The sequence below is a fragment of the Nocardioides conyzicola genome (genome assembly GCF_039543825.1).
GTDB lineage: Bacteria > Actinomycetota > Actinomycetes > Propionibacteriales > Nocardioidaceae > Nocardioides > Nocardioides conyzicola.
In genome coordinates, this window is record NZ_BAABKM010000003.1 from 337,671 (window position 1) to 392,244 (window position 54,574).

Consider the following 54,574-nt stretch of genomic DNA (forward strand, 5'->3'; position numbering starts at 1 on the left):
TGGTGAGGGGGGACGATCATGTCGACGACGCGCACCGAGCTCTACCGACGGGTGCGGACGGCGCTCGCGATCACCCTCGCGCTGCTCGTCGCCGGGAGCCTGGCGATCACCGCCTCCGGCCCCGCCGCTGCCGACTCCACCGGCCACATCACGGGCACGGTGACCGGCACCGGCGGAGTGGCGCTGGAGGGCATCTCCGTGACGGCGATGGCGTACGACAGCGCCACCGACTCCTTGCAGCCCGCGGGCGATGCCTCGACCGACGGCTCCGGCTTCTACGACGTGTCGGACCTGCCCGCTGGCACCTACCGCCTCTCGTTCTTCGACCCCACCGGCACCTACCTCACCGACTACTACGAGAACGCGACCAACTGGTTGACCGCTACCGACATCGTCGTCGCGGCCGGCGCCACCGTCGGCGACAAGAACGCCCAGCTCGACCAGGCCGTCCACATCACCGGCACCGTCACGGGTGTCGGCGGCGCGCCCCTGCAGGGGATCGACGTGACGGCGTACCGCAACGACGGCGACGGGTGGCAGCGGGCCGACGAAGGCGATGCCTACACCGACGGCTCCGGCCACTACGACCTCTCCGAGCTGCCCGCCGGCACCTACCGCCTCCGGTTCGCCGATGACCACGACCGCTACCTCATCGAGTTCTACGACAACGCCACCAGCCTCCAGATCGCGACCGACATCGTCGTCGCCGCCGGCACCACCGCCAGCGGCAAGGACGCCCAGCTCTCGCCGACGCCGAAGATCGCCGCGACGAAGAAGCCGAAGCTGACCGGCCGTGCCACCTACGGGTCCACCCTCAAGGTCACCACCGGCACATGGACGCCCGCCGGCGCCAAGGCGAAGATCCAGTGGTACGCCGGCGGCAAGGCCATCGCCAAGGCGACCACGGCCAAGCTCAAGCTGAGCGGGGCGACGGCGAAGAAGGTGGCCGGCAAGACGATCACGGCGCGGATCACCGTGACCTTCCCCGGGGCCCAGCCCGTGAAGGTGACGCTGAAAGCACCTGGCAAGGTCAAGCTGCCGAAGCGCCGCTGAGTTGGATGCCTCGGGCATACTGGACGGCTCCTGAACCTCGACCCATGGAGCCCGCGGACCCACTGTGGACACGCTGACCCTGATCAACCTGCTTCTCGTCGTCGCGTTCATCCTCGTCGGCGGCGTGTTCGCCGGCACGGAGATCGCCCTGGTCTCGCTGCGCGAGGGCCAGATCAGCACCCTGGCCGAGCGCGGGCCGCGCGGCGCCCGGGTCGCCCGGGTGGCGCGGGACCCCAACCGGTTCCTGGCGGCGGTGCAGATCGGCGTCACCGTGGCCGGCTTCTTCTCCGCCGCGTACGGCGCCTCCACGCTCGCGCCCGACTTCGCGCCGGTGCTGAGGGACGCCGGACTCGGCGACGCCGCTGCCGACACGCTGGCGCTGATCCTACTGACGCTCTTCATCGCCTACCTCTCGCTGGTGCTCGGCGAGCTGGTGCCCAAGCGGTTGGCGCTGCAGCGCTCCCAGGGCGTCGCCTACGTCGTCGGCGGACCCCTCGACCGGTTCGCGATCCTGATGCGCCCGGTCGTCTGGCTGCTGTCGACGTCGACCAACGGCGTGGTCCGGCTCTTCGGCGGTGACCCGCACGCGACCTCGGAGGAGCTCAGCGACCAGGAGCTGCGCTACCTCGTCGACCAGCACGAGGGCCTGGCCGACGACGAGCGCAAGATCCTGACCGACGTCTTCGACGCCGGCGACCGCTCGCTCAGCGAGGTGATGAAGCCCCGCCGTGACGTCACCTACCTGGCCGCCGACTGCACCGTCGCCGAGGCGGTGGAGGCCGCCCTGTCGCACCCGTACTCACGGTTCCCGGTGATCGGCACCGGCCCTGACGACGTCCGCGGCTTCCTGCACGTGCGCGATCTCCTGGGCGCCGACCCGACCCGTCGGATCCGCGGACTGACCCGCGACATCCTGCACCTTCCGGCCACCAACCGGCTGCTGCCCTCCCTGGCCCGGATGCGCGACGAGGGCCGCCACATCGCCGTCGTCGTCGACGAGTACGGCGGCACCGACGGCATCGTCACCCTCGAGGACCTCGTGGAGGAGCTGGTCGGCGACATCCGCGACGAGTACGACGAGGCCGAGCCGGAGACGGCCCCCGACGTCGTCGACGCCGGCCTCACCATCGAGGACTTCGCCCGGGTGACCGGCGTACCCCTCGCCGACGGTCCGTACGAGACGGTCGCCGGCTTCGTGATGCACCAGCTCGGCCGGCTCGCCGAGGTCGGCGACACCGTGGTGGTCGACGACCACCACCTCGTCGTCACCGAGGTCGACCGCCACCGGATCACGCGGGTCAGCGTGCGGCCCACCAGTTCTGCCGAATCGCCTCCGACGGCGGTCGAGCACCCCTAGCCTGTCCCGGACCAGCGACGAGGCATCGGGCCTCGCCACTGCCCCCGGGGGAGAACAACTGCATGCGACGTGACCGCGCCGCCACCCGTCCGATCGCGACGCTGCTCAGCATCGCTCTCACCCTCGCTGGAGTGCTCTGCGTCGACGCCCCCGTGAGCGCCGAGACCGCGGCGCGCGACGATGCGCGCCCCACGCCGACCTACCGCGTCGCGCCCCCGGACGTCGGCCCGCGCGCAGCGGCGGAGCGGAGCGCCTCGGCGAGCTCGCGACGCAGCGCCCGTGTGTCCGGCACCGGACACATCACGGGCACGGTCACAGGCCCTGCGGGCCAACCCCTCGAGGAGGTCTGGGTCGACCTTTACCGCTGGGACGACGACGAGCAGTGGTGGGACGAGCTGGGGGGCTGGTACACGGGAGCGGACGGCGCCTACGACCTCAACGGCCTCGCCGCCGGCAGCTACCGGATCGCGTTCGACCCGGGCTCCGTGCCGGGCGGCTACGAGGGCGAGTACTGGGACGATGCCGCGAGCTTCGACGAGGCCACGCAGATCGATCTCGCCGATGGGCAGGCGGCTACCGGCACCGATGCAGAGCTCGCGGTGCGAGGCCGCATCACCGGCGTGGTGACGGGACCAGCCGGGCAGCCGCTCTCGGACATCAAAGTCACCGCCTATCGGAGGGAGATCGAGGACGGCGATGGCGGTGACGAGGACGTCTACTGGGACGAGTACACCGACGCGTGGACCGGCTCAGACGGCAGCTACGACCTCGGCGCGATGCACTCCGGCACCTACCGGATCGAGTTCTACGACTACATGACCGGCTACGTCGGGGAGTACTGGCGCGACACCACGCTGTGGGCGGACGCCAGCGGCGTCCAGGTCACCGCAGGAACGGTCACCAGCGGGATCAACGCCCAGCTCGCCCTCGGCGGGGTGGTCGACGGCGTCGTCACGGCCCCTGACGGACACGCGCTCCCGGACATCGAGGTGCGGGCATACCGCTGGGACCAGGCCGGCGGCACGTGGGAGTGGGCCTACTACACCTACACCGATGACAACGGGTTCTACGACATGTCCGGGCTGCCCGACGGCAGCTACCGACTCGGCTTCTCCAACGAGGACGGCTACTACGCCACGGAGTACTGGGACAACGCGACCACGCTCGACGACGCGACCACGATCGCGGTCACCGCAGGCAACCCTCGGCACGGCCGCAACGCCCAGCTGTCGGAGTTCGGCACCATCGACGGGACCGTCACCGACAGCTCGGGCCAACCGCTGTGGGACGTCGAGGTCTACGCCTTCCGGTGGAGCGATGACGAGGACGTCTGGGAGCCGTACTACAACACCTACACCGACGAGGACGGCAGCTATGAGATGGGTGGTCTCGAGCCGGGGAGCTATCGCCTGAGGTTCTGGGGCGACGCCGACACCGTCAAGGAGTACTGGGACGACGCGGACACCCTCGGGTCCGCCACCACTCTCGACGTCGCACTGGACCGGACGCTGAGCCACGTGGACGCCGAGCTCGCGCCCGCATCGGCGCCGAGCGTGGCCGTCGTCGGGCTGCCGACGATCACCGGGCTCCCGCAGATCGGCTCGACGTTGACCGCGACGAGCGGCACGTGGACACCGGCGACCGGACTCGCCTTCAGCTACCGGTGGTTCGTGGGCGGCGAGCCCGTTGCCGGAGCGACGTCGCCGACGTACGTGCCCACGTCGGTCGACCTCGGCAAGACCGTCCAGGTGCAGGTCCGCGCCACCGGGTCCGGCTACACCTCCCGTACGGCGAGCTCGTCGGCCACCGGTGCGGTCGCACCGGCGCCCGCTCCCGTCAACACGGTCCAGCCCGGCTTCACCAAGACTCCTCGGGTCGGCGTCCTCGTGACGGCGAAACCCGGCGTCTGGAGCAAGTCGGCCACGACCTTCACCTACCAGTGGCTGGTGAAAGGGCTCCCGGTCGCCGGCGCGACCCACGCGGCGTACACACCGGTCGCCGCGGACGCAGGGAAGGAGCTGACGGTCCGCGTCACAGCGACCGGCGCCGGAGGCGCTGCCGGCGTGGCGACATCGGCGGCGAGCGTCGTCGCCAAGGGTGTGCTCAAGGCGACGAAGAAGCCCAAGGTCACCGGCACGGCCAAGAAGAACGCCACCGTGACGGTCTCCCCCGGCAGCTGGTCGCCCAAGGCCAAGGTCGCCTACCAGTGGTACGCCGGGAGCAAGGCGGTCGCCAAGGCCACCGGCGCCAGGCTCAAGATCACCGGCAAGGTCCTGAAGGCCGTCAAGGGCAAGGCGATCAGCGTCCTGCTCACGATCACCGCACCCGGGTACACGACCGTGACCACCCGGCTCAAGGTGCCGGGCAAGGTCTAGGCCGTCCAGCCGAGCCAGGCACCGCCGGCGGTGACCGCCGCGAACCAGAAGACGACGGCGAAGACGGCCACCCACGGCAGCCGCTTCGGGTGCGGCGTCCACCAGACACAGGCGACAGCGAGCAGCACGACCCACACGCCCAGCAGCAGCACGACGCCCCACCACGGCGCGACCAGCCCGCTGGCGGCGTACAGGAAGAACGCACACGCCATCCCGGCCATGCCGACGAACGGCCAGGGCGACGCCTTGTGCTGGACCTGGTAGGTCAAGCCGCTAGTCGTTCCACTTGGGATCCTTGTCCCACTCCTCGTTGCGCTGCTCGGCCTTGCCGAGCGCGCCCTCGGCCTCCTCGCGGGAGCCGAACGGCCCGAGCCGGTCGATCGGGGCGCACATGTCCTCGCCCTGCTCGACCCGGTGGTGCTTGACGCAGAACCAGAAGTCACTCATGCCCGGAACGTACCCCGCCTCTAGAGTTGCCAGTCGTGACCGCCCCGCCCATCCTCCCCGCTGCCATCTCGCCCCGCCGACCGGTCCCCACCGCGATCCCGCGACCGGAGTACGTCGACCGCGAGGCACCGGCCCGCTTCGAGGGCAGCGAGGTCAAGGACGCGGACACGATCGAGCGGATGCGTGCGGCCTGCCGGCTGGCCGCCGAGGCCCGCGAGCTCGTCGGCAGCCACGTGGCGCCCGGCGTGACGACCGACGAGCTGGACCGGATCGGGCACGAGTTCCTGTGCGACCACGGTGCGTACCCGTCGACGCTCGGCTACCGCGGCTTCCCCAAGTCGCTGTGCTCCAGCGTCAACGAGGTCGTCTGCCACGGCATCCCCGACAGCCGCCCGATCCTGGACGGCGACATCGTCAACATCGACATCACGGCGTACCTCGACGGTGTCCACGGCGACACCAACGCGACCTTCCTCGCGGGCGAGGTCGACCTGGAGACCCGGATGCTGGTCGAGCGCACCCGCGAGGCGCTCGAGCGCGGGATCAAGGCCGTCAAGCCCGGCCGGCGGATCAACGTCATCGGGCGGGTGATCGAGTCCTACGCCGCCAGGTTCGGGTACGGCGTGGTGCGGGAGTTCACCGGCCACGGCATCGGCACGGCGTTCCACTCGGGCCTGGTCGTCCCGCACTACGACACGCCCGAGTACGACGACCTGATCGAGGTCGGGATGACCTTCACGATCGAGCCGATGCTCAACCTCGGCACGCACGCGTGGGACATGTGGGACGACGGCTGGACGGTCGTGACGGCCGATCGGCGCCCCAGCGCGCAGTTCGAGCACACCCTCCTGGTGACCCCCACCGGGGCCGAGGTCCTGACCGTGGTCTGAGCCGGATCCCGACGCAACGTTCCCGTAACAGCCGAGTGGGTAGGGTCCGCGACATGGATACGCCCATGAGCACGCTGTTCGAGGGCTACTCGGGGACTCGGCATGCCTACGACGAGATGTTCGACGCCGAGACGTTGCGCGCGCCGTACGAACGCCTTCGCACCTCGCTCAACGACCTGACGATCCCCGACCTGGCCGCGCGGGTGGAGGCGCTCCAGGCGAGCTACCTCGACCAGGGCGTGACCTTCGACATCGGTGGTGAGGAGCGGGCCTTCCCGCTCGACATCCTCCCGCGGGTGATCGAGATGGACACCTGGTCCGGGATCGAGCGCGGCGTGCAGCAGCGCGTGGCCGCCCTCGAGGCGTTCCTCGCCGACGTGTACGACGCCGGGCAGGTCTTCGCCGACGGCGTCATCCCCCGCCGGGTGATCGTCACGTCGTCGCACTACCACCGCCAGGCGGCGGGCGTCCGTCCACCCAACGGGGTCCGGGTGCACGTCTCGGGCATCGACCTGGTCCGCGACGACGAGGGCGAGTTCCGGGTCCTCGAGGACAACGTGCGGGTGCCGTCCGGCGTGTCCTACGTGATGACCAACCGGCGGGCGATCTCGTCCGCCCTGCCCGAGCCGTTCGCAGACCACCGGATCCGCCCGGTCGCCGGCTACCCGCAACGGCTGCTGGCCGCACTGCGCGCGTCCGCCCCCGCCGGCGTGCAGGACCCGACGGTCGTCGTCCTCACGCCGGGCGTCTACAACGGCGCCTACTTCGAGCACGCGCTGCTCGCCCGCACGATGGGCATCGAGCTGGTGGAGGGGCGCGACCTCGAGTGCCGTCGCGGCCGCGTCATGATGCGGACCACCAAGGGCCTCGCCCAGGTGCACGTCATCTACCGCAGGGTCGACGACGAGTTCATCGACCCGGTCCACTTCCGCGCCGACTCCATGCTCGGGTGCCCGGGCCTGATCGACGCGGCCCGCGCCGGCAACGTCACCATCGCCAACGCGATCGGCAACGGCGTCGCGGACGACAAGCTCGTCTACACCTACATGCCCGACCTGATCCGCTACTACCTCGGTGAGGAGCCGGTCCTCAAGAACGTCGACACCTGGCGGGTCGGCGACGCGGACGCCCGCGAGGAGGTGCTCGACCGCCTGGACGAGCTCGTGCTCAAGCCGGTGGACGGCAGCGGCGGCAAGGGCATCGTGATCGGGCCACGGGCGACCCCGGCCGAGCTCGTCGAGCTGCGCACGAAGATCCTCGCCGACCCGCGCTCCTGGATCGCCCAGCCGGTCGTCCAGCTGTCGACGGTCCCGACGTACGTCGACGGCAAGTTCGGGCCGCGGCACGTCGACCTGCGGCCGTTCGCGGTCAACGACGGCCAGCGGGTGTGGGTGCTCCCCGGCGGTCTGACCCGGGTCGCCCTCGCCGAGGGCGAGCTGATCGTGAACTCGTCGCGCGGCGGCGGCTCCAAGGACACCTGGGTGCTGGCCGGGACGGGACGGGTGGCGCCGCACGTCGAGCCCGAGCCCGCCGAACCCGTCGCACCGACGCCTACCGCCCCCCAGACCACCGGACCGGCCCTCACGGACACCGGGTCGGGCCAGGAGCAACAGCAGCAGCAACAGCAGGGAGCCGCCCGATGCTGAGCCGGATCGCGGAGTCGATGTTCTGGATCGGCCGGTACGTCGAGCGCGCCGAGGACACCGCGCGCATCCTCGACGTACAGACCCAGCTCATCCTCGAGGAGAGCGGGATCGACGAGCGCGAGACCTGTCGGATGCTGATGTCCATCATGGGCGCCGACCTCGAGCCCGAGGACGAGGTCGACGTCACCACCGTGCTGCGGCAGCTCGCCTACAACCCCGACTCCCCCACATCGATCGCGACCGCCCTCGGTGCGGCCCGGGAGAGCGCGCGCCGGGCGCGCGAGACGCTCTCGGTCCCGATGTGGGAGGCGATCAACACGACGTACCGGGCGATCCCGTCGGGGCAGTTCCGGGCGACGCGGCCGCCGATGGTCTTCCAGTGGGTGCGCGAGCGGGCGGCGCTGATCAACGGCACGGCCGACGCGACCATGACCCGCGACGAGGGCTGGCAGTTCCTGATGCTGGGCCGGTGCATCGAGCGAGCCGACATGACGTCACGGCTGGTCGCGACCGCCGCGGTGTCGACAGGCTCCCCGTGGACGAGCACGCTGCGCGCGTGCGGCGCCTACGAGGCCTTCCTGCGGACCTACCGGGGGCTGGAGACGGACCGGGCGGCGGCGGAGTTCCTGCTCCTCGACCGGCTCTTCCCGCGGTCCGTGGTGTTCTCGCTCAACCGCGCCGAGCAGTGCGTCGACAACCTCGAGTCGCAGGGTCAGCGCGCCGGCTTCCAGAACGAGGCGCAGCGGCTGCTCGGACGCACCCGGGCGGAGCTCGAGTACCGCTCACTCTCCGACGTGCTGGCCGATCTCCCCCACGAGATGGAGCGCCTGCAGCGCACCTGTGCGCTGGCCACCGACGCGATCACCCGCCGCTACTTCGCCGGCGCGGAGTCGCTGACCTGGCAGGGGGTGCTCGCATGAGCATGCAGCTGCGGATCGTGCACCGCACGACGTTCGAGTACGACGGGCGCGCGGTCGCGTCGTACAACCAGGCCCGGATGACGCCGCTGACGACGCCCGGCCAGATCGTGTCGTACAGCCGGGTGGAGGTCTCCCCCGCGCCCTGGAGCTTCGACTACCGCGACTACTTCGGGACGGCGGTCACGGCCTTCGAGGTGCTGGACCCGCACGAGTCGATGACGGTGACGGCCACGTCGACGGTCTACACCGACCGGGCACCCGCCGGGATGCCGACGATCGGGTGGGACCAGCTCGCCGACCCCGACGTCGCCGACGAGTACACGGAGTACCTCGCGCTGACCCACGCGGTCGCGCTGCACCCCGAGCTGAGCGCACGGGTCGACCGGATCCGCGCGGACGCCGCGATGCCGGGCGACGCCGCCCGGGACATCTGCGCGCTGATCCACCGCGAGGTCGAGTACCGGCCCGGCGCGACCGACGTGCACACCCGGGCCGCCGACGCCTGGGAGCAGCGTGCCGGCGTCTGCCAGGACATGGCCCACCTGACGATCGGAGCGCTGCGCACGCTCGGCATCCCGGCCCGCTACGTGTCGGGCTACTTCCACCCGCAGGCGCGGCCCCAGGTCGGCGAGACCGTGCCGGGCGAGTCGCACGCGTGGGTCGAGTGGTGGGACCACGGCTGGCACGCCTTCGACCCCACCAACGACTCCGAGCCGGGAGACCGGTACGTCGTCGTGGCGACCGGGCGCGACTACGGCGACGTCAAGCCGCTCAGCGGGATCTTCTCGGGCGCGAAGACGCAGGCGATGAACGTCGACGTCGTCCTCACCCGCCTGGGCTGACGGCGGGTACGGTGTCGCCGTACCGTCACTTCTCGGGGGAGAACCATGTTTCGTCGTGTCGTCCTCGCCGCCTGCGGCGCCGTCCTGCTCGTGGGCTCGGCGCTCTCTGCCGTCCCGGCGGAGGCCGGCGTCTCGCGCGATCGCCCGCCGCCGCTGATCACGGTCGAGAAGTTCCGCCACGACTTCTCGCCCGACAGGGACGGCTACCACGACCAGCTCAAGATCCCGGTGACGCTCACCAGGAACTCGCTGCTGGTCGTCCGGGTCGTCGACCTGGACACCAAGCAGGTCGTCGCCCACGCCGGCCGCGCGATCTGCCTGGGCGGCCCCTGCCGGCTGAAGCGGGGCACGCACGTCGTCCGGTGGCCCGACATCGCCCACGTCTTCGACGACGACGTGATCAACCGCAGCCAGCGAGGTCGTTACCGCCTGACCTTCGGCGCCGAGACCCGCACCGGTCGGTACGAGACCGCGCGGAGCGTCGTCGTGACCCTGCGCGGCGGTGCGGTCGACCTGGACTCCGACGCCGACCGGCTGATCTCCCCCAACGGCGACGGCCGGCGGGACCGTCTCCGGATCGGGTACGACCTCGAGCAGTCCGCGCGGGTCCGCGCCGTCGTACGCTCCGGCCAGGGTGCCGTCGTGGACCAGGTCCGCCTGGGACGTCTGGCTGCGGGCCACCACACCTGGACGTGGGCGCCGTCGACCAAGCCCTCCTCGCGTCCGGCCGACGGCTCCTACTCGGTGAGCCTGGTCGCGGTCCCGCCGGCGCACGGTCCGGGTGCCGGCCGCGCCGGGATCACGGTCCGCACCGACACGGTCGGGCCCGACGCGACCCCGGACCACAGCCGCACCACCGTCTACCCGGCCACGACCCTCTTCGCCGACGAGGTCCGCTTCCAGTTCGACGACGACGTCGCCATCGGCTCGCTCGACGTGTCCGTACGTCGTCCCGACGGCGCCCTCGTCCGCACGCTGGAGCCCGAGACCGTGCCGTGCGTGCCCGGCGACAGCTACCACATGCTCGCCGGCGACTGTGCCCTCCTGCGGTGGGACGGGCGCACTGCGGCCGGGTCCTACGTGCTCCGAGCCCGCGCGTACGACGCCGCCGGCAACCAGACCGTCGCCGAGACTCCGCTCACGGTCTCGTCGAAGCCGCTGGTCGAGCAGACGAAGAGCACGACGGTGCCCGCGTCGCAGTGGGGCGGTGGAAAGACCCCGTGCGCCGACCCCTACTCGTCCCAGGGCTGTGGTTTCACGTTCCACGAGCCGGTGCCGTCGGAGCGCTTCACTGGCGGGTTGTCATTCCGGGCCGGCACCGGCACGGCCGAGCTCATCTTCCCGGTCGGGGGCGAGACCGGCCACGAGCGGTTCCGGGTCACCGCCACCGGCGGGCCGACCACCCCCGGCGACCAGGACGTCGCCTCGCTCAGCGGCACCCAGATGCAAGGTGACGGCAGCTTCACGACCGGATGGCACCCGGTCACGCTGGCTGCCGGGGCCCTCCAGGCCGAAGGCTTCTGGGTGACGTCGACCAGCAACGGCAACGACTACGACGTCGCGTCGTTCACCGTCGAGCAGACCTACTTCGCGCCTGCTTCCTGACGGTCAGTCGCCGCGCTTGACGTACTCCTCGACCCGCAGCACCGCCAGGCCGTAGTCCCAGTCGCCGCTCATCGCGGCGGCGAGGCGCAGGTGCGGCAGCGCCTCGGCGTACCGGCTCTGGCGCTCCAGGCACCGTCCGAGGGCGTGCTGCGCCCAGTCGTCGGTGGGGTTGTCGGCGACCAGCCGCTCGAGGTCGGCCTGGGCGTGCTTGAGCTGCACGCGGATGAAGTAGGCCCAGGCCCGCAGGCTGAGCAGTCCGGTGTTGTCGGGGTCCTGCTCCAGCGCAGGCTCGAGGACCTCGAGGGCCTCCTTGGGCGCGCGACGCTCCAGGAGGTCGTACGCCGTCCGGTAGGCCGACTCGGGTGCCGCCGTCTGTCCAGGGAACACGACCGGCGGCGTGGGCAGCATGTCGTCGCTCATGCCCGGTCAACGCCCGATCGAGGTACGGGATTCCCGGGTGGGTCGTCGTGCAGGATGCGCTGGAAGAGCACCTGGTCGCGCCACTCCCCGCGGATGAAGAGGAACCGCTCGGCCCGCCCGTACTCCTCGAATCCGCTGCGTCTCAGCACCGCCTGCGAGGCCGTGTTGGTGGGCGCCGTGCCTGCCTCCAGACGGTGCAGGCCGAGCCTCGTCGCCTGCACGACGGCATGCCCGACCGCGGACGTCGCGAGCCCCCGGCGCAGGTGCTCGTGGTCGACCCAGTAGCCGACCGTCCCCGACTGCAGCACGTAGCGCACGATGTTGCTGAGCATCAGCCGCCCGACCACCTGCTCGCCGTACCAGATCAGGTTGACGTACGTCCGGCCCTCCTCGCTCAGGGCCAGGTTGCGCTCGACCTCGATCTCCTGCCCGGCATCGGTGTAGAAGCTCTCCGGCCGGTCCGGGTCCCACGGCGCCAGGTGCTCCCGGTTGCGCCGGTACGCCGCCGCCAGCGCCGCCCCGTCCCCGCTCCGCAGCTCCCTGATCGCGTAGTCCTCACCCAGCACCGCGCCAGCCTATGCCGTGCCTTCCGGTGGTGACCGGTGGTTGAGGAGGGCCGCCAGGTCCGTCTCGAAACCCCGGAAAGCCGACCGACCTCCCTCCATCGAGATCGTGACCGTTTCGTGACCTACAACCCTGTGGATAAGGCCTTCTGAGGCCTTGGCCTGTCGGTGGTCGGTGCTTGGCTAGTCCCATGACAGCGATGACCACACCCCACCACCAGGTGGCGACGGCGACCGCGCGGATGCGCGCGGTTGCCGACGCCGTGGTGGATGCGTCGGTGTGGTCGATGAGCGCTCCCGAGGCGGCGTCGACGCTGGTGGAGCTGACCCGGCTGGAGGCGCAGGTCGTCGAGCTCCGCGCCCGCGTGGCCCGGCACGCCGACGAGCTCCAGGTCGGCACCGACGTCGGATCCACGTCCACCTCGACGTGGCTCGCTCATCAGACCCGGCTGACCCGGTCCGCTGCGGCTGGGTGGTGCACCTCGGCTACGACCTCGACACCCACGACCTGGTCCGCGACGCCCTGGCCGCCGGTGACCTCCGCCCCGAGCAAGCGGTCGCGATCGTCCGGGCGGTCAAGGAGCTCCCGCAGGATCTGGACACCGACCTGGTGATCCGCGCGGAGCGGCACCTGGTCGACGCAGCGGCCGAGCACGACGCGAAGACGTTGCGGATCCTCGGCCGCCGTCTGTTGGAGGTGGTGGCGCCGGAACTGGCGGACCAGCACGAGGCCGACCTCCTCGAGAAGGAGGAGGCCAAGGCCGCCCAGGCGATGCGGTTGACGATGACCGACGACGGTCACGGCAAGACCCACGCCCGATTCACCCTCCCGACCGTGCAGGCAGCGATGCTCAAGAAGATGCTCCTCGCCATCGCCGCACCGAAGCACCAGGCCGCCACCCACGGCGCCGGCGTCGAACGCCGCCCGGGACCGGAGCGGATGGGCAGGGCGTTCGCCGAGCTCATCGAACGCATCTCCGCGAAGGATCTACCGAAGGTCGGCGGTAGGGACGCCACCATCGTCATCCACATCGACCTCGACGTGTTGACCGGGAGACTCGAGAAGGCCGGGGTCCTCGACACCGGCGAGCGGATCAGCCCCTCACAGGTCCGCCGCTTGGCGTGCACCGCGCGGATCCTCCCCGTCGTCCTCAACGGCAAGTCCGAGGTCCTCGACGTCGGCCGAGCCAAGCGCTTCTTCACCAAAGCCCAGCTCACCGCCCTGGGCATCCGAGACGGCGGCTGTCGGACCGAAGGCTGCGACTGGCCACCCTGGCTCTGCCACGGACACCACTGGCAGCGCTGGGCAGACGACGGCGACACCGACCTCGCCAACGGCGGCCTGCTGTGCCCCAGACACCACGCACGCGCTCACGACCCCACCGACGAGACGACCCGAGAAGCGAACGGCAAGGTCAGCTTCCACCGTCGCGAGTGAGGAAGCGGTCGGTCAGCTCGCCTCGCAGGCGATGCCGTCCTTGTCCCGGTCGAGGCCGCTGTTCGCCCGCATGGCGGTCCGGTAGAGCGCGTTGGAGCGCTTGAAGTTGGTGACCCGGGTGCCGCTGGTGTGGTCGCGTGCGCCCACCTTGCCGACTCCGTGCGGGTAGGTCCGGTGCACGGCGTCGCAGTTGCGCCACGACACCGCCTCCGCTGGCCCCGCCCCGATCAGTGCAGCCGCCGTCACCGTCACGGCCACGATCGCCGCCCCGATCCCTGTCCGTCGCATCGTCATGCCGAGCTCCCCTGTCGCGGTCCGTTGCGCGACCCTACGTCGCGTAGGTGGGGTAGGGGCGGGTTTCCCCTATCCTTGTCCCGCGGACGGGCTGGCCGGGCGACCGCGTCATCGTGCGACCGAGAGGAAGCGCGGTGCCGAGGAAGGTCCGGGCTCCACAGGGCAAGGTGGTGGGTAACACCCACCCGGGGCAACCTGCGGGACAGTGCCACAGAAAACAGACCGCCTCCCCTCGCTTCGGCGAAGGGCGGTAAGGATGAAACGGCGGTGTAAGAGACCACCAGCGGTCGGGGTGACCCGACCGGCTAGGCAAACCCCACCTGGAGCAAGGTCAAGAAGTTCGGAGCCTCCGGGCTCCGGATGCGCGTGCGTCTGAGGGCGGCCCGCCCGAGCACGCGGGTAGATCGCTGGAGGCGGCCGGCAACGGTCGTCGTAGATGGATGGTCGCCACGCTTCGGCGCACAGAACCCGGCCTACAGGCCAGCCCGTCCGCACACAGGGTCTGACCTGCGAGAGCGCGACCACGCCGCTCCAGTCCGCAGGTGCGAGCGCCGCTCCCTCGCGTCGGTCGGCGAGATCGCGTGAAAGGTGGGGAGTTCCTCCGATGTCGAGGACCACCGTCCAGCGCGAGCCTTGTCGCGTCCCCAACCGAACGACGAGGTGATGCCATGTACAGCCCCTACAGCGTGGACCTGGCCCGCGCTCGGCAGCAGGAGCTGCTGGCCGAGGCCGGGCGACGGCGCATCGTGAAGGCCGTCCGCAAGCCGCGTGGGCAACGCCGCGCGCTGACCGGCCGACCGATCGACGCCGACGTCGTCATGAAGGGACGTCAGCCCACGGCACGTCCTGCCCTGCCGCTGCGAGCGTGATGACATGTATGCCGCCCTGCCCGTCCTGGCCGGGATCGCCTCGACGGTGATCTTCGCGTCCAGCACCATGCCGATGCTCGGCAAGGCGCTGCGCACGCGCGAGCTCAGCTCCTACAGCCTGGGCAACCTGCTGCTGGCGAACCTCGGGAACGCCATCTACTCGGTGTACATCTTCAGCCTGGCGCCGGGTCCACTGTGGGCGCTCCACTCGTTCCACCTGGGGAGCACCGCCTTCATGCTGGTCTGGTACCTGCGCTTCGAGCTCCTGCCCCGGCGACAGCGCGGATCACGTCAGCCCGAGCTGCGCGGAGTTGACCACGACGGCACGCCGGTTGGGTACGGCGAGCTTGGTCAGGATGGCCGAGACGTGATGGTCGGCGGTCTTGGGTGAGATGAAGAGCTGGGTCGCGATCTCACTGTTGGAGAGCCCTCGGGCCACCAGTCGTGCGACCTCGAGCTGACGGTTGGTGAGGCCCGCCGGGTTCGCGCGGGTGCTCTCCCGCGGACGCTGAGGCACCACGACGCCGCCCTCCTGGCGCAGCACGACCCGGTGCCGGTCGGCCGTGCCGACCGCCCCGATCGAGTCCAGCAACCTGATGCCGGTGACCCGGTCCTCAGGGATCACCGAGTCGGTCCAGGCCATCGCCTCGGCGAAGGGATCGCCCAGCAGCTGCCACGCCTGTGCTGCATCGGCGACCCGGCCTTCGTCGGCCAGGCGGTAGGGCTCGGCCACCAGGGACAGCGGAGGCACCGGAAGGCCCAGGCGGCGCAGCCACGCGCCCACCTGACCCGCACCCCACTCGGCGCCGGGACAGGCGCCGAGCACGGCGAGCTGCGTCACGGCGTACTCGGACACCCGATGGTCGGTGCGTCCCGTCATCCACGCCGCCTCCGCGAGCGCAGCGAGCACTGAGAGCCGTCGGAGGGGCTCGTCGATCTGTTCCGCCAGCGACCACGCGTCATCGAGGAGGCCGAGCTCGGCCTCCTCGCCACGACGCAGTGGCACGAGGACACTGACCAGCCGCGGCCACAAGGTCGCCAGGGGCATCCCGTTGTCGTCGATGACCGTGGCGGCATCCTCCAGCGCCGCCTCCCACCGCCCGCGCTGGAACTGGACTCGTGCACGTACGCCGGTCTGCCAGTGGCGACAGATGGGGATGTCGCGCTGGATGGCGAAGGGGATCGAGACCTGGAGCAGCCGCTCGGCGTCGCGGAACCGACCGTGCTCGACGTCGAGGCTGGCGACCTGCGAGTAGACCGTAGACGCCAGCTCGTCCCAGCCTCGGTCACGGGCGGTCTCCACCTGGGTCAGCAACGTGGCCCGCGCGGCCTCGTCTCCGCTCACCAGGTCGCTCACGGTGCTGACGACCTCACTGCGCAGGCCGACCACGCCCAGGTCGCTGCGTTCGGCCACCTCCCGCGCTTCTGCCGCCAGCTCCCGGGCGCGCACGAGGTCGTTGCGGAGATAGGCCAGGAACCCCTGGGTCGCTCGAGCCGCGCCGAAGGTGGACGGCGTGGCGGCGTCGAGCGCGATGCGCGCCGCGGCATCCGAGTGATGCTCGGCCCTCTCGCGGTGCGCGTTGTAGTACTCGAACAGCGCGACGGCGGCATGCGCATCGGCGAGCCCGTCGTGCCTCTTCGCCTCCTCCCAGAGACGGAAGGTCGCCCGTACATTCGAGATCGCCTCGGGCAGTCGGCTGGTCATGTACTGCTGGTAGGCGAGCTCGAGGAGGAGTCGCGCCCGCTCCTCCGGATCACGAGACTCCAGATGCTCCAGCGCGATCTCGAAGAACGCAGCCGCCTCGCTGTGTGATCCGGCCGCGCTGGCGTCCTCGGCGGCCCGGCAGGCGTACGACGTCGCTCGTGCGCTGTCGCGCGCGGCAACGGCATGGTGGGTGAGGACGGCCGGATCGGCGGGATCGATCGTCTCCAGGGCGTCGAGGAGCCGGGCGTGCAGCCGTGGTCCGCCACCGGGCGGGATCGTGCTCTCGATCGCCTGCCGGGCGAGCTCATGACGGAAGACCAGACCATCGTCAGTACGGGTCAGGAGTGCGGTGTCCTGGAGACGTCGCAGGGTCGGCAGGTCGACGCCGAGGTGCGGCAGCACGCGGTTGTCGAGGCGGTCAGGGGCGGCCGCGATCAGCTGAAGCACGTCGAAGTCGTGGTCGGTGACGTCAGCTGTGTGCGCGAGCACTGCATCACGCACGGTGGCCGGCAGTGGGCGGTCGGGCTCCTTGGCGACCTCCGCGACGAAGAACGGGTTGCCTCCGGTGAGAGCGTGCACGCGCGACGCATCCAGGTGGGTGCCGCTGACCACCTCGCGGACCGCATCCACCGAGAGCGGCGCGAGCGCGAGCTGCGTGAAGCCATCGAGCGAGGCGAGGTCGCCCAGCAGCGGTCGCGCTGAGTGTCGGGGGCTGATCTCCCTGTCCCGGTAGGTGAGGACGAGGAGGAGCGGCATCGATTCGACCCGCCGCGCGAGGAAGCGGAGCACGTCGACCGTCGCGGCGTCGACCCAGTGCAGGTCCTCGACGATCAGCAGCGTCGGCTCGGTCCGTACGGCGTCGTACACCCGTTCGCACATCTCGGCCCGCGACTCGTCCTCGCGCCGCGGGTCGTCTGCGGCGCCGAGAAGCTCGAGGTCGCGGAAGGGGCCGAGCGGTCGCGGGGTGTCGAGCGGGTCGCAGTGGGCGTGCAGCACGCGCACCTCGAGCCCGGCCGCGGACGTCTCGGCGACGGCGGCGTCGACCAGCGACGACTTGCCGACACCGCTGTCTCCGGTGATGGCCACTCCGCTGCCGTCACCGCCACGGGCGTGACCGAGGGCCGCCCGGAGGACACCCACCTCGGTGCTGCGCTCCAAGAGCCGCACAGGCCGAGTGTAGGTGTCCTCCGCCGTGACGCCGAGCAAATTGTCGGTCGTCATGTGGTCGTCGGCTCAGACGTTCGCCGTGTGCGGCCCGAACTCCGCCACGACGGGCGTGACCCTGTCTGCAGGGAAGCCGCCGCGACGGGCGTGCTCGAGGATCGACTCCTCGTCGACGGCGTCGTGGATGCAGTAGATCCGGTCGCCGGCCACATAGCTGACGATCCAGACGTACGGCACGCCGAGCGACTCGACGGCCGCGTTGGACGTGCGGGCGATCTCGGCCAGCTGGTCCTGAGTCAGGTCCTTGGCGTTGGGGATCTCCCGCTCGATGATGAAACGCTGCATTGCTACTCCTTGTGTCGGTCCCGGGGCCTCGTGCCGCCGGGAGACCAACACTCGCGCTGCCCGGGTCCCGGGCACATGGGGAGCAGCCACCCATTTGTCGACAGCCGGTGCCGACGCCTCCGACCTAGGGCTTCCTGGTCGGCGCCTTCCCCTTGACCATGGTGAAGGTGGTGGCGAGGAGCTTCGAGCCCTTCCGGGTCACCTTGACCGAGAGCGTGGCCTTGGGCTTGAGCACCAGTCCCTTCACCCCGGCGACGGACAGGCTCGCCTTCTTGGCGGTGAGCGTGCTGCTCGCCTTCTTCGTGCAGCCGAGGGCCTTGCTCTTGCACGTCACCGTGACCTTGTCGCCCTTCTTCAGGCCGGTGATGGTGAGCGACTGGATCTTGGTCCGTCCGCCGGATGCCTTGGCCGACTTCAGCTTGGCCGACGCCTTGGGGACCGCGGCCGCCGTGACCTGCAGCGGGCGGGTGCTCTCGGTCTGGTTGCCGGCTGCGTCGGTCGAGTCGGTCCGCACCTGGTAGACGCCGGTCGCGGCGTAGGTGTGGCTGACGGACGAGCCGACCGCCGTCGTGCCGTCACCGAAGTCCCAGGTCACCGTGGCGGGCCCGATGCGGTCCGTGCTGGTGGCCCTGAAGGCCGTCGCCTTGCCGCGCACCGCGCTGGTCGGGATGGTGATCCCGCTGAGGGTCGGGGCGACGACGTCGTACGCCGCGACCATCGGTGCGTACGTCGTCGGCGTCCCGGACGCGGTCCGGCGGTAGACGACGAACCCGTTGCCCTGGTCGTCGAGATCCACGGCCGCGTTGTCGTTCTGCACGAGCGGAGCGGCGGCGGAGCCGCGTGCGACCTCGCGGGCGTCCTCGAAGTCGGAGGTCCCGGGACGGCGGCGGCTGGCGTAGATCGTGTAGTCGTTGATCGAGCCTCCGGGCCACACGATCAGGGCCTCGCCGCTGGGACTCAGTGCGAGCCTCGTGCTGAAGCCGCCGACGGTCGAGAGGTCGCGCTGGCTGGAGAACCCGCCCCCGGGCGGCCGGATCGTGGCCGTGACCGCGGCGCTGTGCGACCAGGCGACGATCACCGTCCCGTCGCGGCCGACGACGGCACGCGGGTACTCCGCGTCGACGCCGGCCGTGTAGTTGAGGTTGGTGCCGCCGGCCCAGAAGGCGGTCTGGAAGTTCGAGCCCGGCGAGCGCTCGGCGTACTGCACCCGGAAGGTGGTCCCGGCGTCTCCGGAGGCGTACTCCCAGACCGCGAAGGCCTTGCCCTGGGGCGACATCGCGACGTTGTAGACGCTGCCAGTCACGCCGCCGACCGTCGTGGAGGAGCGGGCGGTCGGGCTGGTGAAGGTCGCGCTGGTGGCAGCCTTCTCGGCGGTCTCCGCGACGTAACGGTAGGTGCCAGGAGAGCCGACGTCGGTGTAGCGCACCCACATCGCGATCAGGTCGCCGGCGTCATCCATCGCCACGCTCGGTGCGCCCGGGTAGAACCCGCCGCCCTCGGCCAGGGCCGAGACGTTCACCGGGGAGCCGAAAGCCGCTGCATCCGCGAGCCGCTGGGCGACCTGGATGACCTCTGCCGATCCGGTTCCGGAGTGCCAGACGAGTGCGGCGGCGCCGTTGGTGCCGACGGCCAGTGCCGGCGACGCGGCGTTGGGGCCGGACACCGTCTGCGGCGCGGACCAGTCGCCACCAGGCGAGCGCTTGGCGGCCTGCAGCACACCGCCGCGCACCCAGGCGAGGGTTGCCACGCCCTGGCGGTCCACGTCGAGGACCACGTTGCTCGCGGCGGTCCCGTCCTCGGACAGCGCGGTCGCCGTGCCGAAGGCGCCCCCGGGTGGGCGGACCGCCACGTAGACCCGGGCCACCGTGTCCGTCCGGACGAAGGCGGCGTACGCCGTGCCGTCCGGCGCGACACCCACGGCGCTCTGACCGTTGACGAAGCCCGTCGACGCCGGTGCGAGCTCGGTCCCGGGCAGGAACGGCGGCGCGGCCTGGCCGACCGTCTGCGCGCCCAGGGCAATCGTCCCGGCGACGAGGGTGACGACGATCGCGCGAGCGAGGGCCCGCCTGACGGTGCTGCTCATCCTGCTGCCTCCCGGCGGGCCTGTGTCTACAGGCGGAAAGTTAGGTCAGCTTCCTTGCCCGTGCAACGACCCGTGAGGGTGATTGACGCTCGGCTCATCGCGTGCCCCACTCCGCGGCCAGCAGCTCGTAGGAACGCAGCCGGTCGGCGTGGTCGTGGGTGATCGTCGTGATCACCAGCTCGTCGGCGCCGGTAGCCTCCTGGAGCTGCTCGAGCCGGTCGGCGACGGCGGCGGCGGTCCCGACGAACTGGGTCTCGAGCCGGTCGGCGACCAGGGCGCGACTCTCGTCGTCCCACGCGTGCTCGCGCGCCTCGTCCGGCGTCGGGAAGGGGATCGCACCGGAGCCGTCGCGGATGCTGCGCACCCACGGTGCGTAGCCGGCGGCGAGCTCGCGCGCCTCGTCGTCGGTCCGGCCGACCACGACGTCGGCCGACACCGCGAGGTACGGAGCCGCGCGGGTCGGCGACGGCCGGAACGCCGCCCGGTAGCCGTCGACCGCCTCGAGCACCGAGCCCGGGCTGACGTGGTAGTTGGCGGCGAACGGCAGGCTCCGCTCCCCCGCGACCTCCGCGCTCTCACCGCCGCTGCTGCCGAGGATCCAGACCTCGAGGTCGGCGCCCTCCCCGGGGACGACGTGCGCCTCGGTGCCGTCCTCGTCGCGGTAGGTGCCCTCGATCAGCGCGAGCACGTCGGCGATCTGGTCGGCGTACGCCGGCGCCTGGGCGCCCGGCTGCTGCAGCAGCCGCTTTTGGACCACGAAGCGCGGGCTGCCCAACAGAGCTGCGGGCGAGAACTTCGGTGGGATCCGCAGCCCGTTAGGCGTCGCCCCGTCGACCACCTGCGCGGCGAGCGGGCCCGGCTCGGGTGCCGCTCCCCCGGCGCGCGGCGCGCCCGACCGGCCGAGGCCGAGGTCGAAGCGGCCCGGGTGGACGGCGTCGAGCAGGCCGAACTCCTCGACGGTCGCCAGCGGTGTGCGGTGCCCGAGGAGCACCGCCCCGGAGCCGAGCCGGATCGTGGAGGTCGCGTCGGCGACCAGCGCCAGCACCACGGCCGGCGAGGTGCCGGCGACGCCGGGGTTGAGGTGGTGCTCGGCGAACCAGTAGCGGGAGTACCCCCACCGCTCCGCGTGTACGGCGAGGTCGCGGCTGTTGCGGATCGCCTGGCCGGCGTCGGACCCGGAGACGACCGGCACCAGGTCGAGCACGCCGAGAGGGACCCTCATGACGCCGCCTCGGCGGTCCGGCCCCGGCCGAGCGGCGGCAGTCCGAGGTGGTCGCGCAGCGTGCTGCCGGCGTACTCGGTGCGGAAGGAGCCCCGCTCCTGCAGCAGCGGGACGACCCGGTCGGCGAACTCGTCGAGGCCGCCGGGCACCAGGTGTGGCACCAGGATGAACCCGTCCGCGGCGTCCTCCTGCACCAGCGAGTCGATGGTGTCGGCCACCTGCTGCGGCGTCCCGACGAAGGACTGACGGTTGCCGACCTCGACCATCAGGTCGCGGATCGAGAGCCCGTCGGCGGCCGCGCGCTCGCGCCACTCCTGGGCCGTGGCCAGCGGGTCACGGTGCATCCGGACGCTCGCCCGGCCCTTCGCGACGGTGTGCTCGCCCAGCAGCGGGTCGACGTCCGGCAGCGGGCCGTCGGGGTCGTACGCCGAGAGGTCCCTGTTCCACACCTGCTCCATCAGCCGGAGCGCGGTGGCACCGCTGACCTGCTGGTAGCGCACCTCCCGAGCACGCTCCTCCGCCTCGCCCGGGGTGTCGCCCAGCACGAAGGTGGCGGCCGGCAGGATCAGCAGGTCGTCACGTGAGCGACCGTGGGCGGCGAGCCGCCCCTTCACGTCGCTGTAGAAGCTCTGCCCCGCGTCCCGGGTCGCGTGCCGACTGAAGATCGCGTCCGCGCTCGACGCCGCGAACTCCCGCCCGAGCTCGGAGTCCCCGGCCTGGAAGATCACCGGTCGGCCCTGCGGGCTGCGCGGGACCGAGAACCGCCCCTCGATGTCGAAGTGCCGGTCGTGGTGGGCGAACGCGCCCGCGGCCGGGCCGTCGAGGAAGCGGCCGGCCTCCTTGTCGGCGACGATCTCGTCGCCCCTCCACGAGTCGAACAGCTCGGTCGCCGTCTCGAGGAACGCCCGGGCGCGCTCGTAGCGGTCGCCCTCGTCGAGGAAGCCGCCGCGGCGGAAGTTCTCGCCGGTGAACGCGTCCCAGGAGGTGACGACGTTCCACGCCGCGCGCCCCTCCGAGAGGTGGTCCAGGGTCGCGAACTGGCGTGCCACCTCGACCGGCTCGTTGAAGGTTGAGCTGATCGTCCCGGCGAGCCCGAGGTGCTCGGTGACCCCCGCGAGCGCGGCGAGCACCGCGAACGTGTCCGGCCGCCCGACGACGTCGAGGTCGTAGATCTCGCCGTTCTGCTCGCGGAGCCGGAGGCCCTCGGCGAGGAAGAGGAAGTCGAACTTGGCCCGCTCGGCGGTCTGCGCGAGGTGGACGAACGACGCGAAGTCGATCTGGCTGCCCGAGCTCGGGTCGCTCCACACCGTGGTGTTGTTGACGCCGGGAAAGTGCGCCGCGAGGTGCACCTGCTTGCGTGGCCGGCTCATGCGGTGACCTCGTAGCGGTTGACCGGGCGCTCGAGCCCGAGCCGCGAGCGCAGGCTCCCGGCGTCATACGCCGTCCGGAAGCTGCCTCGCCGCTGCAGCTTGGGCACCAGGCCGCGCGTGATCGCGGTGAGGTCGGCGGGGACGGCTGCGGGTCGCAGCCGCAGCCCGTCGAGCCCGCGCGCGTGCCAGTCCTCGACCAGGTCGGCCAGCCTCTCCGGTGTGCCGCAGAAGACCCGGGCATCGCTCTGCAGCGGCTCGCCCGCGCGGGCGTCGAGCCGCTCCAGTCGCTCGCGAGCGAGCGCCTCCGTGGCGCCCAGCACCACCAGCAGGTCGCCCCAGACGAGCAGCGGCGGACCGGCCCGGTCGACCGAGGCCTCGGCGTACCGCACCCCGGCGAGCAGCTCGCCGACCTCGTCGTCGGTCTGCGGGGTCACGATCACGACGTCGGAGCTGCGGGCGGCGTACGCGACCACGGCCGGCGTGTGGGCGAGGGCCAGCACCGGAGGTTGGCCCTGGGGCGGTCGCGGCGTGATCGAGGGACCCCGGACGGAGAAGTGGGCGCCCTCGAAGTCGATGTAGTGCAGCCGGTCGCGGTCGATGAACCGGCCGCTCTCGACGTCGCGGATCTCCGCGCCGTCCTCCCAGCTGTCCCAGAGCCGGCGCTGCACCTCGACGTGGTCGGCGGCCTCGTCGAGCAGCTCGCCGAGGCGTTCGCGGGTCGGCAGCTCCCGTCGGCCGACCAGCCGCGCCTCGTCGGCTCGTGCCGACACCCGGACCCGTACGCCGGCCCGCCCGTGGCTGACGAAGTCGAGGGTCGCAATCGCCTTCGAGACGTGGAAGGGCTCGGTGTGGGTGGCGACGACGCTCGGCACCAGCCCGATGTGGCGGGTGACCGGGGCGAGCCGCGACGCCAGCAGGACGGCGTCCAGGCGGCCGCGCACCCGGTCGACCCGGTCGTCGGGCCCGTCCCACCTCGACGACTGGAGCGCGAGGGAGTCCTCGAAGGTCACCAGGTCGAGCAGCCCGGCCTCCGCCTCCTGCACCACCTGGGTCCACGAGGCCGCCCGGAAGAGCCCTGCCGGATCGGCGTCCGCCTCGCGCCAGGCCGCGGGGTGCCACCCGGCGCCGTCGATTGCGACCGAGAGGTGGGGACCAGTCCGCGTCATGTCGCCTTACTCTATCGGCTCAGTTCAATTAAGAGGCGGGTCGAGGCGACGCGCTCAGAGCCTGCTCTTCAGGGCGAGCGCAGGCTTCTCGATGAAGCGGTAGGTCAGCGAGGACAACCCGATCGTCACGCCACTCACCACGAGCACGTTCACCGCGAAGCCGGCGAGACCTCGCCCGGCCACCAGATCGTGCTCGTCGAGCCACCAGATGACCGGGACGTGCCACAGGTAGACGCTGTAGCTGATCAGGCCGAGGTACGCGAACGGCCGCAACCGCAGCACGCCGGCGACCCAGTTCGTCCCCGTCGTGGCCGGGATCGCCACCGCGGCGATCACGAAGGCCGAGGCGATCCCAGCGGCGACGGGTGCGTAGACCGAGGCGATGTGGGTGGTGGTGACCCGCAGCATGACGAGGCCCGCGACCAGCAGGACGGTGGTGGTCGCGACGTGGGCGCGCACCCGGCCGCCTCCCAGGCTCAGCACCACGGCCACCAGCATCCCGTAGCCGAACAGGTCGGCCTGCGCGAGGAGGCTGCGGGACACGACCGCCGTCCACGTGTGCCCCCAGAGCCACTGGCTCACGTCGTTGCCGACCAAGGTGGAGGTCTCGGCCGCGATCCAGGCCTTCGTGCCCAGCCCGACGGCGATCAGCACCACGGCCGGCAGCAGGACGGCGACCCGCTTCGACGTGACGCCAGCGATCCGGTAGGCGCCGTACGCCAGGACGGGCATCACGACGTAGAAGGCGATCTCCGCCGACAGCGACCACGCCGGCCCGATCCCCGTCAGCAGCGCCTCGGGCACGTAGGACTGGACGACGAAGACGTTCGCGAGGATGTCGACCGGGTCGGTCATCCGCCCCGACACCTCGCCGACGCCCAGGCCGGGAGCGCCGTCGAGCCAGACCACGCCGAGCGCGAAGGCGGCGACCAGGAAGATCGCGAGGTACGCCGGGTAGATCCGCAGGAACCGGCTCCCGGAGTACCGACGGATCGACGGGAAGCCGCGGTGCCCGAGGATCGCGTCGGCGAACGGCTTGTAGAGCAGGAAGCCGGAGAGCGCGAAGAACAACGTCAGACCGTGGGCGAGCACGGTGGTGAGCAGACCGACCTGGCCCACGTTGGCGGCCGTGCTCAGGTAGTTGGCCGTGTGGTGGACCAGGACGCTGAGGGCCGCGATCCCACGGAGCCCCTCGATGCCCTCGAAGCGGTCACGGACGATCGCGGTGGGCTGGTGGGCCGCCGCCCCCTCCGTGAGTGTCACTCGGCCGACTGTAGTTTCTCGCGCTCGAGGTGTGGGCCCTTCGCCTTGCCCTTCGGCTTGCCGTTGCCCTTCGGCTTGCCGTTGCCCTTCGGCTTGCCGTTGCCCTTCGCCTTGCCGTTGCCCTTCGCCTTGCCGTTGCCCTTCGCCTTGCCGTTGCCCTTCGCCTTGCCGTTGCCCTTCGCCTTGCCGTTGTCCTTCGGCTTGTCGATGGCCTTCGCCTTGCCGTTCGCCTTGCCCTTGTCGGGGCCCTTCGCCTTGCCGGGGCCCGTCGCCTTGCCTGGGCCCTGGTCGTGTGCGTGGCCCTTGCCGTGCGCATGTCCCTGGCCGGCGCTGGGCTTGCTCGGGGTGGACGACGGCGTCGGCGCGGCCGGCGTCCCGGTGGGCGTCTGCGTCTCGATCGGCGTCGGCTTGGTGGGCGTCGGGGCCGGCGACCACGGCGGGTCGACGAGGCCGGCGCCGTACGCGACGCCCAGACCCCCTCCGACCGTCAGCGCCGCCACGGCGGTCGCCACCGCGGCCACCCGCCGCCGGCCCACGTGCGGCCGCGTGGACGCCGCCGTCGCGGCCGCCACGGACGCGAGCCGCTCGACGAAGGCGTCGTCGTCGGACGGGTCGCCGATGTCCGCGCGTAGGGACCGCGCGACGTCTCGACGCGACCAGGAGGCTCTCACGCCCTAAACATGTCATGAACCGACCTGATGGTTACTCTCACCCGACAGTTCGGACGACGAGAGGGGCGACGGTGGCCACGCACTCCGACGCCCTCGTGTCGTCCGCGCGGACCGGGGACCAGGCCGCGTGGAAGACGTTGTACGGCCTGCACAACCGGCGGCTGACCGTCTGGCTCGGCTCACTGCCCCGCGGCGACGTACCCGACGCTCCGGAGGACCTCGCGGCCGAGGCGTGGCTGCTCGCCGCATCGAAGCTCGGCGACTTCCGTGGCTCGGACGACGACTTCGCCGGGTGGCTGTTCACGCTGGCCCGCAACGTCGCGGCCAACAGCCACCGCAAGGCGGTACGCCGGCGCACGGACCCGGCCGCCGTCGAGCCGTCCGCGGACGGCGAGTGGGGCGTCGCCGACGACGACACCGCGCAGGTCGACGGGCAGGCCGCCACCCGAGAGCTCCTCTCCCACCTCAGCCCGCGCGAGGCGGAGGTGGTCGCCTGCATCGACGTCGTCGGCCTGGACGTGGCCTCGACAGCACGCGCGCTCGAGATGAAGCCGACGGCCGTGCGCGTCGCCCGCCACCGGGCCCTCGGGCGGTTGCGCAAGATCCTGTCGGAGACCGACCCGCTGTAACCGATCGCGTCGCTCGCGACATGAGTGGACGGGGCTGCACGGCGCAGCCCTCTCCTGCCGACGCCTGACGGGTCGCGAGAGATCACGAGACAGGCTCTGCGATGACCACCAACCACGGTCCACGGCACCGCCTCGCTCCGGCCGAGTCACCGATGGACCGCCTCCGGCAGGCGCTGGTGCGCGCCTTCACCGGCTCCACGTCGAACGACCACCGTGGGTCGCCGTCGGTCGCCCCGACCACCGACGCCGACGGCGACCGGGGTGTAACGCCACCCCGTGGTCGCGACATGACCCTGTGAACACCGCAGCACGCACCCAACGAAGCAAGGAGCTCATTTCCATGCAGACATCCACTCGCATCGCCGGCGCCGTCGCCGGCATCACGCTGGCCCTCGGCACGTTCGGTGCCCCCTCGGCACTCGCGGAGAAGCCGGCGGCGTGCGCGCAGCAGCAGAAGCAGGTCGACAAGGCCCAGAGCGCCCTCGAGCGCGTGACGGCCACCTTCCAGCACCAGCAGGTCAAGGTGAAGAAGGCCAAGCACGAGGTGAAGGCGGCCGACAACGCGTCGGAGCGCGCCGAGGCCCGGCGTCAGCTCGCCCACGCCAAGGAGTCGCGCGACCACGCCAAGAAGGCGAAGACCGCTCAGCAGCAGCGCCTGGCCAAGGCCCAGCAGCGCCTGAGCGACTGCGAGGCCGACCAGCCCGCCACGAGCTGACCCACCACGAGCTGATCAGTCAGGGCCGATCTCGGGCCGGCCCTGCCTCCTCAGCGGGCGCCCCGGCACTCCCTAGGTGCTGGGGCGTCCGTGCGTCCCGGCACCGGCGCCGTCACACCTCGAGCTCGAACTCGACCTTCCGCGTCGCGACGTCGGCCACGGTCAGCCGCACCTGGACGTCGGTCCCGAGCGGCAACGGGGCGGAGGAGACGACCCGCGCCTCGACGTCGGGGTCGTGCAGGACCACGACCCCGCGGTGCGGGTCCTTGTCGTCGACGTCGACCACGACGCCGGCGAAGGTCTCGCCGACCTGGTCGGCCAGGACCCCGGCCTCGACCAGGTCGAGCACGGACCGCTCGTACGAGTGCGCGCGGGACGCCGACGCCTGCAGGGTCTTGGGCAGCCCGGGGAGCGCGGCGTGCACCCAGTCCGGGATGTCGGTGCCGGCACAGAGCGCGATGCAGACCTCCCCGGCGTACCGGTCACCGAGGCGGCGCAGCGGCGCCGTGACGTGGGCGTACTCGGAGGCGAGCGCGGCGTGCTGGGGCTGCGCCGGGACCTCGCCGTCGAAGGCGACGTACCCGCTCCCCCGCAGCAGCCGGGCGGACGCGTTGACCATCGCGGCGTGGCTCGGGACCGACGGGTCGAGCGAGCGGATGAAGTCGGGGTAGAGCTGCTCGGCGGGCCACTCGATGCGGAGCGCCCGGGCGGTGCGGTGCAGACGCTGGACGTCGCGCGGGGCCGGCGGCGGCAGGGTGCGCAGCAGGCCGATCCGGGCGTAGACCATCAGCGAGGCCGCGGCGAAGCCCGTCAGCAGCGAGATCTGCGCGTTCCACCGCTCGACGGGCAGCTGCTCGCGGAACTCCAGGTGCCAGCGGTCGCCCTCGATGTCGACCTCCTGCTCCGGCAGCGGCAAGGAGACCCCGCCGCGCATGGCCTCGCGGGCGAGGCGGATCGTGCCGACGTCCTTGAGCAGCATCAGCGACTGCGACGCGGTGCCCGCGTCGATGTCGCGCTGCACCTCGTCGTACGAGAGCTTGGCCCGCGACCGGACGAGGGCGCGGACGACGTCGACGTCGGTCCGCTCGCCGTGGGCGTCCATCCGGATCGTCCAGAGCAGGGCGGGGCGCACCTGGTCGGGCAGCAGGGACGCAGCGTCCTCGCTCAGCACCCTCGGGTGCAGCGGCACCTTGGAGTCGGCGCCGTAGAGCGTCTCGCCGCGGCGGTTGGCCTCGACGTCGACCGGGTCACCCGCCGTGACGAAGGCGGCGACGTCGGCGATGGCGTAGTGGACGACGAAGCCGTCGCCGTCGCGCTCGAGGTGCAGCGCCTGGTCGAGGTCCAGCGAGGTCGCCGGGTCGATCGTGACGAAGTCCAGGTCGGTGCGGTCCAGCTCGGGCAGCCGGGGTGCGGCAGCCGCCGCCCGCGCGGCCTCCTCGACCTCGGGTGGGAAGTCCGGCGACACCTTCAGCTCGGCCTGGATCGCCCCGATCCCCGACCTCAGGGCGGCGGCGGCGACGCCGTCATCGACGGAACGGACCCGGACGACGCGACTGCTCGGCATACCGGCACCATAACTGCGTGCTCATCCTGTTGCCGCCCAGCGAGGGCAAGGCCGCGCCGCGTCGTGGCAAACCGCTCGACCTCGCCGCCCTCGACTTCCCCGGTCTCACCACCGCCCGCCAGCAGGTCCTGACCGCCCTGGTCGACCTCTGCGAGGGCGACCCGGAGGTCGCCGCGAGGACCCTCGGCGTCGGCAGCACCCAGCTCGACCTGGTCGCGCTCAACCGGGCGCTGGCCACCAGCCCCACCGCGCGGGCCGACCAGGTCTACACCGGAGTCCTGTACGACGCCCTCGACGTCGCCACCCTCTCCACCGCCGCCCGACGGCGCGCAACGGCGCGCCTCGCGGTCACCTCGAGCCTCTTCGGGCTGGTCCGGCCGAGCGACCGGATCCCGGCGTACCGCCTCTCCGGCGACGCGACCCTGCCCGGCCTGGGACCGGTCGCCGGCGTCTGGCGCCAGCACCTCGGCGAGGAGGCGACCGCAGCGGTCGGACGCGGCCTGCTCGTCGACCTGCGCAGCGGCATGTACGGCGCGTTCTGGCGACCCGGGCCGGACCTGAGGGTCGCGACCGTGCGCGTGCTCCACGAGCACCAGGGGCAGCGCAAGGTCGTCAGCCACTTCAACAAGGCGACCAAGGGCCGGATCGTGCGAGCGCTGCTCGAGGACGGTGCCGACCCGCGCACGCCCGCCCGGCTCGCGGAAGCGCTCCGCGACCTCGGCTGGACCGTCGAGGTGGGCGCGCCCGGCAAGGCCGGCGTGCAGCTCGACGTCGTCGTCAGCGAGGTCTAGAAGGGCCCGCTGCCCGGCGGCAGCGCGTTGTACATCCGCATGGAGGCGCGCCCGTCGGCGTAGTGGCTGAGCACCGTGACCGAGGCCGGCGACAGCTCCATCCGATACACCGCCTCGAGCGGGGCGTCGACCGCATGGGCGACGAGCGTCTTGATCGGCGTGACGTGGCTGACGACGACGACCGTCTCGCCGGCGTGCGACTCGAGCAGCCGGGCGAGGCCGTCGAGCACGCGTGCCTGGACGGTCCGGAAGGACTCACCGCCCTCGGGCGCGACGTCGGTCGACCCGAGCCAGGCCTTCATCTCGGCGGGGTACTTCTCCCCCACCTCGCCGAAGGTCAGCCCGTCCCAGACGCCGAACTCCATCTCCGCGAATCCGTGCTCGACCTCGATCGGCTGACCGAGCGCCGCGGCGAGGATCTCGGCGGACTCGAGCGTGCGGCGGACGGGCGAGGCGACGACGGCGTCGACCCGCTCGGCCAGCGGCCCCAGCCAGTCGGCGACGGCGCGGATCTGGGCCTTGCCCTCGTCGCTGAGACCGGGGTTGGAGCTGGCGAGCCCGCCGGAGAAGCGCTTGTCGCGCGTGTGCGGGGTGACGCCGTGGCGCACCAGCACGATCGTCGTCGGCGGACCGCTCGGACCGGACCAGCCGCGCAGCTGCGTCTGCATCGAGGGCGGCGGCGTCCGCTCCTCGATCTCCTCGACCAACGACTCCCCCGCGACGGTGACGCCGTCGCGGATGCCGTCGAGCGCCTCGTTGGCGAGGCGGTCGGCGTGCTTGTTCTGCTCGCGCGGGACCCAGGTGTACGTCGTACCGGCCGGTGCGAGGCGGGCCGCCTCGGCCGCCAGCGGCTTCATCGACGGGTGCTTGATCTTCCAGTTGCCCGACATCTGCTCGACGACGAGCTTGGAGTCCATCCGCACCTCGACGCTCGCCCCGGGCGCGAGCTCGGCGGCCATCCGGAGCCCGGCGATCAGGCCGGAGTACTCCGCCACGTTGTTGCTGGCGACCCCGATCGTGCTGCCGTCCTCGGCGATGACCTCGTCGGTCTCGGCGTCACTCAGCACCGCGCCGTACGCCGCCGGGCCGGGGTTGCCGCGCGAGCCTCCGTCGGCCCGGATGATGACCCTCGCGGTCACAGCCCCGACTCGGAGGTGCGCACGAGGATCCGGTTGCACTCCTCGCAGCGGACCACCTCGTCCTCCGGGAGCCCCTGGATCCGGCTCATCTCGACGGAGTCGAGCGTCAGCTGGCAGCCGCTGCAGGTGCGGGCGCGCAGGGTGGCCGCACCGACGCCGCCCTTCTGCTCGCGCAGCTTGACGTAGAGCGCGAGCAGGTCGTCCGGCAGGCCCTCGGCCGCGGGGACCCGGTCGGCCTGGACCTGCTGGAGCTGCTCGTCGATGGTGGCGAGCTTGTCGTCCCGCGCCGCCACGAGGGCGCTCAGGCGCTCGTCGGTCTCGGCGACCATCGTCTCGTACTGGCCGAGCTCCCGCTGCGCCTCCTCGATCTTCTCCATCACCTCGAGCTCGTCGTCCTCGAGGCTGGAGATGCGACGCTCCAGGGACTCGAGCTCGTGCTGCATCCGCTCGAGGTCCTTGGGGTTGGTGATCAGGCCCTGGTCCATCCGGTCACGGTCCCGGGTACGCCGCGTCTTGACGGCCTCGACGTCGAGGTCGACCTTCTTCTGCTCGATGGTCAGGTCGTCGATGGTGATCCGGACGTCGCGCGCGAGGTTGTCGACGTCGGTGCGCTTGGTGGTGAGCTCGGCGATCTCGGCGATCTCGGGCAGCTTGGCCCGCTGGTGGCGCAGCTGGTCGGCACGCGCGTCGAGCTCCTGCACGTCGAGGAGCTTCAGTTGGGCGGCGGGATCGGCTTTCAGCGGGGTCTCCTCAGATGCGGGCGTGCCAGGGGTCCGTGCAGATGGTGCTCACGCGGGTCTCCACCGTATCGCCCAGGGCAGCACGGAGCCGCGTCTCCACCACCGGCAGCCAGGTCCACTCCGCCGCCCAGTGCGCGACGTCGACCAGCGCCGGCCCGCCCCGCTCGAGGAACTCGCTCGCCGGGTGGTGCCGCAGGTCACTCGTCACGTAGACGTCGGCGTCCGTCCGGGCGACCGCGTCGAGCAGGAAGTCGCCCGCGCCGCCGCACAGCGCGACCCGTCGCACCGCCCGGTCCGGGTCGCCGCCGACGCGTACGCCGCCGGCGGTGGCCGGCAGCGTCGCCGCGACGGTCGCCGCGAACTCCCGCACCGTGGTCGGCTCGACGGAGCCGATCCGGCCGGTGCCGGTCTCGCCGAGCCCGGGGTCGGCCAGCTCGACCACGTCGTACGCCGGGGTCTCGTAGGGGTGGGCGCTCAGCATCGCGGCGACGACCGCCGACCGCAGCCGCCGGGGCAGCACGACCTCGATCCGCTCCTCGGCGACGGCCTCGGTGCGACCGACCGTGCCGATCGTGGGGTCCGCGCCGTCGAGCGGGCGGAAGCGGCCGGTCCCCGGCGTGGAGAAGGACGCGGTGTCGTAGTCGCCGATCCGGCCGGCGCCGGCGTCGGCCAGGACGGCGCGGAGCCGGTCGGCGTCGTCGACGGGGACGTAGACGACGACCTTGTCCATCGGCAGCCCGGCGGCGGGCTGCAACGGCGCGAGGTCGGTCAGCCCGAGCGCCCTCGCCATCGCCTCCGAGACGCCGCCCAGGGCCTGGTCGGCGTTGGTGTGCGCGGTGAGCAGGGCGCAGCCCGCGCCGGCGAGCGTGGCGAGCGTGCGGCCCTTGGGCGTGGTCGCCGCGAATCCGTGGACCGGCTTGAGGAAGAGCGGGTGGTGCACCACCAGCAGGTCCGCACCCCAGGCGGCCGCCTCCTGCGCCACCTCCAGCGTCGGGTCGACGGCGAACAGCACCTTCGCCACCTGCTGGTCGGGGTCCCCGTGGACGAGGCCCACGGCATCCCACGAGTCGGCCGTCTCGGGCGGGTACCAGCCGTGCAACAGGTCGACGAGGTCCGACAGGTGGGGCATGGGGCGAGGCTATCGGGGAGGATGGGCGGCGTGGAGGGGACGGTCACCGCGCTGTACGTCGCGCCCGAGCACCACAGCGCGATGGAGCCCCGCGGGTCGATCGTGGTCGAGGCCGGCAGCGGGATCGTCGGCGATCGCTACCACGGCACCCGCCACCGGCACGTCACGGTGCAGTCGGCCGCCGACCTCGAGGCGGCTGCAGCCGACCTCGGCGCGCCCGTGACACCTCCGATGACGCGGCGCAACGTCACGGTCGACGTACCGGTCCCGACCGAGCCCGGCACCCGACTCCTCGTCGGCGACGTCCTGCTGGAGGTCGTCCGCATCGCCGCGCCCTGCAAGATCATGGAGACGAGCATCGGGCCTGGCGGTCGGGCCGCGCTGCGTCGCCGTGGCGGCACCGCCTTCCGGGCTCTGTCCTCGGGGACCATCCGGGTCGGCGACCCGGTGCGGCCTGGCTAGGGTCGAGACATGTCCGTCGTGAAGATCAATGCCATCTCGGTCCCCGCCGACAACCACGAAGAGCTCGAGAAGCGGTTCGCCCACCGCGCCCACACGGTCGACGGCTCCCCCGGCTTCCTCGGGTTCCAGCTGCTCCGCCCGGTCAAGGGCGAGGACCGCTACTTCGTCGTCACCCATTGGGAGGACGAGGAGTCCTTCGCCGCCTGGCGCGACGGCGGCGCGGCCGCCGCCCACGCCGGGCAGCGCGCCAACCCGGTCGCCACCGGTGCCGAGCTCCTCGAGTTCGAGGTCGTCCTCGACGTCAGGGGCGGCTAGTTCACCTGCCGGTCGCGGTCCTTCCAGTACGGCTCGCGCAGCTTGAACTTCTGCAGCTTGCCGGTGGCGGTCCGGGCGAGGTCCTCGCGGAACTCGATGACGGTCGGCGCCTTGTAGCCCGCGGCCCGTTCCTTGCACCAGGCGATCAGCTCGGCCTCGGTCACCTGCTCCCCCTCGGCGAGGACGACGAGCGCCATGATCGTCTCGCCCCACTTCTCGCTGGGGATGCCGATGACGGCGACCTCGGCGACCGCCGGGTGGGAGAAGATCACGTCCTCGACCTCGATCGAGGAGACGTTCTCGCCGCCGGTGATGATGACGTCCTTCTTGCGGTCCGAGATCGTCAGGTAGCCGTCGTCGCCGATCACGCCGCCGTCACCGGTGTGGAACCAGCCACCGGCCAGCGCCCGCGCGCTCTCCTCGGGCTGCTCCCAGTAGCCCTCGAGCACCACGTTGGACCGCGCGAGCACCTCGCCCTCGTTCTCCGGCTCCTCCGAGATCGCCAGGCGTACGCCGAGGGCCGGCGCGCCGGCCCGGGTCAGCCTGGCGGCGCGCTCCTCGGCGTCCAGGTCGTCCCACTCGGCCCGGGTCCGGTTGAACGTCAGCAGCGGCGACGTCTCGGTCAGGCCGTAGATCTGGATGAACTCCCAGCCCAGCTCCTCCTGCACCCGGGCGACGGTCTTCGTCGGCGGCGGCGCCCCGGCCATGATGATCCGGACCGTGTCGCGGCCGGGGATCTCGCCCTCCCAGGTCTGCGCCGCCTCCAGGACCGCCGCGGCCACCGCCGGTGCCGCGCACATCACGGTCACGCCGTGGTCGCGCACCCGGCGCAGGATCTCGGCGCCGTCGATCTTGCGCAGCACGATGTGCTTCGCGCCCAGGCCGGTCATCGCGTAGGGCATCCCCCACCCGTTGGCGTGGAACATCGGCAGCGTGTGCAGGTAGACGTCCCTGTCCGAGACCGTCGCGTGCATCGCGAACGTGACCGCGTTGACCCACACGTTGCGGTGCGTGATCTGGACGCCCTTCGGTCGCGCGGTCGTGCCCGACGTGTAGTTGATGCACGCCGTCGCGTTCTCGTCCGGCTCCCACGCCTGGGGTTCGGTCCCCTCCGCTGCGTAGAGCTTGTCGTCGTCGCCGAGGACCCACTTGAACTCCGCCTCGACGCCGCGCAGCGTGCTCTCGAGCTCGGGGTCGACCAGCAGGACGCGGGCGCCGGAGTGGCTGACGATGTAGCGCACCTCGTCGGGGCTCAGTCGGAAGTTCACCGGCACCAGCACCCGGCCCCAGCCGCTGACGCCGAAGAACGCCGTGAGCAGCCGGGCGCTGTTGTGGCTGACGATCGCCACCCGGTCGCCGACCTCCAGGCCGAGCTCGTCGAGCCGCGCGGCGAGCCGCTTGGCGAGCGCACCGATCTCGGCGTACGTGAGCTCGCCACCACCCAGAGGTGGGGCCGGTTGGTCGGGCTCGTCGACGACGCCCACCCGCTCGCCGTACACCTGCACGGCCCGGTCGATGAAGTCCGCAACGCTGAACGGGACGATCATGCGGCCACTGTAGCCACGACCGGCCGGGATGAGAGTCCTCTCATCCCGCTCTCACGATCGCCCCACGGTCGGGGAGGATGGTGAGCACATGAAGACGGTGTGGAAGGTCGTGCTCGGGCTCGCGCTCGTCGTCCCGATGGGGGCGTACGTCGTGGGCGCGCTCGCCGCGTCCGCGGCCGACGACCCGGCGCCACGACAGACGATCGAGATCCGCGAGCCCGGCCCGAGCTCGACCCCGTCGGCCACTCCCTCGTCGAAGCCGTCGCCGTCGACCACTCCGTCGTCGCAACCGTCCGAGTCCGCCGACGATGACGATGACGTCGAGGTCATCACCCCGGACTACGACGACCTGGACGACCACGACGACCACGGCGACGACGACGGCGAGGACCACCGGGGTCGCGGCGGCGACGACCACAGCGGGCACGACGACCACAGTGGGCACGGTGGCGGTGACGAGGACTAGCGTCTCGGTCCGGACCCGCATCACGGCATCGGTCGCCCTGCTCGTGCTCGCCGGCCTCGTCCTGGCCGGTGTCGTCGTGGCCACCATCGAGTCCCGGCGGCTCGACCAGCAGGTCGCCGCCGAGGTCGACCAGGAGTTCGCCGAGCTGGCGAAGCTCCAGAAGGACGGCGTCGACCCGTCGACCGGGCAGCCGTTCGCGAGCCCTGAAGCGATGGTGCGGCTCTTCCTCCAACGCAACGTGCCCGACGACGACGAGCTGCTCGTCGGGTGGTGGGACGACGCGGTGGGCGCCCAGTCGCCCGAGTGGGACGAGATCAGCGGCAGCGCGTGGCTGCCGGACGTCGTACGCCCCCTGCTCGCCGACAACGGCACGACGACCGTCGACTCCGACTTCGGTGAGCTCCAGATCTCCACCCAGCGCATCGACCAGGGCGGCCGCACCGGCGCCCTGGTCGTCGTCACCTTCCTGGACCGGGCGCGCGCCGGCTTGCAGGAGACCATGCGCACCTACGCCATCGTCGCCGCGCTGACCCTGCTCCTCGTGACCGCGATGGCGGCATGGGTCTCCGGCCGCCTGCTCTCGCCGCTGCGGACCCTGCGCGAGACCGCCGAGGACATCTCGGAGAGCGACCTGTCGCAACGGCTGCCCGTCACCGGCAACGACGACCTCACCGCGCTGACCCGGACGTTCAACGGGATGCTGGCGCGGCTGGAGTCGGCGTTCGTCGGGCAGCGGGAGTTCCTCGACGACGCCGGCCACGAGCTCAAGACGCCGCTGACCGTGCTGCGCGGACACCTCGAGCTGCTCGACACCGGCAACGCGGAGGACGTCGCGGAGACACGCCTGCTGCTGCTCGACGAGATCGACCGGATGTCCCGCCTGGTCGGCGACCTGATCCTGCTCGCCAAGAGCGACCGGCCCGACTTCCTGCGCACCGAGCCGATGGACCTCGGCGGCCTCACCCGGGACCTGGTCGCCAAGGCCCGTGGGCTCGGCGACCGCGAGTGGGTGCTCGACGGCACCGCGGACATCAAGATCGTCGCCGACCAGCAGCGCCTCACCCAGGCCGTGCTCCAGCTCGCCGACAACGCGGTCAAGCACACGCGCGACGGCGACACCGTCGCCATCGGTTCGTCGGCGACCGCGACCGAGGCCCGGTTGTGGGTGCGCGACACCGGCCCGGGCGTGCCGCCCGCGGATCGTGCGCTGATCTTTGAACGTTTCGGCCGCTCCGCCGTACCCCCTGGTGACGAGGGCTTCGGCCTCGGCCTCTCCATCGTGGCGGCCGTCGTGCGGGCGCACGGCGGCACCGTCAGGGTGGAGGACGCCGATCCACCGGGCGCCCGCTTCGTCGTGACCTTGCCGAGGATGCAGACCCTGGAGGACGAGTGGCCCGGATCCTGATCGTCGAGGACGAGCAGCGCATCGCCTCGTTCGTCGCGAAGGGGCTGCGCGCAGACGGCCACCTGACCACGTGCGTGGCCGACGGGCGCGAAGGCCTCGAGCACGCCCTGAGCGACGACTTCGACCTGATGGTGCTCGACATCGGGCTGCCCGGGCTCGACGGCTTCGAGGTGCTCGGCCGGCTGCGCTCGCAGGGCTCGCAGCTCCCGGTCATCGTCCTCACCGCGCGCGACTCCGTCGGCGACACCGTGTCGGCCCTCGAGGGCGGCGCGGACGACTACATGCCCAAGCCGTTCCGGTTCGCCGAGCTGCTCGCCCGGGTCCGGCTCCGGCTGCGGCAGCCCGCGGACGGGGGGCGGACTCGCGACGAGGTCGTCGAGTGCGGCGGTGTGCGGCTCGACGTACGCAGCCGCCGGGCCGACGTCGGCGGCCGCCAGGTGGAGCTCTCGGCCCGCGAGTTCGCCCTCGCGGAGATGTTCATGGTCAACCCCGGCCAGGTGCTCTCGCGCGAGCAGCTGCTCGACCACGTCTGGGACATGGACTTCGACCCGGGCTCCAACGTCGTGGACGTGTACGTCGGCTACCTGCGCAAGAAGCTCGGCCCGCAGGCGATCACGACCGTCCGCGGGATGGGCTACCGCTTCAACCGGTAGCCGCGCGGCGGCTGTGGGTCGCCCGCGGGGAGAGTTTCATCGGCTGGCCGATGAAACTCCTGCCTGGACGATGAAGCTTTGTCGTCCAAGCGTGAGTTTTGTCGGCCGGCCGACAAAACTCCCACCGACACCAGGAGCAACCAAAGGTTGCGGATTGGCTCGCGGTGGCGTACGGTCTTGTGCAACCAAACGTTGCACAAGGAAGGCAGATCCATGGAGTACGCCAGCATCGAACGCGAGATCCACGTCCAGGCATCGCCGGAGGTGGTGTTCCAGGTCGTCAGCCAGGCGGAGCACCTCAAGGAGTGGTGGCCGGACGACGCCACGCTCCCCTCGGCGACGCCCGGCGCGACCGGCGAGCTGATCTGGGGCGACGAGGACAACCCACGCGCCAACGTCGAGCAGCTGACGGTGGTGGAGTCCGACCCGCCGCGGCGGTTCGTCTTCCGCTGGACCCACGGCGTCGGCCAGGAGCCTGTCCCGGGCAACTCCCTGCTGGTGACCTTCGAGCTGACCCCGTCGGGCGGCGGCACACAGCTGCGGATGACCGAGACCGGCTTCCGCGAGATGGGCTGGGAGGCGGCGGTGCTCGAGGCGGCCTACCACGAGCACGTCGAGGGCTGGGACTACTTCATCCCGCGCCTGGAGACGTACGCCGACCGCCTGGTCTCCCGATGACCGTCGCGATCGACGACGACCTCTGGTCAGCGGTCGGCGACCCGACCCGACGGCGGATGCTCGACCTGCTGCTGACCGGCGGTGCCGGCACCGCCACCAGCCTGAGCGAGCAGCTGCCCGTGACTCGCCAGGCCGTCGCCAAGCACCTCGGCGTGCTGGACCGGGTCGGCCTGGTCCACGCGACGCCGTACGGGCGGGAGAAGAGGTACCAGGTGGACGACGAACAGTTCGGCCGGGCGGTCGACCAGCTCGCGGCGGTCGGGGCGGCCTGGGACGCCCGACTCAACCGGATCAAGCGGATCGCCGAGTCGATCCAACGCACCCAGGACCAGTCCGACAACGAGGAGAAGAGGTAAAGCAATGGTCGACATCCTGCACCGGGTCGGCGTCGAGAAGGCGTCCCCCACCGAGGTCTACGAAGCCCTCACCACGGTCGACGGCCTGGCCGGGTGGTGGACGGACCGGACGACCGGCGACCCCGAGGTCGGCGGCACGCTGGAGTTCCGGTTCATCCCCGGCGGCTTCGACATGGAGGTCGTCGAGCTCGAGCCCGCCAAGCGGGTCCGCTGGCAGGTCGCCGACGGTCCGCCGGAGTGGGTCGGCACCCACGTCACCTTCGACCTCTCCGAGGTCGACGGCTACACGATCGTGATGTTCACGCACGAGGGGTGGGCCGAGCCCGGCGACTTCATGCACCACTGCAGCACCAAGTGGGCGACGTACCTGATGAGCCTCAAGCAGCTCGTCGAGACCGGCACCGGCGCCCCGGCGCCGCACGACGTGATGATCAGCGACTGGCACTGACCCCACCTCCGCAATGCGGGAGGCGGATGGGGCACCTCCCCGATGTGGGTCGTGGCGCCACGACCCGATGCTGGTCCCGCCGACCGGCACGGTGCCGGTCGCAGACCAGGAGGAAGTCCCATGAAGCGGTTCATGATCGAGCGCGAGATCCCGGGCGCCAGCCAGCTGTCGCAGGCCGAGCTCGCCGACATCGCGAAGGCGTCGAACGACGTCGTGGCCGGGCTGGACGTGCCCTACACGTGGGTCAACAGCTACGTCGCCGGCGACAAGATCTACTGCGTGCACGAGACCGAGCACGTCGACACGATCCTCGAGCACGCCCGTCGCGGCGGGTTTCCCGCCAACACGGTGTCGGTGGTGGCCAACGAGTTCGGTCCGCAGACCGCCTCGCTGGCCGCCTCCTGACCCCGCCGTGGAAGCCGACGCCCGTGCCACAATCGAGGGCATGGGCGTCGACTCCCGGCGCGCGGCAGACGCGCTCCCGCTCGCCGCGCTACCGAGGCCGCTCACCCCGTTCATCGGCCGGTCCGCGGAGCGCGCCGCGCTCGCGGACGCCCTTCGCGCCAACCGTCTCGTGACGGCGACCGGGCCGGGCGGCGTGGGCAAGACCCGGCTCTGCCTGGCCGTCGCCGAGGACCTGGTCGACGGCTTCGCCGACGGCGTCGTGTTCGTCGACCTCGTGACGGTGACCGACGACGAGATGGTGGTCGCGGCCGTCGCCGAGGCCGTCGGGGTGCCCGAGCGTGCGGGCTCCTCGAGGACCGAGGCCCTGGTGGCGACCTTGCGCGACCGCGACGTCCTCGTCGTCCTCGACAACTGCGAGCACCTGCTCGCCGGAGCACGCACCGCGGCGACCGACCTGCTCGGAGCATGTCCGTCGTTGCGGATCCTGGCGACCAGCAGGATCCGGCTGCACCTGGCGGGCGAGACGGTCTTCGCCGTGCCGGGCCTGTCGATCGACGAGGGCGACGCCGTCGCGCTCTTCGAGACGCGGATGGCCGCCAGTGGCGCCCCCGAGCGGCTGACCGGTCAGCAGATCGACCTGGCGCGCGGTATCTGCCGGCTCCTCGACGGCATGGCGCTCGCCATCGAGCTCGCCGCCGCCCGGGCGCCGAGCTTCGGGCTGGACGGGTTGCAGCTGGCGCTCAGCCGGGGCCACGACGTGCTCAGCTACGGACACCCGACCGACGACCGCCACGGCTCGCTGCGCGCCGCCGTCGACTGGAGCTACCACCTGCTCGACGACGACGAGCAGGTGGTGCTGCGCGCCATGGCGGTCTTCGCGGCCCCCTTCGACCTCGCGTCGGCGGCGTACGTCGCGGACCGCTCGCCGGACCGCCTGCTCGACGTCCTCGGTCGGCTGGTCGACTGGAACCTGGTCGCGCTGCGGCCCGGGAGCCCCACGCGCTACCGGCTGCTCGAGACCATCCGCCAGTACGCCGCCGAGCGCTCCGCCGAGCTGGACGAGCTCGATGCCCGGCACGCCCGGCACCTCGACTGGTGCCGGTCCCGCCTGCGCGACCTGGTCTCCCGCATCCCCGGCGACACCGCCTGGTGCGTCGAGCTGGACGGGGTGCTGGACGACGCCCGCGCCGCCCTGGGCTGGGCGTCGAGCGCGCCGGCGTACCAGGCCGAGGCCGCGGAGCTCGCCGAGCTCGTCGCGGTCGCGGTCTTCGAGCGCGGCCGTCCCGGTGAGGCCCAGCGCAGCCACGTCCTGGCAGCGGAGCTGACCGGGTCGCCGGCCCGGCGCCACGAGCTGCTCTTCCTCGCCTCGCGAGCGGCCCTCGCGCGCTACGCCGGCAGCGAGGCCGTGACCATCTGCGAGCGGGCCGCGTCCGCCGCGCTCGAGGCCGGCGACCGTGGGGCCGCCGGCCTCTACCTCTGCCACGCGGCGACCTGGTGGCACCGCCACGAGGGCACGATGGACGGGCCGGTGCCCGAGGGCACCACCGACGACCTGCTGACCCGCGCCCGAGAGCTGGGAGGCGGCGACCCGGCCGTCGAGGCAGCGATCGCCGTCGCGCAGGCCGCCCGCGGGGACCGACCCCGGGACGTCGCCGACACCGAGGACGCCGTCGAGCTGGCCCGGCGGACGGGCGACGCCCTCCTCGTCGACACGGCGCTCGACGAGGTGTGTGCCGCCCAGCTCGAGGCCGGGGAGCTGACCGACGCGCTGGCGACGGTGCGTACCCGGCTGCGAGGGATGGCGACGGTCCCGGTCGACGCCGCCACCGGCATGGACCACGCCGACGTCCACCTGATGGCCGCGCACGTGTGCCTGGCCTCCGGCCTGCTCACCGAGGGACGCCGTCACGCGGACGCGCTCGCGGCGCTCCCTTTCCTGCGGGAGGAGCCCCAGATCGGGCTCGTCCGCCAGCTGGAGCTGACCGCCCTCGCCGGCGAGCTCGACGAGGTCGTCGCGCAGGCGCGCGCGTTCCGTACGTCGTGGGAGCGCGCCGGACGGCCGGTGGTCAACAACTTCGCGCCGGCGACGTACGCCGTCGCGATGGTGCTCGGCGTCCTCGGCGACGACCAGGGACGCGCCGAGTGGACGACGATCACGCGTCAGGTCGCCCGCGAGCCCGGGCGGTGCGACGACCCGACCCTCATCTGGCCGGCCGTCCTCGACGCGCTCTACCTCCTGCACCGCGACGAGACGCAGCGCGCCGCCGACCTGCTGTCCTTCGGGCCGGACGAGGTGCCTGGTGGTTGTCGCTGGCACCAGCAGCTGTGGCTCCCGTGGTACGCCGGGCTCTGGGCCGAGGTCGGCGCGCTCACGTCCGCGGCCGACATCGACGACCGTCTCGCCCGGGCGGCCGCGGCGGCCCGCGGCAACGAGGTGGCCGGCCTGCTCGTCGAGCGGGCCGCGCTGATGGCCGGTGGTGACACCGTGGCTCTCGCGGACCTGGCCCCGCGCTTCGAGCTGCTCGCGAGTCCCTACCAGGCCGAGCGCACCCGCCGCCTGGCCCGACCATCCGGAGGTCCGCCCGTCCCCGAGGGGCTGGCCACCCTGAGCGGGCGCGAGCTGGAGGTCCTGGCCCTGGTGACCGCCGGCCGCAGCAACCCCGAGATCGCCTCGACGCTCTTCATCAGCCGCAAGACCGCCGAGCACCACGTGTCCAGCATCCTGACCAAGCTGTCCGTGGCCAACCGGGCCGAGGCCGCAGCGCTCGGCGGTCGCCTGGGCGTCGGCGAGCGGTAGCCGGTCAGTTCAGGCGTACGGCGGGCTGCCGGTCCAGCACCGGCTCGAGCGCCTCGGCGACCTCCCGTGGCGTGGGACGGTCGGTGGCGCGGAGCTCCAGGCAGGCGGTGATCGTCTTCGCGACCTCGCCCGGCACGCGGTCCGGCAGCGCGGCCGGCTCCTCGGTGGGGAGGTCGACCGCGCGGTGGCCAGCGACCGCCTCGAAGAGCGTCGCGCCGAGGCCCCAGACATCCGACGCGGGGGACGGTGCGCCGTACCGCTCCGGGTCCCACTGCTCCGGCGACATGTAGGCGTCGGTGCCGATCCGCCGGGTGCCGGCGGCGGCGTCGAGGGGCCGGGCGACCGAGAGGTCGATCAGCCTGGCGGGGGCGCCCATGATCACGTTGCTCGGCTTCACGTCCAGGTGCACCCAGCCGATCCGGCGCAGGTAGTGCAGCGCGCTGGCGACCTCGATCGCGAGCGGGAGGTACTGCTGCTCCGGCAGCGGCCCGTAGCGGCGTACCAACGTCGACAGGCGCGGCCCGTCGAGCTGCTCCAGGACCACGTGCGGTCGCGGGCCGTCGAGCTCGTGGCGCAGGCCGCGTACGACGACGGGGTGGTTGACCGTCGCGAGCGCCTCGACCTCGCGGGCGAGGCCGCGCAGGCTGTGCTCGTCGGCGACCTGGTCGGGCCGGACCACCTTCACCACGACGGGTCCGTAGGTGATCTCGTCGAACGCGAGGTAGGCCTCGTAGCCCGACCCACCGCCGAGCCGACGGACGGCCGTCAGCTCGGCGGTGATCTCGTCACCCTCGGCGAAACCCCAGGAGGCGAGCGGGCTCATCAGCCGCGGGTGTTGTGCCGGGTGCCGTCGTTGGTGTGGTGCCGCGAGTGGTCCACGTGGTGGCGCCCCGGGCCGTCGTTGGTGAGGTCGCGGACGCTCCTGCTCCGGCTGTGGTCGGTGTTGCCGCCGCGCGTCCGGGTGCCGGTGTGGTCGCCGGCGTGGTCCCCGCCGCGGGTGTTGGTCCGGGTCTGGTGACCGAGCCCGGTGTCGTCGCCGTCATCGTCGTCGTCCACGGTCGTGACGACCACCGCGGCGTCGTCGTCGCGCTTCGCCGCCTTGCTGTGGTGGCCGTGGTCGTCGCGACCGCGGTCGTCGGAACCGTGGTCGGCGAACGCCAACGGCGCCTGCCAGGCGATCAGCCCGGCGGCCACCAGCCCGGCGAGCCCGAGAGAACCGGTCGTCTTCAGGGTGTTCATCGTCGTCTCCTCGTGTCGGTTGTGACTACGAGGAGGACTCTTCCGGGCGCCGGTGAGGTGACCATGAGGTCCTGATGAGGGACCTCTCATCCCGGCGACGCCTCAGCGTCGCCAGGCCGCCAGCCGTCGCGTGGGCGCCTCGGCGACCGGGGACTCGGTCTGCTCCCACACCCGCCGCCACTGGGCGACCTGCGGCCCGGACGGATCGGGTACGGCGCCCGCGGCGACCCGCTTGCGGGCCTCCCACCAGGTGCTGCGGTCCTCGTCCAGGAGCGCGGCGACGGCATCCTTGATCCGCGGCGCGAACTCGCGCACCGACTCGTCCTCGCCGGCCACCAACGGCTCGCCGAAGCGGATCGTGAGCTGCCGACGGCCCGGCGAGGGCCAGCCCTGGCCGCGCGGCATCGCGGCGTACGTCCCACGGTGCGCGACCGGCACCACCGGGACGCCGTGCTCCTTCGCCAGGAACGCCGCACCCATCCGGAACTTGCCCATCCAGCCGTCGGTCGAGCGGGTGCCCTCCGGGAAGATCACCAGGCTCCAGCCGTCGGCCAGCACCTCGCCCGGCGTGGCGGCCATGGTGCCGCCGCGGCGGTCGATCGGGAACGTGTTGAAGAACAGCGACGACCCGACCGCGCGCCACCAGGTGTCGAAGAAGTAGTCGGCCGCGGCCGCCACCGCCGTACGCCGTCGCCACTCGTCGGGCAGCGACAGCAGGATCAGCGGGGTGTCGAGGTGGGAGGCGTGGTTGGCCACGAAGATGACCGGGCCGTCGATGCGGTCGAGGACGTCGAGCCCCTCGACCTGGGTGCGGCTCACGGAGCGGAAGAGCGGCTGGAGAGCACCCTTCTGCGCGACCTCCCGCGCGGCGATCGCGGGGCGTCGACGGGACCAGTCGCTCGGGAAGACCGTCGACTTCGCGGGCGGCACGAACTCCTCCGCGGAGCGCGGCACCTGCGAGCGCCGGCCCCAGCGCCAGCCGCGTGCGACCTGCTTGACGTCGGCGATGCCGCCCCTGACGACGCCCGTCATTTCACGTGCGCCAGCAGGTGCGGCGGGTTGTGGAGGTAGGTGATCGACGGGCTGCTGCCGACGGTCCCGGATGCCATCTCCAGCGCGTCCGCGAGCGTCGTCGCGGCCCGGAAGCCGAGCCGCGCGGCGACCTTGCGGTCGGCGCCGACCCAGATGACCTCGTCGACGTGATCCATCGCGTGCGCCGCCCAGTACCACATGTAGAACGGGTGGACGCCGTGGTAGGCGTGCGAGGTCCGGTAGAGGTGCTTGTACCAGGGGTCCTCGGCGAACTGCTGCTCGTACTTCTCCCCCACCACCGCCGGGTCGGTCGACTCCGCGAGGACCTCCTCGTAGAAGTCGACGTACGACGGGTGGTGCAGCTGGTTGAAGCCCTCGTTGAGCGGGTGATAGAGGATCACCGCGCCGCCCTTCCGGACGACGGGCTGGCCGATGTAGGAGTTGAAGTAGTAGCCGAGGCCCATGCAGGTGGCCAGGATCGGGTTGAGCGACGAGTTCACGTTGTAGGGCCCGACGTACGGGATCCCCATCACGAGCACGTCGGACTGGCCCTGCACCTCGACCAGGTGCTGCTGGTGCACCTTCTCCAGCGTCTTGGTGTGCACCGCCTCGACCTCGCCGGCGTTGACGCCGGTCAGGCCGTAGACCGACCGCAGGTCGTGGAACATCTTGTGCTTGAGCTTGGGCGGTGCGATCGAGATCCCGCGCTTCATCGCGAGCATCGAGGCCTGGTCCTTGAGCGACCACTCCCACTCACGCTTCTGCAGGAAGTCGTAGGGCTTCGGGAAGATGTCGTTGTTGAGCGTCGTCTCGATCTGGAAGACCTTGACGGTGTCCTTGATGACCCGACCGATCCGCCACGCGGAGTGGTGCATGGCGGAGTGCTTGTGGTCCATGAACGACCGCGACTGCACCATCGTCTTGGCGTTGTGGTGGTGGCGCAGGGACTTGTACGACGCCAGCCCGATGCCGACCGACTTGTGGCCGCCGTCCATCGCCACGAGGTTGACGTTGACGTAGATCAGCAGGTCGGACTCCGCGGCCCGCTTGCTGATCTCGATGTCCTCGCCCTTGTCGGTGGTGCCGAGGTGGGAGAGGTTGTCGCGGTCCTCCGCGTCGAAGTTGTAGAGCTTGCCCTGCGGGTAGAACGACCGGAAGACCCGCTCCCCCACGATGTGCTTGAGCTCGGCGGCCGTCATCCGGCGGTGCAGCGCGTTGGCCGCGATCAGCTCGACGTCGTCGACCCCGGCGTCGGCCGCCATCGTCAGGACGTGCTCGATGATCCGGCCCCGGATGTCCGGCGGGCGCATCGTCGGGAGCGGCAGCGAGATGTCGTCGAACGCGATCGTCAGCTTCATCCCCGCGAACAGCAGCTCCGGCAGCGGGTCCATGTCCTGCGGGTGCAGCAGCGCGTCCACGATGGCCTGGTCGACGTCCGGCACGGCCGGCAGCGACTCGGGCGGGTAGATGACGCGGGTGCCGAGCGGGAAGCTCTCCAGCCGGAAGCCGAGGCCCTCGTGGACGAGCAGGGGTGGGGTGCGGTCGTCGACGTCGAGGACGAAACCGGGGCGACTCATCTTGTGCTCCTGGGGTCGAAGGCCACCTTGACCGTGCCGAGACGGCCGGCCGAGTGGGCATGGTCGAGCGCTTCCCGCCAGCGGTGCAGCGGATAGGTCGCGACGTTCTTGGCGAGCTGCTGGACGGCGTCCGTGGCCGCGAGCTCGGTCGCGATCCGGAAGGACTCCTCGTGCTGGGACGACGCGTAGGTGCCGACGACCTCGAGCTCCCGGAACCACGCGGCCGAGAGGTCGGCCGCGGCCGGCATACCCGAGAGCACCACGCGGCCACCCGCGCGGGTGGCGTTGAGCGACGTCTCGAGCGACTGCTTGCTGCCGACGGCGTCGACGGCGACGTCCACGCCGCCGAGGAGGTACGGCGCGGAGAACTCCGGCTGGAGCTGGAAGGCACCCGTCGAGCGGCGGACCCGGCGCAGGACCTCGCCCGGCGCCACCACCTCGGTCGCGCCGAACTCGCGCGCGAGCTCCTTCTGGTGCTTGTGCTTGGCGACCACGATGATCTCGCCGGCGTCGGTGAGCTGGCGCAGCGCGAGGGTGGCGAAGAGCCCCACCGACCCGGCGCCGCTGACCAGCACGCGGTCGTTGGTGACGACGCCGGCCCGCAGCGCGGTGTGCACCGCACAGGCCAGCGGCTCGATCAGGATCGCCTGCTCGTCGGAGAAGCCCTCGGGCACCGGGTGCAGCTGGCTGCGGTGCGCCGTGAGCTGCTGGCCCCACCCGCCGCCGGTGTCCTTGCAGAAGCCGGTCTGCAGCCCGGGCGACAGGTGGCCGACGGTGATCCGCGAGCAGCGGTTGGTCGCGCCGGTGACGCACGCCTCGCACGGCTCGACGCCGCGCGCCGCGCAGGTCAGCACCGGGTCGACGACGACCCGGGTGCCCGCCGGCAGGTCCTCGCAGTCGTCGAGCAGCTCGGCGACGACCTCGTGGCCGGGCACGAACGGCAGCGAGACCACGGCCGAGAAGTAGAGGCTGGTCTTGCCGGACAGCATGCCCAGGTCGGACCCGCAGATCCCGGACAGCCGGGTCTTGAGCCGGGCCCAGCCGGGCCGGTCGACCTTGGGCTCGTCGATCGTCATCAGCCGCAACGGGGCGGCGAAGCCGGACAGGATGCCGGGCATCCGTCCGCCGACGGCGCGACCGGCCACGGTGCGCGGCACCGACCGGAACATCTCCAGCGCGAGCATCATGGCTAGCCCCCTGCCGGGTTGAGGGTGCGGGTGTTGGAGCTCGAGCTCTGCCAGTCGACGATCGTCCAGCGCGCCTTGCGGGCGTGCCGGAAGAGCGGCACGTCGGGCCGTACGGCGACCGGGCGCCCCACGGCCTCCAGCAGCGGCAGGTCGGAGTGGGAGTCCGCATAGCCGTACGACGACGCCAGGTCGATGCCGTGGTCCGCGGCGTACTGCCGCATCCACGCCGCCCGCGACTCCCCCACCAGCGGCGAGGAGGCGAGGTAGCCCGTGCACACGCCCCGCTCGTCGACGGCCAGCTCGGCCGCCTCGATGTGGTCGAAGAGCGGGATCAGCGGCCGGGTGAGCGGCCGGATGGCGCCGGTGATCAACACGGTCCGGTGGCCGGCGGCGCGGTGCTCGCGGATCTTGCGGACGGCGGCCGGCGACAGCCGCGTGAGGATGTGGTCGGTGAGGTGCTCGTCGGCGATGGCGTCGAGGTCGGCGAGCCGCGCACCGTCGTACTCCCGGTAGACGGAGCGCAGGAACGCGCTCCGCTCGCGCCGCTCGGCCTGCACGAGGCTCGGCACCTTCGCGGCGATCCGGCTCAGCTCGGCGAACCTCTCGGACCCCGAGAGCTCCTGCAGCCGCAGCCACAGGTAGGTCTCGATGACGTTGGAGGACAGCAGCGTCCCGTCCATGTCGAAGAACGCCGCGATGTCGGGCTTCTCGACGAGCGGCTTGGGGGCCGTCGCGCTCGGCTTCCGGCGCGCGGCCCGCACCTCGTCGAGACGGCGGATCGGCGCGGTCACGGCCGGGCAGTGGATGTCCTGCAGGTAGACCTTCCAGTCGACGACCGCGGTGTCGAACGCGAACGTCTCCTGGTCCTCCTCGGACAGCGAGCGGTAGAGGGCCAGCGTGTTGATGTCGGAGAACTGCAGCTCCGCCTGGGCGTACTCCTGGTAGAGCCCGAGGTAGCGCCGCAGGAACTCCAGCCGCCGGCCCTGCTGGTCGAGCTTGCGCGCCAGGTCACGCGTGCGATCGCTGCGCGGCGCGTGGCCGATGACGTAGTCGGCCACCTTGAACGCGCGCTCGCTGGTGCTGAGCAGCCGCTCGACGGACTGCGAGCCCGGGAAGCGCCACTCGGGCAGCCGGGTCGCCCCGCGGTCGCCGGACTTGAACGGGTGGGCGTCGAAGTAGGCGCGGACGTTCTGGTAGAGCGTCCGGAAGGTCAGCGGGTTGCGGTCGCCCGACGAGACGTGGAAGTACGCCGGGGTGCCGACCTCCGGCGGGTGTGCGAGGACGGCGACGATCGCGGCGACGACGTGGTCGACGGGCACGACGTCGACGGTGGTGTCAGCAGCCCCGGGCATCTCCGGCAGCTCGCCGCGGCCGTAGGCCAGGATCAGCGGCTCCATCATCTTGAAGCCCTCGATCCAGCCGGGGTACGGCGAGACGAGCGCGGACTCGATGATGCTCGGGCGCACGATCGAGACCCGGTTGGTGCGCGCGTGCTCCTCGACGATGCGCTCGCCGAGGGCCTTGGTGAACGTGTAGCAGTCGGTCCAGCCGAGGCTGCGGGCCCGCTCGGCACCGACGCGGACCAGCTCGTCCTTGACCCACTGCTTGCGGGCCTCCTCGGTGGCGTTGGCCGCCGTCAGCAGGCCGGCCCGACTGTGCTCCTTCTCGGCCTTCTTGCGCTCGGCGGTGAGCACCTCGGTGCCCCGCGAGCGGTGCTCGATCGCCTGGCGCTGACCGAGTCCCCAGGCCAGCTCGGCCTCCAGGTCGACGACCTGCGGCACCGGCCCCTCGGGGATGCTGCCGCGGCGACGCCCCGCGACGTACGCCGTCGAGATGTGCACGTAGTGGATGTCCGGCCCGGCCTCACGGACCCGCGCCAGCAGCTCGCGCGCCCCCTGCACGTTGGTGCGGAAGCCGTCGTCGACCGGTGGGTCGAAGGACACGTCACCGGCGCAGTGGACGATCGCGTCCAGGCCGGAGGGCAGCTCGGGAGCGTCGTACAGGTCGCCCTCGAGGACGCCGACCCGCGCCGCCATCAGCTCCTCGATGCCGCCCGCGGCCTCGACGACGTCGGCGAAGATCGGCTTCTTGAGCAGCGACGCGGTCCGGGCGGTGCCGGACGTCGAGCCCTTGGGGCGCACCAGCACCGTGACGCGCACGCCGGGCACCTTCGCGAGCATCAGGTGCAGCAGCGCCTCTCCCACGAACCCGGTGACACCGGTGAGGAGGACGTGCTGCCCGTCGAGTCGCTCCGAGATCGAGCTCTGAGTTCCGGGCATCAGCCGCGCTTCTCCCCGACCTTCTTCTTCACGAAGATCAACGGCAGGATCAGCGTGCCGAGCAGCGACACGATCCAGACGATGACCGTCGCCTCGAGCCACGTGAGACCACCCGAGATCGAGAGCCCGTCGGAGACCAGCGACGTGATGATCAGCCCGATCAGCGTCGCCACCAGGGCCGTCGCGCCACGCAGCGCCGTCGCCTTGCTCAGCGCGAGCTGCGTCAGGAACGGCTGGGCGATCGCGTAGACGACCGTGAAGATCACGACGGCGACCAGGAAGGCCGTGCCCGACACCTCGACGTCCTCCAGCACCCAGTCGGCCACGAGCAGGCCGAGCGCGTTGGCCGCCAGCTGTATGACGAAGCTGACCAGTAACCGGATCATGGCGAAAACCTACTACCTCCACTTCCCAGGTGCTTGAGGGCCTCACGCCGGGACAACCCCGCCATCCGGTCCCGTGCCGGACCACCTCGGCGCGGGCATCACCACCCGCGGTCAAAGGGACCGGAACTGTCGGCAGTAGTCACGTTCAGACCCGGTGTGCGGCGGGAAGGTGTCGCATGTACGAGCCAAGCTCGCCCGCCAGGCCCCCAGACCCTCGCGTCGACGTGGTGATCCCTGATCCCCCTTCAGACCTCCTGGAAGTTGCCTGTCCATGCGCGTCAAGTACTTCGTCATCGCCGCAGCGACCACCGCAGCGGCACTCACCGCCACCATGGCCGCCGCTGCGGTCTCCGCCGACGACCCCGCCACCGCCTCCTGCTCGGCCGCTCCGGCCGTCACCGAGGTCCCGGCCGGTTCACAGATCACGGTGGTGTGCACCGTGCCGCGGCCTCCGACGGTGACCGTCACCGCGACGGTCACCGCAACCCCGACCCCCACCCCGACACCCACTCAGACCCCGACCCCGACCCCGACCGTCACTCCGAGCAGCACTCCATCGAGCACGCCGACCGTGCCGCCGGCGAGTGGCTGGCCGAACGCTGGCAACACCGGCCCGACCGGCACCCTGACGGCGTACACAGGGCCGTGCACGCTCGCTGCCCAGTCGAACGTCACCATCGACAGCAAGAACGTGGCGGCGAAGTGCGGCGAGCTGATCGCCAACCAGGACGGCACGACGCTCACGATCCGCAACAGCCTGCTGCCCGCGTGGAGATGACCGACCCTGACGCCGGCAGCAAGCTGTCGATCACCGACTCCGAGGTGCGGGCCCCCGGCTACTACGAGGGCGCGGTGTGGGGCGGCAACCTGACGCTCACCCGCGTCGAGGTCACCGGCGGACAGCACAGCGTGCACTGCCAGTCGACCTGCACCGTGACCGACTCATGGCTCCACGGCCAGTACAACGACCCGGCGAAGTCGTTCCACACGAACGCGTTCATCACCAACGGTGGACACGGGATCGTGCTGCGACACAACACGCTGCACTGCGACTCCACCCTGAACAGCAACGACGGCGGGTGCACCGCCGACGTGAGCCTGTTCGGTGACTTCGAGCGCGTCTACGACGTCCTCGTCGAGGGCAACCTGCTCAAGGCCAACGCGTCGTCGATCAGCTACTGCGCCTATGGCGGCTACCAGCCGGCCAAGCGGTTCCCGGTCGCGACGCAGATCCGGTTCGTCGACAACGTCTTCGAGCGCGGCACCAACGGCAAGTGCGGGGTGTACGGTCCGGCCACCTCGTTCCAGAGCAGCGCGACCGGGAACCTGTGGACCGGCAACCGGTTCGACGACGGCACCACGGTCAACCCTTGACGGTCGGGGGCGAGCCGGGCTTGCAGTGGGCGCAGAGGGGATCGAACCCCCGACCACCTCCTTGTAAGGGAGGTGCTCTACCGCTGAGCTATACGCCCCGGAGCGCGGCAAGACTACGCACGAAGTGACTCAGAAATGAAGTTGAACCGCAGGCGTCTCGGGTCGCCTGCGGTTCAACGAAGACGAGAGTAGGGGCAGACCCGGCTCGATGTCATCCGTTTCGCACCACAACAGGCGCCGACCGAGCGCCAGGTCTAGACGGCGGCCGTGAGCTGGCGCAGGTGCTCGTCGAGGTCGCGGCCCTCGGGCATCGCGTTGTGCACGGCCCAGCGCAGCCGGCCCTGCTTGTCGACGACGTACGACGACCGCCGCGGGCAGCCCTTGGCCTCGTCGAAGACCTCGAAGGCGCGGGCGACCTCGCCGTGCGGCCAGAAGTCCGACAGCAACGGGAAGTTGAGCCCGTCCTGGTCGGCGAAGGCCCGCAGCGCGTAGACCGGGTCGCACGAGATCGCGAGCACCTCGGTCTCGAAGGTCAGGAACTCGTCGAGCCGGTTGCGGACCCCGGTCATCTCGCCGGTGCAGACACCGGAGAACGCGTAGGGGTAGAAGAGGATCGCGACCGCCTTCTTGTCGCGGTACGACGAGAGCGAGACATCCTGGCCGAACTGGTCGCGCAGGGTGAAGTCGGGTGCAGGTCCCCCGAGCTCGAGTCCGGTCATAGGCAGCATCCTGTCACTGGCCGCCGACGCCCCCTCAATCGGCAGGGTCAGTCGCTGGAGAGCTCCCGCTTGAGCACCTTGCCGGTCGCGTTGCGGGGCAGCTCGTCGATGAAGACGATCTCCCGCGGCACCTTGAACCGGGCCAGGTTGTCCTTCACGTGGCCCTTGAGCTCGTCCTCGCTGACGTCGCCGTTGGCCACGACGTACGCCCTCAGCCGCTGCCCGAACTCGGGGTCCTCGACGCCGATCGCCGCCACCTCGACGACAGCCTCGTGGCGCATCAGCGTGTCCTCGACCTCCTTGGGGAAGACGTTCTCCCCGCCGGAGACGATCATCTCGTCGTCGCGGCCCGACACGTGGAGCCGGCCGTCCTCGTCGAAGCGTCCGACGTCGCCGGTCGACATCAGCCCGTCGACGACCTCCTTGCCACCGCCGCCGGTGTAGCCCTCGAAGAGCAGCCCGTTGCCGACGAAGATGCGACCGGTCTCCCCCGGCGGCAGCTCGCGGCCGTCGGGGTCGAGGATCTTCACGATCGTCGCGTACGGCGGCCTGCCGGCCGCTGCGGGCGCGGCGCGCAGGTCCTCGGGCGTGGCGATCGAGGCGTAGGCCACCTCGGTCGAGCCGTACATGTTGTAGAGGTGGTCGCCGAACCGGTCCATCCACTCCAGCGCCAGGTCTCCCGGCAGCGCCGAGCCGGACGAGGCGACGACCCGGACCCGGGACAGGTCGTAGCGGTCGAGGGTCTCGTCGGGCAGTCCCAGGGTCCGCTGGAGCATCACCGGGATCACCACGACCGAGTCGCAGCGCTCGGACTCGATCACGTCGAGGAACCCCTCCGGGTCGAACTTGCGGCGCAGCACCATCGTCGACCCGAGCAGCATCGCCAGGGCGAGGTGCGCGAAGCCCCAGGTGTGGAAGAGCGGAGCGGCAATGTGGGTCCGCCAGCCGTAGTGCAGCGGCATCCGCGACAGCAGGGAGACGGCGGCCTCGACGCCCGCCTCGCTGCGGGGCGCGCCCTTGGGGGTCCCGGTCGTCCCGGACGTCAGGATCACGATCCGGCCGTTGCGGCCCGCGGGCGGGAGGTCCTCGTCGGAGCTCGAGCCGATCAGCGTCTCGAGGGTGGCCAGGTCGGTGGGGCCGTCGACCCAGGCGAGGACCCGCTCGGCGACGTCGGCGCCGGCGAGCAGCCCAGCGAACTCCTCGTCGTGGATGACCACCCGTGGCCGTTCCCGCTCGATGACGTCGACCAGCTGAGGTCCCGCGAAGGCGGTGTTGAGGTAGAGGATGTCGGCGCCGAGCTTGGCGGTCGCGAGGCTCGCGTCGATGAAGCCCCGGTGGTTGCGGCACATCACCGCGACGCCGTCGCCGGCGGAGACGCCGAGATCGGCGAGCGCCCGGGCCAGCGCGTTGGAGCGCCGGTGCACCTCGTCGTACGTCAGGGAGCCGAGCTCGTCGACGATGGCGGTACGGCGGGGGTCGAGCAGCGCGGCCGCGGTGAACCCGCCGGCCGGGCCGACCCCCCAGTCCTTGAGCGCCTTGGCGGCCCGGGCAAGCGCGATCGGGCTGTGCGGCCGGAGCACGCCGGCCCTGCCGAGGACCTTGAGCGTCGTCCCACCGGCATCGATGCCAGCGAGGACCTTGGGGAGCACGGGCACGTAGCAGCCTTCCAGCCGGCGGTCGGGACGCGGTCCCAACGACCCGGGGCCGGAAACGTCCCGGCGCCGTGACCGACGCTACGCCGGGGTCTTCGGCGCGACCAGTCGGGTCGCCGACCACTCCTTGCTGACGGCAGCGGTCGTGGTCTGGGAGAGACCGGCGATCGGCGCGGCCTCGGCGATGTCGGCCGGGTCGACGGCGTTGGGGCGGCCGACCTTCGGCGTCAGCAGCCAGATGGCGCCACCGCCGACCAGGTCCGTCAAGGCGTCGACGAGCCCGTCGACCAGGTCACCGTCCTCGTCGCGCCACCACAGCAGCACGGCGTCCACGACGTTGCCGTAGTCGGCGTCGACCAGGTCGGCGTCGATGGTGTCCTCGATCGACACCCGGAGCACGTCGTCGGCGTCGGTGTCCCATCCCAGCTCCTGCACTACCAGGCCCGGCTTGAAGCCGAGCCGGCCGGCTGGAGTGGACTCAGAGTCAGTTTGGGTGGTCCCACCACCCGGGGTCGAGCTCAACGGACGCCTCCTGACAGTTGTGCGCGACACGGTGCCGCACGCGTTCGAAGTGGGGGTCAGTCCACCGGAGTTCCTGCGGGCGCGCAACCCGTGTCCACAACCGGGCCCCGAACGCGTCCGTACTCATGGGTAAATTTCGTGCTGTCCGGGCGAGTGCAAGGATGAGCACGTGACCGAAGAAACCACCCCCACTTCTGGCACGGACACCAAGCGGAGCGGCACGATCCCGACCGTCATCCACGAAGGCCTGCCCACCCAGCTGCCCGACATCGATCCCGACGAGACCAACGACTGGATCGACTCGTTCGACTCCCTCGTCGGCGAGCGGGGTCGCGAACGCGCTCGCTACGTCATGCTCCGCCTGTTGGAGCGGGCTCGCGAGATGCAGGTCGGGGTCCCCGCGCTGCGGAGCACCGACTACATCAACACGATCCCGCCCGAGCGCGAGCCGTGGTTCCCCGGTGACGAGGAGGCCGAGCGCCGGATCCGCGCGTTCATCCGGTGGAACGCCGCCGTCATGGTCTCCAGCGCCAACCGCAAGGGCCTCGAGGTCGGCGGCCACATCGCGACGTACCAGTCGTCGGCCAGCCTCTACGAGGTCGGCTTCAACCACTTCTTCCGCGGCAAGGACCACCCCGGCGGCGGCGACCAGATCTACAT

Annotated in this window: 57 protein-coding genes, 1 tRNA gene and 1 other RNA gene (1 of these 59 running past the window's edge); 30 read left to right on the forward strand and 29 right to left on the reverse strand. The window is 71.6% G+C overall.

Annotated features, from left to right (window positions below; genetic code table 11):
* Positions 1–18 precede the first annotated feature (18 nt).
* The 3 genes from ABEA34_RS19460 (at position 19) to ABEA34_RS19470 (ending at position 4,785) form a co-directional block, all read left to right on the forward strand.
* Positions 19–1,053 carry a carboxypeptidase regulatory-like domain-containing protein gene (locus tag ABEA34_RS19460; protein ID WP_345523184.1) on the forward strand — a complete coding sequence of 345 codons (1,035 nt, stop codon included), beginning with the start codon at positions 19–21 and terminating at the stop codon, positions 1,051–1,053.
* 64 nt (positions 1,054–1,117) lie between these two features.
* Entirely contained in the window at positions 1,118–2,410 is a 1,293-nt protein-coding gene (locus ABEA34_RS19465) for a hemolysin family protein (protein ID WP_345523185.1), read from the forward strand.
* Between the two features lie 62 nt (positions 2,411–2,472).
* A complete protein-coding gene (locus tag ABEA34_RS19470) occupies positions 2,473–4,785 on the forward strand; it encodes a carboxypeptidase regulatory-like domain-containing protein (RefSeq protein WP_345523186.1) in 2,313 nt (770 codons plus the stop codon).
* Here ABEA34_RS19470 and ABEA34_RS19475 read toward each other — a convergent pair.
* Together ABEA34_RS19475 and ABEA34_RS19480 are read right to left on the reverse strand one after the other, a co-directional pair.
* On the reverse strand, positions 4,782–5,054 hold the full coding sequence (locus ABEA34_RS19475) for a hypothetical protein (RefSeq protein ID WP_345523187.1): 273 nt from the start codon (positions 5,052–5,054) through the stop codon (positions 4,782–4,784). The two genes, ABEA34_RS19470 and ABEA34_RS19475, sit on opposite strands and share 4 nt — an antisense overlap.
* A gap of 4 nt (positions 5,055–5,058) precedes the next feature.
* On the reverse strand, positions 5,059–5,232 hold the full coding sequence (locus ABEA34_RS19480; protein ID WP_345523188.1) for a hypothetical protein: 174 nt from the start codon (positions 5,230–5,232) through the stop codon (positions 5,059–5,061).
* Between the two features lie 35 nt (positions 5,233–5,267).
* Between ABEA34_RS19480 and map the strand changes: the two genes are divergently transcribed.
* The 5 genes from map to ABEA34_RS19505 all read left to right on the forward strand — a co-directional run bounded on the left by map (position 5,268) and on the right by ABEA34_RS19505 (position 11,135).
* Complete coding sequence (map, locus tag ABEA34_RS19485; RefSeq protein ID WP_345523189.1) at positions 5,268–6,122, forward strand: type I methionyl aminopeptidase; 855 nt, start codon at positions 5,268–5,270, stop codon at positions 6,120–6,122.
* A 65-nt stretch (positions 6,123–6,187) separates the two neighbouring features.
* Positions 6,188–7,768, forward strand: coding sequence for a circularly permuted type 2 ATP-grasp protein (locus ABEA34_RS19490; protein WP_345523190.1), 1,581 nt, complete (start codon positions 6,188–6,190; stop codon positions 7,766–7,768).
* Positions 7,762–8,688 (forward strand): alpha-E domain-containing protein, encoded by a 927-nt coding sequence (locus ABEA34_RS19495; RefSeq protein ID WP_345523191.1) that lies wholly within the window; start codon positions 7,762–7,764, stop codon positions 8,686–8,688. The genes ABEA34_RS19490 and ABEA34_RS19495 overlap by 7 nt, the downstream gene beginning before the upstream one ends.
* Positions 8,685–9,530 (forward strand): transglutaminase family protein, encoded by an 846-nt coding sequence (locus ABEA34_RS19500; RefSeq protein ID WP_345523192.1) that lies wholly within the window; start codon positions 8,685–8,687, stop codon positions 9,528–9,530. The genes ABEA34_RS19495 and ABEA34_RS19500 overlap by 4 nt, the downstream gene beginning before the upstream one ends.
* 45 nt (positions 9,531–9,575) lie before the next feature.
* Positions 9,576–11,135: a FlgD immunoglobulin-like domain containing protein gene (locus ABEA34_RS19505; RefSeq protein ID WP_345523193.1), complete on the forward strand. Its 1,560-nt coding sequence runs from the start codon at positions 9,576–9,578 to the stop codon at positions 11,133–11,135.
* Positions 11,136–11,138: 3 nt separating this feature from the next.
* Here ABEA34_RS19505 and ABEA34_RS19510 read toward each other — a convergent pair whose 3' ends face one another.
* Both ABEA34_RS19510 and ABEA34_RS19515 read right to left on the reverse strand, forming a co-directional pair.
* Positions 11,139–11,555 carry a tetratricopeptide repeat protein gene (locus tag ABEA34_RS19510; protein WP_345523194.1) on the reverse strand — a complete coding sequence of 139 codons (417 nt, stop codon included), beginning with the start codon at positions 11,553–11,555 and terminating at the stop codon, positions 11,139–11,141.
* Complete coding sequence (locus ABEA34_RS19515) at positions 11,552–12,121, reverse strand: GNAT family N-acetyltransferase (RefSeq protein ID WP_345523195.1); 570 nt, start codon at positions 12,119–12,121, stop codon at positions 11,552–11,554. The genes ABEA34_RS19510 and ABEA34_RS19515 overlap by 4 nt, the downstream gene beginning before the upstream one ends.
* Before the next feature lie 188 nt (positions 12,122–12,309).
* On the opposite strand from ABEA34_RS19515, the gene ABEA34_RS19520 reads away from it, so the two are divergent.
* The gene (locus ABEA34_RS19520; protein ID WP_345523196.1) at positions 12,310–12,732 is read left to right on the forward strand and encodes a hypothetical protein; all 423 of its coding nucleotides are present in this window, start codon (positions 12,310–12,312) and stop codon (positions 12,730–12,732) included.
* On the forward strand, positions 12,681–13,556 hold the full coding sequence (locus ABEA34_RS19525; protein WP_345523276.1) for an HNH endonuclease signature motif containing protein: 876 nt from the start codon (positions 12,681–12,683) through the stop codon (positions 13,554–13,556). Before ABEA34_RS19520 ends, ABEA34_RS19525 begins: the two co-directional genes overlap by 52 nt.
* A 12-nt stretch (positions 13,557–13,568) precedes the next feature.
* Here the strand turns inward: ABEA34_RS19525 and ABEA34_RS19530 are convergent, their stop codons facing one another.
* Positions 13,569–13,850: an excalibur calcium-binding domain-containing protein gene (locus ABEA34_RS19530; protein ID WP_345523197.1), complete on the reverse strand. Its 282-nt coding sequence runs from the start codon at positions 13,848–13,850 to the stop codon at positions 13,569–13,571.
* Between the two features lie 87 nt (positions 13,851–13,937).
* Here ABEA34_RS19530 and rnpB point away from each other — a divergent pair.
* The 3 genes from rnpB (at position 13,938) to ABEA34_RS19545 (ending at position 15,110) form a co-directional block, all read left to right on the forward strand.
* Positions 13,938–14,342: RNase P RNA component class A (rnpB, locus tag ABEA34_RS19535), an RNA gene on the forward strand.
* 176 nt (positions 14,343–14,518) lie between these two features.
* Positions 14,519–14,719, forward strand: coding sequence for a hypothetical protein (locus ABEA34_RS19540; protein WP_345523198.1), 201 nt, complete (start codon positions 14,519–14,521; stop codon positions 14,717–14,719).
* Between the two features lie 4 nt (positions 14,720–14,723).
* Entirely contained in the window at positions 14,724–15,110 is a 387-nt protein-coding gene (locus ABEA34_RS19545; protein ID WP_345523199.1) for a hypothetical protein, read from the forward strand.
* Here the strand turns inward: ABEA34_RS19545 and ABEA34_RS19550 are convergent.
* From ABEA34_RS19550 to ABEA34_RS19585, 8 genes are all read right to left on the reverse strand, one after another.
* On the reverse strand, positions 15,006–17,591 hold the full coding sequence (locus ABEA34_RS19550; protein ID WP_345523200.1) for a helix-turn-helix transcriptional regulator: 2,586 nt from the start codon (positions 17,589–17,591) through the stop codon (positions 15,006–15,008). The genes ABEA34_RS19545 and ABEA34_RS19550 overlap by 105 nt on opposite strands.
* A 66-nt stretch (positions 17,592–17,657) precedes the next feature.
* The gene (locus ABEA34_RS19555; protein ID WP_345523201.1) at positions 17,658–17,933 is read right to left on the reverse strand and encodes a DUF4242 domain-containing protein; all 276 of its coding nucleotides are present in this window, start codon (positions 17,931–17,933) and stop codon (positions 17,658–17,660) included.
* Positions 17,934–18,057: 124 nt separating this feature from the next.
* Complete coding sequence (locus ABEA34_RS19560; RefSeq protein WP_345523202.1) at positions 18,058–20,016, reverse strand: PKD domain-containing protein; 1,959 nt, start codon at positions 20,014–20,016, stop codon at positions 18,058–18,060.
* Between the two features lie 94 nt (positions 20,017–20,110).
* The gene (locus ABEA34_RS19565) at positions 20,111–21,238 is read right to left on the reverse strand and encodes an LLM class flavin-dependent oxidoreductase (protein ID WP_345523203.1); all 1,128 of its coding nucleotides are present in this window, start codon (positions 21,236–21,238) and stop codon (positions 20,111–20,113) included.
* A complete protein-coding gene (locus ABEA34_RS19570; RefSeq protein ID WP_345523204.1) occupies positions 21,235–22,608 on the reverse strand; it encodes an NtaA/DmoA family FMN-dependent monooxygenase in 1,374 nt (457 codons plus the stop codon). The genes ABEA34_RS19565 and ABEA34_RS19570 overlap by 4 nt, the downstream gene beginning before the upstream one ends.
* Complete coding sequence (locus ABEA34_RS19575) at positions 22,605–23,774, reverse strand: LLM class flavin-dependent oxidoreductase (RefSeq protein WP_345523205.1); 1,170 nt, start codon at positions 23,772–23,774, stop codon at positions 22,605–22,607. Before ABEA34_RS19575 ends, ABEA34_RS19570 begins: the two co-directional genes overlap by 4 nt.
* Before the next feature lie 54 nt (positions 23,775–23,828).
* Positions 23,829–25,037 (reverse strand): acyltransferase family protein, encoded by a 1,209-nt coding sequence (locus tag ABEA34_RS19580; protein WP_345523206.1) that lies wholly within the window; start codon positions 25,035–25,037, stop codon positions 23,829–23,831.
* Positions 25,034–25,708: a hypothetical protein gene (locus ABEA34_RS19585; RefSeq protein ID WP_345523208.1), complete on the reverse strand. Its 675-nt coding sequence runs from the start codon at positions 25,706–25,708 to the stop codon at positions 25,034–25,036. The genes ABEA34_RS19580 and ABEA34_RS19585 overlap by 4 nt, the downstream gene beginning before the upstream one ends.
* A gap of 71 nt (positions 25,709–25,779) precedes the next feature.
* Here ABEA34_RS19585 and ABEA34_RS19590 point away from each other — a divergent pair, with 71 nt between their 5' ends.
* The 3 genes from ABEA34_RS19590 to ABEA34_RS19600 all read left to right on the forward strand — a co-directional run bounded on the left by ABEA34_RS19590 (position 25,780) and on the right by ABEA34_RS19600 (position 27,052).
* Positions 25,780–26,337, forward strand: coding sequence for an RNA polymerase sigma factor (locus tag ABEA34_RS19590; RefSeq protein ID WP_345523209.1), 558 nt, complete (start codon positions 25,780–25,782; stop codon positions 26,335–26,337).
* Between the two features lie 101 nt (positions 26,338–26,438).
* Complete coding sequence (locus ABEA34_RS19595) at positions 26,439–26,636, forward strand: hypothetical protein (RefSeq protein WP_345523210.1); 198 nt, start codon at positions 26,439–26,441, stop codon at positions 26,634–26,636.
* A gap of 41 nt (positions 26,637–26,677) precedes the next feature.
* Positions 26,678–27,052, forward strand: a complete 375-nt coding sequence (locus tag ABEA34_RS19600; RefSeq protein WP_345523211.1) for a hypothetical protein — start codon at positions 26,678–26,680, stop codon at positions 27,050–27,052.
* 112 nt (positions 27,053–27,164) lie between these two features.
* Here ABEA34_RS19600 and ABEA34_RS19605 read toward each other — a convergent pair whose 3' ends face one another.
* Entirely contained in the window at positions 27,165–28,616 is a 1,452-nt protein-coding gene (locus ABEA34_RS19605) for an RNB domain-containing ribonuclease (protein WP_345523212.1), read from the reverse strand.
* A gap of 17 nt (positions 28,617–28,633) precedes the next feature.
* Between ABEA34_RS19605 and yaaA the strand changes: the two genes are divergently transcribed.
* Positions 28,634–29,407, forward strand: coding sequence for a peroxide stress protein YaaA (yaaA, locus tag ABEA34_RS19610; RefSeq protein ID WP_345523213.1), 774 nt, complete (start codon positions 28,634–28,636; stop codon positions 29,405–29,407).
* On the opposite strand, the gene ABEA34_RS19615 is transcribed toward yaaA, so the two are convergent.
* From ABEA34_RS19615 to ABEA34_RS19625, 3 genes are read right to left on the reverse strand one after another with little or no spacing between them, the layout of a single operon-like run.
* The gene (locus ABEA34_RS19615; RefSeq protein ID WP_345523214.1) at positions 29,404–30,546 is read right to left on the reverse strand and encodes a bifunctional RNase H/acid phosphatase; all 1,143 of its coding nucleotides are present in this window, start codon (positions 30,544–30,546) and stop codon (positions 29,404–29,406) included. The two genes, yaaA and ABEA34_RS19615, sit on opposite strands and share 4 nt — an antisense overlap.
* A complete protein-coding gene (locus tag ABEA34_RS19620) occupies positions 30,543–31,247 on the reverse strand; it encodes a zinc ribbon domain-containing protein (RefSeq protein ID WP_345523216.1) in 705 nt (234 codons plus the stop codon). The genes ABEA34_RS19615 and ABEA34_RS19620 overlap by 4 nt, the downstream gene beginning before the upstream one ends.
* Before the next feature lie 49 nt (positions 31,248–31,296).
* Entirely contained in the window at positions 31,297–32,415 is a 1,119-nt protein-coding gene (locus ABEA34_RS19625) for a Nif3-like dinuclear metal center hexameric protein (RefSeq protein ID WP_345523217.1), read from the reverse strand.
* Between the two features lie 30 nt (positions 32,416–32,445).
* On the opposite strand from ABEA34_RS19625, the gene ABEA34_RS19630 reads away from it, so the two are divergent.
* Complete coding sequence (locus ABEA34_RS19630; RefSeq protein WP_345523218.1) at positions 32,446–32,877, forward strand: MOSC domain-containing protein; 432 nt, start codon at positions 32,446–32,448, stop codon at positions 32,875–32,877.
* Positions 32,878–32,886: 9 nt separating this feature from the next.
* Entirely contained in the window at positions 32,887–33,192 is a 306-nt protein-coding gene (locus ABEA34_RS19635) for an antibiotic biosynthesis monooxygenase family protein (RefSeq protein ID WP_345523219.1), read from the forward strand.
* Here ABEA34_RS19635 and ABEA34_RS19640 read toward each other — a convergent pair.
* The gene (locus ABEA34_RS19640) at positions 33,189–34,739 is read right to left on the reverse strand and encodes an AMP-binding protein (RefSeq protein ID WP_345523220.1); all 1,551 of its coding nucleotides are present in this window, start codon (positions 34,737–34,739) and stop codon (positions 33,189–33,191) included. The genes ABEA34_RS19635 and ABEA34_RS19640 overlap by 4 nt on opposite strands.
* An 88-nt stretch (positions 34,740–34,827) precedes the next feature.
* On the opposite strand from ABEA34_RS19640, the gene ABEA34_RS19645 reads away from it, so the two are divergent.
* The 8 genes from ABEA34_RS19645 (at position 34,828) to ABEA34_RS19680 (ending at position 41,947) form a co-directional block, all read left to right on the forward strand.
* On the forward strand, positions 34,828–35,205 hold the full coding sequence (locus ABEA34_RS19645; RefSeq protein WP_345523221.1) for a hypothetical protein: 378 nt from the start codon (positions 34,828–34,830) through the stop codon (positions 35,203–35,205).
* Positions 35,192–36,610: a sensor histidine kinase gene (locus ABEA34_RS19650; protein ID WP_345523222.1), complete on the forward strand. Its 1,419-nt coding sequence runs from the start codon at positions 35,192–35,194 to the stop codon at positions 36,608–36,610. The genes ABEA34_RS19645 and ABEA34_RS19650 overlap by 14 nt, the downstream gene beginning before the upstream one ends.
* Positions 36,595–37,263 (forward strand): response regulator transcription factor, encoded by a 669-nt coding sequence (locus tag ABEA34_RS19655; protein WP_345523223.1) that lies wholly within the window; start codon positions 36,595–36,597, stop codon positions 37,261–37,263. Before ABEA34_RS19650 ends, ABEA34_RS19655 begins: the two co-directional genes overlap by 16 nt.
* Before the next feature lie 213 nt (positions 37,264–37,476).
* On the forward strand, positions 37,477–37,941 hold the full coding sequence (locus ABEA34_RS19660; RefSeq protein WP_345523225.1) for an SRPBCC family protein: 465 nt from the start codon (positions 37,477–37,479) through the stop codon (positions 37,939–37,941).
* Entirely contained in the window at positions 37,938–38,297 is a 360-nt protein-coding gene (locus ABEA34_RS19665) for an ArsR/SmtB family transcription factor (RefSeq protein ID WP_345523226.1), read from the forward strand. Before ABEA34_RS19660 ends, ABEA34_RS19665 begins: the two co-directional genes overlap by 4 nt.
* 4 nt (positions 38,298–38,301) lie before the next feature.
* Entirely contained in the window at positions 38,302–38,745 is a 444-nt protein-coding gene (locus tag ABEA34_RS19670) for an SRPBCC family protein (protein WP_345523228.1), read from the forward strand.
* A 120-nt stretch (positions 38,746–38,865) separates the two neighbouring features.
* Positions 38,866–39,150 carry a DUF4242 domain-containing protein gene (locus ABEA34_RS19675; RefSeq protein ID WP_345523229.1) on the forward strand — a complete coding sequence of 95 codons (285 nt, stop codon included), beginning with the start codon at positions 38,866–38,868 and terminating at the stop codon, positions 39,148–39,150.
* A 40-nt stretch (positions 39,151–39,190) separates the two neighbouring features.
* Positions 39,191–41,947: a LuxR C-terminal-related transcriptional regulator gene (locus ABEA34_RS19680; RefSeq protein ID WP_345523231.1), complete on the forward strand. Its 2,757-nt coding sequence runs from the start codon at positions 39,191–39,193 to the stop codon at positions 41,945–41,947.
* A 4-nt stretch (positions 41,948–41,951) separates the two neighbouring features.
* Here ABEA34_RS19680 and ABEA34_RS19685 read toward each other — a convergent pair whose 3' ends face one another.
* From ABEA34_RS19685 to ABEA34_RS19715, 7 genes are all read right to left on the reverse strand, one after another.
* Positions 41,952–42,770 (reverse strand): serine/threonine-protein kinase, encoded by an 819-nt coding sequence (locus tag ABEA34_RS19685; RefSeq protein ID WP_345523233.1) that lies wholly within the window; start codon positions 42,768–42,770, stop codon positions 41,952–41,954.
* Complete coding sequence (locus ABEA34_RS19690) at positions 42,770–43,186, reverse strand: hypothetical protein (protein WP_345523235.1); 417 nt, start codon at positions 43,184–43,186, stop codon at positions 42,770–42,772. The genes ABEA34_RS19685 and ABEA34_RS19690 overlap by 1 nt, the downstream gene beginning before the upstream one ends.
* 102 nt (positions 43,187–43,288) lie before the next feature.
* Entirely contained in the window at positions 43,289–44,218 is a 930-nt protein-coding gene (locus tag ABEA34_RS19695; RefSeq protein WP_345523237.1) for a lysophospholipid acyltransferase family protein, read from the reverse strand.
* On the reverse strand, positions 44,215–45,795 hold the full coding sequence (larAH, locus tag ABEA34_RS19700) for an NPN-dependent hydroxyacid isomerase, LarAH14/15/16 family (protein WP_345523239.1): 1,581 nt from the start codon (positions 45,793–45,795) through the stop codon (positions 44,215–44,217). The genes ABEA34_RS19695 and larAH overlap by 4 nt, the downstream gene beginning before the upstream one ends.
* The gene (locus ABEA34_RS19705; protein WP_345523241.1) at positions 45,792–46,982 is read right to left on the reverse strand and encodes a zinc-dependent alcohol dehydrogenase; all 1,191 of its coding nucleotides are present in this window, start codon (positions 46,980–46,982) and stop codon (positions 45,792–45,794) included. Before ABEA34_RS19705 ends, larAH begins: the two co-directional genes overlap by 4 nt.
* 2 nt (positions 46,983–46,984) lie before the next feature.
* Positions 46,985–49,261 (reverse strand): HAD-IB family hydrolase, encoded by a 2,277-nt coding sequence (locus ABEA34_RS19710; RefSeq protein WP_345523244.1) that lies wholly within the window; start codon positions 49,259–49,261, stop codon positions 46,985–46,987.
* Positions 49,261–49,647, reverse strand: coding sequence for a phage holin family protein (locus ABEA34_RS19715; protein WP_345523246.1), 387 nt, complete (start codon positions 49,645–49,647; stop codon positions 49,261–49,263). The genes ABEA34_RS19710 and ABEA34_RS19715 overlap by 1 nt, the downstream gene beginning before the upstream one ends.
* 271 nt (positions 49,648–49,918) lie before the next feature.
* On the opposite strand from ABEA34_RS19715, the gene ABEA34_RS19720 reads away from it, so the two are divergent.
* Both ABEA34_RS19720 and ABEA34_RS19725 read left to right on the forward strand, forming a co-directional pair.
* Positions 49,919–50,425: a hypothetical protein gene (locus ABEA34_RS19720; protein ID WP_345523247.1), complete on the forward strand. Its 507-nt coding sequence runs from the start codon at positions 49,919–49,921 to the stop codon at positions 50,423–50,425.
* Positions 50,416–51,021, forward strand: a complete 606-nt coding sequence (locus tag ABEA34_RS19725) for a hypothetical protein (RefSeq protein WP_345523248.1) — start codon at positions 50,416–50,418, stop codon at positions 51,019–51,021. The genes ABEA34_RS19720 and ABEA34_RS19725 overlap by 10 nt, the downstream gene beginning before the upstream one ends.
* Before the next feature lie 26 nt (positions 51,022–51,047).
* On the opposite strand, the gene ABEA34_RS19730 is transcribed toward ABEA34_RS19725, so the two are convergent.
* From ABEA34_RS19730 to ABEA34_RS19745, 4 genes are all read right to left on the reverse strand, one after another.
* A tRNA-Val gene (locus ABEA34_RS19730) sits at positions 51,048–51,119 on the reverse strand.
* Positions 51,120–51,275: 156 nt separating this feature from the next.
* Positions 51,276–51,740 carry a peroxiredoxin gene (locus tag ABEA34_RS19735; RefSeq protein WP_345523249.1) on the reverse strand — a complete coding sequence of 155 codons (465 nt, stop codon included), beginning with the start codon at positions 51,738–51,740 and terminating at the stop codon, positions 51,276–51,278.
* Between the two features lie 47 nt (positions 51,741–51,787).
* Positions 51,788–53,395, reverse strand: a complete 1,608-nt coding sequence (locus ABEA34_RS19740) for an AMP-binding protein (RefSeq protein ID WP_345523250.1) — start codon at positions 53,393–53,395, stop codon at positions 51,788–51,790.
* A gap of 78 nt (positions 53,396–53,473) precedes the next feature.
* The gene (locus ABEA34_RS19745; protein WP_345523251.1) at positions 53,474–53,914 is read right to left on the reverse strand and encodes a DUF3052 domain-containing protein; all 441 of its coding nucleotides are present in this window, start codon (positions 53,912–53,914) and stop codon (positions 53,474–53,476) included.
* Positions 53,915–54,083: 169 nt separating this feature from the next.
* Here ABEA34_RS19745 and aceE point away from each other — a divergent pair, with 169 nt between their 5' ends.
* A protein-coding gene (gene aceE, locus ABEA34_RS19750; protein WP_425576896.1) for a pyruvate dehydrogenase (acetyl-transferring), homodimeric type crosses the window boundary here: on the forward strand, positions 54,084–54,574 show its start. Its footprint extends 2,296 nt past the window's final position; only the first 491 of its 2,787 coding nucleotides appear in the window; its start codon is at positions 54,084–54,086; its stop codon lies beyond the right edge, outside the window.

Bases quoted from the DNA above. Each gene is read 5' to 3' on its own strand.
- ABEA34_RS19460 (WP_345523184.1), top strand. From the start codon at position 19: ATGTCGACGACGCGCACCGAGCTCTACCGACGGGTGCGGACGGCGCTC.
- ABEA34_RS19470 (WP_345523186.1), top strand. From the start codon at position 2,473: ATGCGACGTGACCGCGCCGCCACCCGTCCGATCGCGACGCTGCTCAGC.
- ABEA34_RS19480 (WP_345523188.1), bottom strand. From the start codon at position 5,232: ATGAGTGACTTCTGGTTCTGCGTCAAGCACCACCGGGTCGAGCAGGGC.
- ABEA34_RS19490 (WP_345523190.1), top strand. From the start codon at position 6,188: ATGAGCACGCTGTTCGAGGGCTACTCGGGGACTCGGCATGCCTACGAC.
- ABEA34_RS19495 (WP_345523191.1), top strand. From the start codon at position 7,762: ATGCTGAGCCGGATCGCGGAGTCGATGTTCTGGATCGGCCGGTACGTC.
- ABEA34_RS19500 (WP_345523192.1), top strand. From the start codon at position 8,685: ATGAGCATGCAGCTGCGGATCGTGCACCGCACGACGTTCGAGTACGAC.
- ABEA34_RS19505 (WP_345523193.1), top strand. From the start codon at position 9,576: ATGTTTCGTCGTGTCGTCCTCGCCGCCTGCGGCGCCGTCCTGCTCGTG.
- ABEA34_RS19510 (WP_345523194.1), bottom strand. From the start codon at position 11,555: ATGAGCGACGACATGCTGCCCACGCCGCCGGTCGTGTTCCCTGGACAG.
- ABEA34_RS19520 (WP_345523196.1), top strand. From the start codon at position 12,310: ATGACAGCGATGACCACACCCCACCACCAGGTGGCGACGGCGACCGCG.
- ABEA34_RS19530 (WP_345523197.1), bottom strand. From the start codon at position 13,850: ATGACGATGCGACGGACAGGGATCGGGGCGGCGATCGTGGCCGTGACG.
- ABEA34_RS19540 (WP_345523198.1), top strand. From the start codon at position 14,519: ATGTACAGCCCCTACAGCGTGGACCTGGCCCGCGCTCGGCAGCAGGAG.
- ABEA34_RS19545 (WP_345523199.1), top strand. From the start codon at position 14,724: ATGTATGCCGCCCTGCCCGTCCTGGCCGGGATCGCCTCGACGGTGATC.
- ABEA34_RS19555 (WP_345523201.1), bottom strand. From the start codon at position 17,933: ATGCAGCGTTTCATCATCGAGCGGGAGATCCCCAACGCCAAGGACCTG.
- ABEA34_RS19560 (WP_345523202.1), bottom strand. From the start codon at position 20,016: ATGAGCAGCACCGTCAGGCGGGCCCTCGCTCGCGCGATCGTCGTCACC.
- ABEA34_RS19565 (WP_345523203.1), bottom strand. From the start codon at position 21,238: ATGAGGGTCCCTCTCGGCGTGCTCGACCTGGTGCCGGTCGTCTCCGGG.
- ABEA34_RS19570 (WP_345523204.1), bottom strand. From the start codon at position 22,608: ATGAGCCGGCCACGCAAGCAGGTGCACCTCGCGGCGCACTTTCCCGGC.
- ABEA34_RS19575 (WP_345523205.1), bottom strand. From the start codon at position 23,774: ATGACGCGGACTGGTCCCCACCTCTCGGTCGCAATCGACGGCGCCGGG.
- ABEA34_RS19595 (WP_345523210.1), top strand. From the start codon at position 26,439: ATGACCACCAACCACGGTCCACGGCACCGCCTCGCTCCGGCCGAGTCA.
- ABEA34_RS19600 (WP_345523211.1), top strand. From the start codon at position 26,678: ATGCAGACATCCACTCGCATCGCCGGCGCCGTCGCCGGCATCACGCTG.
- ABEA34_RS19605 (WP_345523212.1), bottom strand. From the start codon at position 28,616: ATGCCGAGCAGTCGCGTCGTCCGGGTCCGTTCCGTCGATGACGGCGTC.
- ABEA34_RS19625 (WP_345523217.1), bottom strand. From the start codon at position 32,415: ATGCCCCACCTGTCGGACCTCGTCGACCTGTTGCACGGCTGGTACCCG.
- ABEA34_RS19635 (WP_345523219.1), top strand. From the start codon at position 32,887: ATGTCCGTCGTGAAGATCAATGCCATCTCGGTCCCCGCCGACAACCAC.
- ABEA34_RS19640 (WP_345523220.1), bottom strand. From the start codon at position 34,739: ATGATCGTCCCGTTCAGCGTTGCGGACTTCATCGACCGGGCCGTGCAG.
- ABEA34_RS19645 (WP_345523221.1), top strand. From the start codon at position 34,828: ATGAAGACGGTGTGGAAGGTCGTGCTCGGGCTCGCGCTCGTCGTCCCG.
- ABEA34_RS19660 (WP_345523225.1), top strand. From the start codon at position 37,477: ATGGAGTACGCCAGCATCGAACGCGAGATCCACGTCCAGGCATCGCCG.
- ABEA34_RS19665 (WP_345523226.1), top strand. From the start codon at position 37,938: ATGACCGTCGCGATCGACGACGACCTCTGGTCAGCGGTCGGCGACCCG.
- ABEA34_RS19670 (WP_345523228.1), top strand. From the start codon at position 38,302: ATGGTCGACATCCTGCACCGGGTCGGCGTCGAGAAGGCGTCCCCCACC.
- ABEA34_RS19675 (WP_345523229.1), top strand. From the start codon at position 38,866: ATGAAGCGGTTCATGATCGAGCGCGAGATCCCGGGCGCCAGCCAGCTG.
- ABEA34_RS19680 (WP_345523231.1), top strand. From the start codon at position 39,191: ATGGGCGTCGACTCCCGGCGCGCGGCAGACGCGCTCCCGCTCGCCGCG.
- ABEA34_RS19685 (WP_345523233.1), bottom strand. From the start codon at position 42,770: ATGAGCCCGCTCGCCTCCTGGGGTTTCGCCGAGGGTGACGAGATCACC.
- ABEA34_RS19690 (WP_345523235.1), bottom strand. From the start codon at position 43,186: ATGAACACCCTGAAGACGACCGGTTCTCTCGGGCTCGCCGGGCTGGTG.
- ABEA34_RS19695 (WP_345523237.1), bottom strand. From the start codon at position 44,218: ATGACGGGCGTCGTCAGGGGCGGCATCGCCGACGTCAAGCAGGTCGCA.
- larAH (WP_345523239.1), bottom strand. From the start codon at position 45,795: ATGAGTCGCCCCGGTTTCGTCCTCGACGTCGACGACCGCACCCCACCC.
- ABEA34_RS19705 (WP_345523241.1), bottom strand. From the start codon at position 46,982: ATGATGCTCGCGCTGGAGATGTTCCGGTCGGTGCCGCGCACCGTGGCC.
- ABEA34_RS19710 (WP_345523244.1), bottom strand. From the start codon at position 49,261: ATGCCCGGAACTCAGAGCTCGATCTCGGAGCGACTCGACGGGCAGCAC.
- ABEA34_RS19715 (WP_345523246.1), bottom strand. From the start codon at position 49,647: ATGATCCGGTTACTGGTCAGCTTCGTCATACAGCTGGCGGCCAACGCG.
- ABEA34_RS19720 (WP_345523247.1), top strand. From the start codon at position 49,919: ATGCGCGTCAAGTACTTCGTCATCGCCGCAGCGACCACCGCAGCGGCA.
- ABEA34_RS19735 (WP_345523249.1), bottom strand. From the start codon at position 51,740: ATGACCGGACTCGAGCTCGGGGGACCTGCACCCGACTTCACCCTGCGC.